Origin of the sequence: Lysinibacillus sp. 1 U-2021 (genome assembly GCF_029916965.1) — a bacterium.
Lineage (GTDB): Bacteria > Bacillota > Bacilli > Bacillales_A > Planococcaceae > Lysinibacillus > Lysinibacillus capsici.
The window spans coordinates 4,476,589-4,534,259 of sequence record NZ_CP123966.1 but is presented as its reverse complement, the minus strand read 5'-3'; the positions used below and the strand labels follow the sequence as shown (position 1 = coordinate 4,534,259).

At 38.0% G+C, this 57,671-nt stretch carries 60 protein-coding genes (2 of these 60 only partly in view); all 60 read left to right on the top strand.

Annotated elements, in window-relative coordinates:
- Window positions 1-565, top strand: partial view of an L-serine ammonia-lyase, iron-sulfur-dependent subunit beta gene (gene sdaAB / locus QH639_RS24095; protein ID WP_004269429.1) — the 3' portion only. 98 nt of this gene lie to the left of the window's left edge; only the last 565 of its 663 coding nucleotides appear in the window; its start codon lies off the left edge, out of view; the stop codon is at window positions 563-565.
- Window positions 566-579: 14 nt separating this feature from the next.
- Window positions 580-1,488 (top strand): L-serine ammonia-lyase, iron-sulfur-dependent, subunit alpha, encoded by a 909-nt coding sequence (gene sdaAA, locus QH639_RS24090; protein WP_131521917.1) that lies wholly within the window; start codon window positions 580-582, stop codon window positions 1,486-1,488.
- Between the two features lie 160 nt (window positions 1,489-1,648).
- On the top strand, window positions 1,649-2,509 hold the full coding sequence (locus QH639_RS24085; RefSeq protein ID WP_131521916.1) for a LysR family transcriptional regulator: 861 nt from the start codon (window positions 1,649-1,651) through the stop codon (window positions 2,507-2,509).
- Window positions 2,510-2,805: 296 nt separating this feature from the next.
- Window positions 2,806-4,209 (top strand): YfcC family protein, encoded by a 1,404-nt coding sequence (locus QH639_RS24080; protein WP_281115361.1) that lies wholly within the window; start codon window positions 2,806-2,808, stop codon window positions 4,207-4,209.
- 12 nt (window positions 4,210-4,221) lie between these two features.
- Entirely contained in the window at window positions 4,222-5,373 is a 1,152-nt protein-coding gene (locus QH639_RS24075; RefSeq protein ID WP_237899638.1) for a M20 metallopeptidase family protein, read from the top strand.
- Window positions 5,374-5,406: 33 nt separating this feature from the next.
- A complete protein-coding gene (locus QH639_RS24070; RefSeq protein ID WP_083225383.1) occupies window positions 5,407-6,510 on the top strand; it encodes a mandelate racemase/muconate lactonizing enzyme family protein in 1,104 nt (367 codons plus the stop codon).
- A 133-nt stretch (window positions 6,511-6,643) separates the two neighbouring features.
- Window positions 6,644-8,689: an ATP-dependent DNA helicase RecG gene (recG, locus tag QH639_RS24065; RefSeq protein WP_259419876.1), complete on the top strand. Its 2,046-nt coding sequence runs from the start codon at window positions 6,644-6,646 to the stop codon at window positions 8,687-8,689.
- 132 nt (window positions 8,690-8,821) lie between these two features.
- Window positions 8,822-9,394, top strand: a complete 573-nt coding sequence (gene fapR / locus QH639_RS24060; protein ID WP_004269421.1) for a transcription factor FapR — start codon at window positions 8,822-8,824, stop codon at window positions 9,392-9,394.
- Window positions 9,395-9,396: 2 nt separating this feature from the next.
- On the top strand, window positions 9,397-10,389 hold the full coding sequence (gene plsX / locus QH639_RS24055; RefSeq protein WP_048391651.1) for a phosphate acyltransferase PlsX: 993 nt from the start codon (window positions 9,397-9,399) through the stop codon (window positions 10,387-10,389).
- An 18-nt stretch (window positions 10,390-10,407) separates the two neighbouring features.
- The gene (gene fabD, locus QH639_RS24050; RefSeq protein WP_004269419.1) at window positions 10,408-11,361 is read left to right on the top strand and encodes an ACP S-malonyltransferase; all 954 of its coding nucleotides are present in this window, start codon (window positions 10,408-10,410) and stop codon (window positions 11,359-11,361) included.
- A complete protein-coding gene (gene fabG / locus QH639_RS24045) occupies window positions 11,354-12,100 on the top strand; it encodes a 3-oxoacyl-[acyl-carrier-protein] reductase (protein ID WP_054550504.1) in 747 nt (248 codons plus the stop codon). Before fabD ends, fabG begins: the two co-directional genes overlap by 8 nt.
- Window positions 12,101-12,158: 58 nt before the next feature.
- Window positions 12,159-12,395, top strand: a complete 237-nt coding sequence (gene acpP, locus QH639_RS24040) for an acyl carrier protein (protein ID WP_009371143.1) — start codon at window positions 12,159-12,161, stop codon at window positions 12,393-12,395.
- Window positions 12,396-12,783: 388 nt separating this feature from the next.
- The gene (gene rnc / locus QH639_RS24035) at window positions 12,784-13,548 is read left to right on the top strand and encodes a ribonuclease III (RefSeq protein ID WP_012293239.1); all 765 of its coding nucleotides are present in this window, start codon (window positions 12,784-12,786) and stop codon (window positions 13,546-13,548) included.
- 3 nt (window positions 13,549-13,551) lie between these two features.
- On the top strand, window positions 13,552-17,133 hold the full coding sequence (gene smc / locus QH639_RS24030) for a chromosome segregation protein SMC (protein ID WP_281115359.1): 3,582 nt from the start codon (window positions 13,552-13,554) through the stop codon (window positions 17,131-17,133).
- Window positions 17,130-18,395, top strand: coding sequence for a signal recognition particle-docking protein FtsY (ftsY, locus tag QH639_RS24025; RefSeq protein ID WP_237899648.1), 1,266 nt, complete (start codon window positions 17,130-17,132; stop codon window positions 18,393-18,395). The genes smc and ftsY overlap by 4 nt, the downstream gene beginning before the upstream one ends.
- Window positions 18,396-18,695: 300 nt before the next feature.
- A complete protein-coding gene (locus QH639_RS24020; RefSeq protein ID WP_054550507.1) occupies window positions 18,696-19,031 on the top strand; it encodes a putative DNA-binding protein in 336 nt (111 codons plus the stop codon).
- A gap of 12 nt (window positions 19,032-19,043) precedes the next feature.
- Entirely contained in the window at window positions 19,044-20,402 is a 1,359-nt protein-coding gene (gene ffh, locus QH639_RS24015) for a signal recognition particle protein (protein ID WP_048391641.1), read from the top strand.
- 94 nt (window positions 20,403-20,496) lie between these two features.
- Complete coding sequence (gene rpsP, locus QH639_RS24010; protein WP_004269411.1) at window positions 20,497-20,769, top strand: 30S ribosomal protein S16; 273 nt, start codon at window positions 20,497-20,499, stop codon at window positions 20,767-20,769.
- A 15-nt stretch (window positions 20,770-20,784) separates the two neighbouring features.
- Window positions 20,785-21,018 carry a KH domain-containing protein gene (locus tag QH639_RS24005; protein ID WP_004269410.1) on the top strand — a complete coding sequence of 78 codons (234 nt, stop codon included), beginning with the start codon at window positions 20,785-20,787 and terminating at the stop codon, window positions 21,016-21,018.
- Window positions 21,019-21,390: 372 nt separating this feature from the next.
- Window positions 21,391-21,906 carry a ribosome maturation factor RimM gene (rimM, locus tag QH639_RS24000; protein ID WP_131521909.1) on the top strand — a complete coding sequence of 172 codons (516 nt, stop codon included), beginning with the start codon at window positions 21,391-21,393 and terminating at the stop codon, window positions 21,904-21,906.
- Window positions 21,906-22,643, top strand: a complete 738-nt coding sequence (gene trmD / locus QH639_RS23995) for a tRNA (guanosine(37)-N1)-methyltransferase TrmD (RefSeq protein WP_066037837.1) — start codon at window positions 21,906-21,908, stop codon at window positions 22,641-22,643. The genes rimM and trmD overlap by 1 nt, the downstream gene beginning before the upstream one ends.
- A gap of 116 nt (window positions 22,644-22,759) precedes the next feature.
- Window positions 22,760-23,104: a 50S ribosomal protein L19 gene (rplS, locus tag QH639_RS23990; protein ID WP_004269407.1), complete on the top strand. Its 345-nt coding sequence runs from the start codon at window positions 22,760-22,762 to the stop codon at window positions 23,102-23,104.
- A 105-nt stretch (window positions 23,105-23,209) separates the two neighbouring features.
- Window positions 23,210-23,779 carry a signal peptidase I gene (lepB, locus tag QH639_RS23985; RefSeq protein ID WP_048391637.1) on the top strand — a complete coding sequence of 190 codons (570 nt, stop codon included), beginning with the start codon at window positions 23,210-23,212 and terminating at the stop codon, window positions 23,777-23,779.
- 57 nt (window positions 23,780-23,836) lie between these two features.
- Window positions 23,837-24,712 carry a ribosome biogenesis GTPase YlqF gene (ylqF, locus tag QH639_RS23980; RefSeq protein ID WP_048391635.1) on the top strand — a complete coding sequence of 292 codons (876 nt, stop codon included), beginning with the start codon at window positions 23,837-23,839 and terminating at the stop codon, window positions 24,710-24,712.
- Between the two features lie 164 nt (window positions 24,713-24,876).
- On the top strand, window positions 24,877-25,638 hold the full coding sequence (locus tag QH639_RS23975) for a ribonuclease HII (protein ID WP_131521908.1): 762 nt from the start codon (window positions 24,877-24,879) through the stop codon (window positions 25,636-25,638).
- Between the two features lie 56 nt (window positions 25,639-25,694).
- Window positions 25,695-27,584 (top strand): hypothetical protein, encoded by a 1,890-nt coding sequence (locus tag QH639_RS23970; protein ID WP_237899651.1) that lies wholly within the window; start codon window positions 25,695-25,697, stop codon window positions 27,582-27,584.
- Window positions 27,581-27,883 carry an EscU/YscU/HrcU family type III secretion system export apparatus switch protein gene (locus QH639_RS23965; RefSeq protein ID WP_048391628.1) on the top strand — a complete coding sequence of 101 codons (303 nt, stop codon included), beginning with the start codon at window positions 27,581-27,583 and terminating at the stop codon, window positions 27,881-27,883. Before QH639_RS23970 ends, QH639_RS23965 begins: the two co-directional genes overlap by 4 nt.
- Before the next feature lie 162 nt (window positions 27,884-28,045).
- The gene (gene sucC, locus QH639_RS23960) at window positions 28,046-29,206 is read left to right on the top strand and encodes an ADP-forming succinate--CoA ligase subunit beta (protein WP_036080495.1); all 1,161 of its coding nucleotides are present in this window, start codon (window positions 28,046-28,048) and stop codon (window positions 29,204-29,206) included.
- Between the two features lie 17 nt (window positions 29,207-29,223).
- A complete protein-coding gene (sucD, locus tag QH639_RS23955) occupies window positions 29,224-30,126 on the top strand; it encodes a succinate--CoA ligase subunit alpha (RefSeq protein ID WP_004229280.1) in 903 nt (300 codons plus the stop codon).
- A 198-nt stretch (window positions 30,127-30,324) separates the two neighbouring features.
- A complete protein-coding gene (gene dprA, locus QH639_RS23950) occupies window positions 30,325-31,221 on the top strand; it encodes a DNA-processing protein DprA (protein ID WP_237899659.1) in 897 nt (298 codons plus the stop codon).
- A gap of 91 nt (window positions 31,222-31,312) precedes the next feature.
- Entirely contained in the window at window positions 31,313-33,391 is a 2,079-nt protein-coding gene (gene topA, locus QH639_RS23945; protein ID WP_131521905.1) for a type I DNA topoisomerase, read from the top strand.
- A gap of 19 nt (window positions 33,392-33,410) precedes the next feature.
- Window positions 33,411-34,724, top strand: a complete 1,314-nt coding sequence (gene trmFO / locus QH639_RS23940; RefSeq protein ID WP_016994086.1) for an FADH(2)-oxidizing methylenetetrahydrofolate--tRNA-(uracil(54)-C(5))-methyltransferase TrmFO — start codon at window positions 33,411-33,413, stop codon at window positions 34,722-34,724.
- 287 nt (window positions 34,725-35,011) lie between these two features.
- Entirely contained in the window at window positions 35,012-35,911 is a 900-nt protein-coding gene (gene xerC / locus QH639_RS23935; RefSeq protein WP_281115358.1) for a tyrosine recombinase XerC, read from the top strand.
- A 21-nt stretch (window positions 35,912-35,932) separates the two neighbouring features.
- Entirely contained in the window at window positions 35,933-36,478 is a 546-nt protein-coding gene (hslV, locus tag QH639_RS23930) for an ATP-dependent protease subunit HslV (RefSeq protein ID WP_004229270.1), read from the top strand.
- The gene (gene hslU / locus QH639_RS23925; RefSeq protein WP_004229268.1) at window positions 36,478-37,878 is read left to right on the top strand and encodes an ATP-dependent protease ATPase subunit HslU; all 1,401 of its coding nucleotides are present in this window, start codon (window positions 36,478-36,480) and stop codon (window positions 37,876-37,878) included. Before hslV ends, hslU begins: the two co-directional genes overlap by 1 nt.
- Before the next feature lie 87 nt (window positions 37,879-37,965).
- Window positions 37,966-38,745 (top strand): GTP-sensing pleiotropic transcriptional regulator CodY, encoded by a 780-nt coding sequence (gene codY / locus QH639_RS23920; RefSeq protein WP_004229266.1) that lies wholly within the window; start codon window positions 37,966-37,968, stop codon window positions 38,743-38,745.
- A gap of 912 nt (window positions 38,746-39,657) precedes the next feature.
- Complete coding sequence (gene flgB, locus QH639_RS23915; protein WP_048391621.1) at window positions 39,658-40,050, top strand: flagellar basal body rod protein FlgB; 393 nt, start codon at window positions 39,658-39,660, stop codon at window positions 40,048-40,050.
- A 3-nt stretch (window positions 40,051-40,053) separates the two neighbouring features.
- Window positions 40,054-40,515: a flagellar basal body rod protein FlgC gene (gene flgC / locus QH639_RS23910; protein ID WP_054550512.1), complete on the top strand. Its 462-nt coding sequence runs from the start codon at window positions 40,054-40,056 to the stop codon at window positions 40,513-40,515.
- Window positions 40,516-40,541: 26 nt separating this feature from the next.
- Complete coding sequence (gene fliE, locus QH639_RS23905) at window positions 40,542-40,847, top strand: flagellar hook-basal body complex protein FliE (RefSeq protein ID WP_004269303.1); 306 nt, start codon at window positions 40,542-40,544, stop codon at window positions 40,845-40,847.
- Between the two features lie 120 nt (window positions 40,848-40,967).
- Window positions 40,968-42,563 carry a flagellar basal-body MS-ring/collar protein FliF gene (fliF, locus tag QH639_RS23900; protein WP_131521904.1) on the top strand — a complete coding sequence of 532 codons (1,596 nt, stop codon included), beginning with the start codon at window positions 40,968-40,970 and terminating at the stop codon, window positions 42,561-42,563.
- A 15-nt stretch (window positions 42,564-42,578) separates the two neighbouring features.
- Complete coding sequence (gene fliG / locus QH639_RS23895; protein ID WP_008180783.1) at window positions 42,579-43,592, top strand: flagellar motor switch protein FliG; 1,014 nt, start codon at window positions 42,579-42,581, stop codon at window positions 43,590-43,592.
- Window positions 43,585-44,373, top strand: coding sequence for a flagellar assembly protein FliH (fliH, locus tag QH639_RS23890; protein WP_131521903.1), 789 nt, complete (start codon window positions 43,585-43,587; stop codon window positions 44,371-44,373). The genes fliG and fliH overlap by 8 nt, the downstream gene beginning before the upstream one ends.
- 5 nt (window positions 44,374-44,378) lie before the next feature.
- Window positions 44,379-45,704, top strand: coding sequence for a flagellar protein export ATPase FliI (gene fliI / locus QH639_RS23885; RefSeq protein ID WP_066037836.1), 1,326 nt, complete (start codon window positions 44,379-44,381; stop codon window positions 45,702-45,704).
- Window positions 45,705-46,154 carry a flagellar export protein FliJ gene (gene fliJ / locus QH639_RS23880; protein ID WP_131521902.1) on the top strand — a complete coding sequence of 150 codons (450 nt, stop codon included), beginning with the start codon at window positions 45,705-45,707 and terminating at the stop codon, window positions 46,152-46,154.
- 4 nt (window positions 46,155-46,158) lie between these two features.
- Window positions 46,159-46,767 carry a MotE family protein gene (locus QH639_RS23875; RefSeq protein ID WP_237899663.1) on the top strand — a complete coding sequence of 203 codons (609 nt, stop codon included), beginning with the start codon at window positions 46,159-46,161 and terminating at the stop codon, window positions 46,765-46,767.
- A 25-nt stretch (window positions 46,768-46,792) separates the two neighbouring features.
- Window positions 46,793-48,070 carry a flagellar hook-length control protein FliK gene (locus QH639_RS23870; protein WP_237899666.1) on the top strand — a complete coding sequence of 426 codons (1,278 nt, stop codon included), beginning with the start codon at window positions 46,793-46,795 and terminating at the stop codon, window positions 48,068-48,070.
- A 2-nt stretch (window positions 48,071-48,072) separates the two neighbouring features.
- Window positions 48,073-48,765, top strand: coding sequence for a flagellar hook assembly protein FlgD (gene flgD / locus QH639_RS23865; protein WP_131521900.1), 693 nt, complete (start codon window positions 48,073-48,075; stop codon window positions 48,763-48,765).
- 15 nt (window positions 48,766-48,780) lie between these two features.
- Window positions 48,781-49,149 (top strand): TIGR02530 family flagellar biosynthesis protein, encoded by a 369-nt coding sequence (locus QH639_RS23860; RefSeq protein WP_131521899.1) that lies wholly within the window; start codon window positions 48,781-48,783, stop codon window positions 49,147-49,149.
- Between the two features lie 86 nt (window positions 49,150-49,235).
- The gene (gene flgG / locus QH639_RS23855; protein WP_131521898.1) at window positions 49,236-50,177 is read left to right on the top strand and encodes a flagellar basal body rod protein FlgG; all 942 of its coding nucleotides are present in this window, start codon (window positions 49,236-49,238) and stop codon (window positions 50,175-50,177) included.
- Window positions 50,178-50,270: 93 nt separating this feature from the next.
- Window positions 50,271-50,492 (top strand): flagellar FlbD family protein, encoded by a 222-nt coding sequence (locus QH639_RS23850; RefSeq protein WP_016994570.1) that lies wholly within the window; start codon window positions 50,271-50,273, stop codon window positions 50,490-50,492.
- Window positions 50,482-50,910: a flagellar basal body-associated protein FliL gene (gene fliL / locus QH639_RS23845; protein WP_237899668.1), complete on the top strand. Its 429-nt coding sequence runs from the start codon at window positions 50,482-50,484 to the stop codon at window positions 50,908-50,910. The genes QH639_RS23850 and fliL overlap by 11 nt, the downstream gene beginning before the upstream one ends.
- A 31-nt stretch (window positions 50,911-50,941) precedes the next feature.
- Window positions 50,942-51,937: a flagellar motor switch protein FliM gene (fliM, locus tag QH639_RS23840; protein ID WP_004269290.1), complete on the top strand. Its 996-nt coding sequence runs from the start codon at window positions 50,942-50,944 to the stop codon at window positions 51,935-51,937.
- A complete protein-coding gene (gene fliY / locus QH639_RS23835) occupies window positions 51,930-53,153 on the top strand; it encodes a flagellar motor switch phosphatase FliY (protein ID WP_131521896.1) in 1,224 nt (407 codons plus the stop codon). Before fliM ends, fliY begins: the two co-directional genes overlap by 8 nt.
- A gap of 21 nt (window positions 53,154-53,174) precedes the next feature.
- The gene (locus tag QH639_RS23830) at window positions 53,175-53,537 is read left to right on the top strand and encodes a response regulator (protein WP_004269288.1); all 363 of its coding nucleotides are present in this window, start codon (window positions 53,175-53,177) and stop codon (window positions 53,535-53,537) included.
- A 10-nt stretch (window positions 53,538-53,547) separates the two neighbouring features.
- Entirely contained in the window at window positions 53,548-54,225 is a 678-nt protein-coding gene (locus QH639_RS23825; RefSeq protein WP_281115354.1) for a flagellar biosynthetic protein FliO, read from the top strand.
- Complete coding sequence (fliP, locus tag QH639_RS23820) at window positions 54,222-54,887, top strand: flagellar type III secretion system pore protein FliP (protein ID WP_048391597.1); 666 nt, start codon at window positions 54,222-54,224, stop codon at window positions 54,885-54,887. Before QH639_RS23825 ends, fliP begins: the two co-directional genes overlap by 4 nt.
- A gap of 13 nt (window positions 54,888-54,900) precedes the next feature.
- A complete protein-coding gene (gene fliQ / locus QH639_RS23815) occupies window positions 54,901-55,170 on the top strand; it encodes a flagellar biosynthesis protein FliQ (RefSeq protein ID WP_004269285.1) in 270 nt (89 codons plus the stop codon).
- A 4-nt stretch (window positions 55,171-55,174) separates the two neighbouring features.
- Entirely contained in the window at window positions 55,175-55,948 is a 774-nt protein-coding gene (gene fliR, locus QH639_RS23810; RefSeq protein ID WP_004269284.1) for a flagellar biosynthetic protein FliR, read from the top strand.
- Window position 55,949: 1 nt separating this feature from the next.
- Complete coding sequence (flhB, locus tag QH639_RS23805; protein ID WP_048391594.1) at window positions 55,950-57,038, top strand: flagellar biosynthesis protein FlhB; 1,089 nt, start codon at window positions 55,950-55,952, stop codon at window positions 57,036-57,038.
- 23 nt (window positions 57,039-57,061) lie between these two features.
- Window positions 57,062-57,671: the 5' portion of a flagellar biosynthesis protein FlhA gene (flhA, locus tag QH639_RS23800; protein WP_131521895.1), read on the top strand. It continues 1,421 nt past the right edge of the window; the window shows 610 of its 2,031 coding nt (coding positions 1-610); it begins with the start codon at window positions 57,062-57,064; its stop codon lies off the right edge, out of view.

Genomic DNA, 57,671 nt, shown 5'->3' with positions numbered 1-57,671 from the left:
GGATTTATTTGGTAGACAACCTAAATGGGCAAAAATTCATTTATATGGATCGTTTGCAGAAACGTATAGAGGGCATGGTACAGATGTTGCGATTGTAGGAGGCTTATTAAATTACGATACATTTGATGATCGTATTAAAACGGCATTTGAAGATGCCAAAAAAGCAGGATTAGAATACGAATTCATTCCTGAAACAGCTAATACCGAGCATCCAAATACGGCTCGACTTGTCATTGGAGACGATGAAGGGGAAATGTCAGTAGTCGGTATTTCAATTGGTGGCGGAAAAATTGAAGTCAGTGAAGTCAATGGCTTTAAATTACGTTTAACTGGTGGTATGCCAGCTATTCTTGTTGTTCATGATGATCGTGCTGGCTGTATTGCCAATGTAGCCAATTGCTTGGCGATGCATGAAGTCAACATTGGGCATATGGAGGTATCACGTATCGAACGTGGCTTAACTGCTTTAATGGTAATTGAAGTTGATCAAAACATTGAGGATAAGGTGCTACAGCAAATATCTTTAATTCCATATATTACAAAGGTCTCGAAAATTAATAACTAAGGAGGTGTCCTGTGATGGACGTTTTATTTCATAATGTTCGGGAACTTGTTGAACGAGCAGAGAAAGAAGATAAATTAATATCAGAAATTATGATTGAACAAGAAATATTGATAACTGGTAGAACGCGTGAAGAAATCATCCGGCAAATGGATCGAAATCTAACAGTGATGGAAGAAGCAATTGAACGTGGATTACAAGGTGTGCAATCAGTAACAGGTTTAACTGGTGGGGATGCCGTATTACTTCAAAATTATATTGCACAAGGAAAGTCACTTTCAGGTGATTTATTATTAGATGCAGTAAGTAAAGCGGTTGCAACTAATGAAGTAAATGCTGCAATGGGAACAATCTGTGCAACACCAACAGCAGGTTCAGCAGGTGTAGTGCCAGGAACACTGTTTGCAGTAAAAAACAAACTAAATCCAACTCGTGAGCAAATGATTCGTTATTTATTTACGTCAGGAGCATTTGGATTTGTGGTAGCCAATAACGCTTCCATCTCTGGGGCTGCGGGTGGTTGTCAGGCTGAGGTTGGTTCAGCTGCAGGTATGGCTGCCGCTGCTATTGTCGAAATGGCTGGAGGTACACCACAGCAATGTTCAGAAGCGTTTGCCATTACACTAAAAAACATGCTAGGTCTTGTTTGTGATCCAGTGGCTGGCTTGGTTGAAGTGCCTTGTGTCAAACGTAATGCTATGGGTGCATCTAACTCCCTTGTAGCGGCGGATATGGCACTTGCTGGTGTAACAAGTCGTATTCCATGTGATGAAGTAATTGGTGCTATGTATCGCATTGGACAATCTATGAGTCCTAATCTTAAAGAGACGGCACGAGGCGGTCTAGCAGCAACACCAACTGGTAAGGCGATCAGTAAAGCCATTCTTGAAAATGGTGGCTTACAAAGCATTAAAGCACTTCAATAAATATAAGAAACATGCTATCTAAATAGGTAGCATGTTTTTATGTTGGTTGATAACTTACTGGAAAGAAAAAACCTCTTACGTACATAGTCGATTTAAGTATAATTAAATTTTAATAAGGAAATGTATTTATCTTAATTATATAGCAGGGACGTGAATAGAGATGGATTTGCGTAATTTGAAAACATTTCATGTTGTTTCAACTTACCTCAACTTTACAAAAGCGGCTGAAATTCTTAATTATAGCCAGCCTACAATTAGCCAACAGATTAAAGCGTTAGAGGAAGAGTTAGGGCATATCTTAATTAATCGAATGGGTAAGAAGATGTTCCTTTCTCAAGTAGGAAAAATAGTAAAGGAACATACAGATCAATTATTTGGGATTATTGAAGAAATGGAACAGGATTTGAAGAATTTCGAAAAGCCATTTGGTCATTTGACAATCGCTGCACCAGAGTTTTATTGCGGCTATTATTTATCACATATTATCGGCTCGTTTTTAAAACAGTACCCTCAGGTAAACCTAAAACTTCTTTGTGCCAATAGTAAAGAAACAGCCAAACTTGTGAGTTCAAACCAAGCAGATATAGGTTTTGTAGCTGGATCCCCTAGTTACGCTGGTGTAGAGGGGATTTTATTGGAGGAAGAGGATTTAGTATTGGTTGGAAATCCACTTATTATAAAGGATCGTACTGTGCAGGAAATATTTGATGATTATCCCTTTATAACCTATGGAATGGATGAGTGTATTGTCAGTTGCCTGCAAGAAATTAAGTGTAAGCCACAAACAATAGTGGAATTTGGAAGCGAGGAAGCAATTAAGAGAGCAGTAATGGAACAAGTGGGTCTAGCCTTGTTGAGTGATATTATTATTCAAAAAGAGGTAACCAAAGGGAGTCTTCAAGTTCTGTACCGATTCCCTAAAAAGTTACCCACTTATTTAATTTTTCCTCAAAATGCTAAAACATTTAGTAATGTAAGTACATTTATTGATTTAGTTAAAGACACATGGAAAACAATTTAATTGGTTTGTATATCGAAAAGAATGAAAAGAATGTTGCTGCCTGGTGAAATCGCAGGGATGTAACGTTCTTTTTATTTGTAATTTTTTTGATGTATCCCAAAGAATTTATATGTAAATTTATCAATAGTAACTATTCAAAATAGTAATTTTTTATTTATTTTTTTATCAATTACAATAAATAAGACGGAAATTTCAAAAAAAGGGGATGGCTTTTTATGTTGGAGAGATATGTTACGTATTGATAGTGGACATAAAAATTTGTTTTTATTCAATGATTCAACTAAGGAGGATGGCGGATGAGTAAATTTATAGCTAATAAAGAAATAGAGCAACAAAAAGGAATTAATGTTTATGTGTTAATCTTTTGCCTTATTGTTATATCATCTATTTTAACGTATTTTATTCCAGCTGGTTCATTTCAACGGGAAGAAGTTAATGGACGTCAAGTGATTCAACCTGGGACATTTAGTTTTACAGATATGAACCCCATTGGATTTTTGGATATTTTTAGCAGTGTACATTCAGGCATGCTGCAAGGAGCAAGTATTATTTTCTTCGTATTGATTGTAGGAGGTACCTTTGGAATACTATCAGCCACAGGGGCATTAGAATCCTTTATCGCCATGCTATCTGTAAAAATGGCAAAACGCGAAATGTTAATAATACCAGTATTAATGTTGTTTTTCGCCTGTGCTGGGTCATTAATGGGGATGTCTGATGAAACGATTGTATATGTAGGAATTCTTGCACCGCTTGCTGTTGCCCTAGGGTTTGATGCAATTACAGGTTTTGCAATTGTTATTCTTGGTGCATCTGTCGGATTTTCGGCAGCTGTTATGAATCCGTTTACAGTAGGAATAGCGCAAGAGATTGCGGGCTTGCCATTATTTTCAGGAATTGCTTTTCGAATTGTCATTTTTATTGTCTTATACACAGTAGCAACAATATATGTTTATCGCTATGCAAGAAAAGTGAAAAATAATCCTAAACTCGGCTTTTATGGAAATTTTCGCAATGATGAGGGTGATTTCGTACAGGGGAATTCGAAAATGGAAATAAGACATAAGCTTGTTATGGCTACATTTCTTTTGAATTTTATCGTATTGATGTACGGGGTTGTAAAACTAGGTTGGTACATTACTGAAATAGCTGGTTTATTTTTATTGTTTGGTATTTTAATGGGGCTTATTGGCAAATTATCACCTTCGCATATTGCTAATTCATTTATGAAGGGCGCAGGTGATTTAGTTGGTGGCGCTCTTATCATTGGGTTAGCTCAGTCTATTTTAGTGATTTTCAATAACTCAGGATTAATTGATACAATTCTCTTTTACACATCTGCATTGCTTGATTCAGTTCCACCTGCACTAAATGCTGTAGGGATGTTTATCTTCCAGTTATTTTTAAATTTTTTAGTACCATCAGGAAGTGGACAGGCTGCCTTAACGATGCCAATTATGGCACCTTTATCAGATATGATCGGTGTTACAAGACAAACAGCCGTACTTGCCTATCAATTTGGCGATGGTATGTCGAATATTATATTCCCAACAGTAGGTTTTTTAATGGCGGGATTATCAATGGCGGGTATTCCTTGGGGTAAATGGATAAAGTGGATTTTTCCGTTTATGCTTATTCAAGTAACAGTTGCGGTAATATCGCTCATTATTGCACAAGTCATACAATACGGACCTTTCTAAAGGAGTTTAACAATGGAAATAATGAATATAAAAAAATTAGCAGAAAAGGCAATAGAGGATCGCCGTCATCTGCACCAATACCCAGAGCTTTCTGGTGAAGAATACGAAACAAGTGAGTTTATTCGTAAAAGACTAGAGGAGTTAGATATAGAAATTCTAGATTATGAACCTCCAGGTGTAGTGGCGTTTATAAAAGGGACAAAGGGAACAAAAACTATTGCATTACGTGCCGATATAGATGCCTTACCTATAAAAGAAGAGGGAGACAAACCGTACATTTCAGACAGGCAAGGTGTTGCTCATATGTGTGGCCATGATGGTCATACAGCGATTTTATTAGCAGTTGCAACATGGATAAGCTTAAATAGAGAGAAAATCGAGCCGAATATCAAGCTTATATTTCAATCAGCAGAGGAGATCACGCCAAGTGGCGCTGATTTATTAATTCAAAAAGGTGTGTTGGAAGATATAGATGCTATTTTTGGCATTCACTTATGGCAAGGTTTAGAGAAAGGGAAGATAGGTTTAACACATGGACCGATGATGGCTTCTATTGATGATTTTGAAATTATCATTCAAGGGTATGGTGGTCATGGTTCGATGCCACATGAAACAATTGATCCTATTTATATAGCTAGCCATTTAATGCAAGCTTTTCAAAGTATCATAAGTAGAAATGTCAATCCTATCGATGCGGGTGTCATTACAGTTGGTAATATACAAGCGGGAACCACTTATAATATTATTCCTGATACGGCAAAATTAACTGGAACGATCAGAGCATTGACACCGAACACTGTAAAAATCATTAAATCGAAAATGGTAAGTTTAACAGAAGGGATTTGCCGAGCATTTGGAGCAGAAGGAAAAATCGATTTTATTTTAGGAACACCTCCGCTCGTCAATGATCCAACACAATCGCGATTTATTGAATCGATTGTACGGGAACAATTCGGAGATACCGCATTTAAGGTAGTCGAACCAGTCATGGGTGGAGAAGATTTTTCTTATTATTTACAACATAAGCCTGGAGCATTTGTTTTTGTAGGTATGGGTGGTGAAAAAAGCCAATATCCACATCATCATCCACGATTTGATCTAGATGAAGATGTTTTCCCTGATGCGATTCAACTATTTATAAATATTATCTTGCAACATAAATAATCAGACTATTTATACGAAAAGGAGTTTTACATCGTGATAAAAAAGATTGAAGTGTTTGCAGCACGTTTACAATTAAAGGAACCCTTCGTTATTTCTTATGTTCATTTAGATGATATGCCAACTATTCTTACCAGAATCGAGACGGATGAGGGTGTAGTTGGCTGGGGTGAAGCTGTGCCTGATCAAAATGTGACGGGTGAAACTTGGGAGAGCACGTATCACGTTATTAAACATGAACTAGCACCATTACTGATTGATGAAGATCCATTTGCAGTAGACCGTATCCATAAAAAGTTTAATGAAAAAATTGATGGAGTCCCTTCAGCAAAAGCCGCATTGGACATTGCACTCTACGATTTGATGGGGAAAATGACTGGTCAACCAGTTTATCAATTAATTGGTGGAAAAGCACATGAGGAATTACAGGTACCAAGAGTGATTAGCATTAAGAGTCCTGAGGAAATGGCTAAAGATGCAAGTGAATTTGTAAAATCGGGTTTCCGTAATATTAAAATTAAGGTTGGTACAAATGCTGATTTAGATATTGCTCGTATTCGTGCGGTAAGAGAAGCAATAGGTGAGGAGGTGCAACTGCGAGTAGATGCCAATCAAGGTTGGAATAGAATGGAGACACTAAAAGTAATAAGAGAAACTACAGCTTGTCATGTAGACTGGTACGAGCAACCTGTAAAAGCACATGATTTAAGAGCGTTAAAAGAAATCAGAGCCCTTTCACCTTGTAGTATTATGGTAGACGAAGGTGTTCATAATATTTATGATTTAGTCGATGTCATAGAAATGCGTGCTGCCGATATGCTAAATATAAAATTAATGAAATCAGGTGGAATCTATCCAGCTTTAGCGCTTGCAAGTCTTGCGGAGGCTGCAGAGATGCCTTGCCAAGTTGGCTCTATGGTTGAATCAGCAATCGGAACAATGGCTGGGGCACACCTAGCCATCAGTAAGTCGATTATCCATACAAACGAGATGGTCGGACCATTAATGTTTGTAAAAGATGTGGCAAATGTTACATACTATAAAGACATCCTGCAGTTAAGTGATAAAGCTGGATTAGGAATAGAAGTTGATGAGCAATATGTGAAAGAAATTACATGTTTCTCCTGTGAAATTAAATAATCACAAGTTTAACCCTATCAATCATTGGTAGGGTTTTTGCTTATATGTAGGGTTAGGGAAATAATTTATGGTACATTAGATAGAGAGAGTATAACACTACATAAACAATCAATGAAGGGAGTTGTGGGATAAGATGACTGAATTATATGGTCCCGTCAATGAATTAAAAGGCGTCGGGAAAGAAACAGCAGCCCATCTTGAATCACTAGGAATCAATACAATAGCTGATTTATTATGGACGTTCCCACATCGACATGAAGATTTTCGTTTAAAAGATTTAGCGCAAACACCACATAACGAACGGGTTACAGTTGAGTGTAAGGTGGAGCGGGAGCCTACGATTTTATTTTTAGGTCGTAATAAGTCAAGACTCCAAGTAACTGTTTTAGCAGGAAGACATTTAGTAAAAGTCGTATTTTTCAATCAGGGCTATTTAAAGCAAAAGCTTGTACCTGGTTCCATTATTACTGTGACTGGTAAATGGGATCGGGGTAGACAAGTAATCAATGGCACTTCAGTTACATTTGGTCCTAAAACAGATCAAGTTGACTTTGAGCCTGTCTATAGTCTGAAAGGCTTGATCCCCCAAAAAAGATTTCGAAAATATATGCGACAAGTGTTAGACGATTGTGGAGAAGTACTGCCAGAGACAATTCCATATTATTTACAAGAGTCGTATAAGCTTGTTTCAATAAGAGAGGGCTTGGAGGGTATTCATTTTCCACTGGATGCTGGGCATGCTAAACAAGCAAGGAGACGCTTTGCCTATGAGGAGCTATTAAACTTCCAATTGCGTATTCAAGCTTTACGGAAAATAAGGAAGGATAGTGAACACGGTACAGTTATTCAATTTAATGTGCATAAGTTACGAGATTTTATTGCTTCCTTACCCTATGAATTAACGAATGCTCAAAAACGCGTGGTGAATGAAATTTGTAAGGATTTGAAGGAGCCGCATCGAATGAATCGCTTGCTACAAGGGGATGTAGGTTCGGGTAAAACCGTTGTAGCAGCAATAGGGCTATATGCAGCAGTAACAGCAGGTTTTCAAGGAGCCTTGATGGCACCAACTGAAATATTAGCAGAACAACACTTAGAGAATTTGAAAGAATGGTTCCAACCATTTGGCGTTCGTGTTGCACTCTTATCCGGGTCCACTAAAACAAAAGAGCGACGTGTGATCTTAGCTGATTTGGCAAATGGAGATCTTGATATTGTTATTGGTACACATGCACTAATCCAGCCAGATGTTATTTTTCATAAACTTGGCTTTGTCATCACGGATGAACAGCACCGCTTTGGTGTGGAGCAACGACGTATTTTGCGTGATAAAGGGGAGAATCCCGATGTGCTTTTTATGACAGCTACCCCGATACCACGAACATTAGCTATTACTGCATTTGGGGAAATGGACGTATCGATGATTGATGAAATGCCAGCAGGGCGTAAGCAGATTGAAACGCATTGGATGAAGAAAGAACAATTCGGCTCCGTTTTATCTAAGCTAGAATTAGAGTTAGCGGCTGGAAGACAAGCCTATGCGATTTGTCCGCTTATCGAGGAATCCGATAAGCTTGATGTTCAGAATGCTGTGGAAATTTATGAGCAGCTAGCGACTTACTTTAAAGATCGTTATCATGTCGGTTTAATGCATGGACGTTTATCAGCTGATGAAAAAGATGCGGTTATGCGTGCTTTTAGTGAAGGGACTATTCAAGTTTTAGTTTCTACAACCGTTGTAGAGGTAGGTGTAAATGTGCCAAATGCTACCTTTATGATTGTCTATGATGCTGAACGCTTTGGCCTAGCGCAGTTGCATCAGCTTCGAGGTCGTGTTGGTCGTGGTGAGCACCAATCATACTGTATTTTACTTGCAGATCCTAAGTCTGATGAGGGGAAAGAACGTATGCAATCGATGACAGAAACAAATGATGGTTTCCGTTTAGCTGAAAAAGATCTTGAATTAAGGGGGCCAGGAGACTTTTTTGGTAGAAAACAAAGTGGTTTACCTGATTTTAAAGTAGCTGATTTAGTACATGATTATCGTATATTGGAGACCGCAAGAAAAGATGCCTCAGAGATGCTTGAAACAAAAGCATTTTGGCAGGATGACGACTATCAATACTTGCGTAAAATGCTAGAAGATACTGGTGTTTTACAAGGAGAGCGCTTCGATTAATCTGAGAAGCTTGTTAGCACAGAAAGAATGTAAGTACTTGATTTCAAAACAAGTCTTGCATTCTTTTTTTAACCTCTATATACTGATATTAGTACCAAGTGCTAATAACAACTCAAAAGGTGGCGAATGAAGTTGAGACGAACGAAAAAAGAGCGACAGCGACTACTATCTGAAACGATAGCTGAAAATCCATTCGTCACAGATGAACAGCTAGCAACACAGTTTCAGGTAAGTGTCCAAACAATTCGTTTAGACCGTATGGAATTATCAATACCAGAATTACGCGAGCGAATTAAAGATGTTGCTTCAAAAAACTATGAAAATGAAGTAAAATCTCTCCCGATTGATGAGGTAATTGGGGAGATAGTAGATATTGAATTAGATCATCGAGCACTCTCGATTTTTGATGTACAAGAAGAGCATGTTTTTCAGCGTAATGGCATCGCACGTGGGCATCATTTGTTTGCGCAAGCAAATTCATTAGCGGTTGCAGTAATTGATGACGAACTAGCACTAACCGTACATTCCAATATTACGTTTGTGAAACCTGTACGAGCTGGAAATCGTGTTATTACAAAAGCGATTGTTATCGGACGAGATGAACAAACACATCGAACAAAAGTTGAGGTAACATCTACCGTTAATGGTGAAACCGTTTTTGTTGGTGAGTTTGATATGTACCGCACGAAAGGTAAAGGTGAGTAACAATGAAATTAGCGCTTGATGGAATGGGTGGAGACAATGCACCAAAGTCAGTTGTTGAAGGTGCACTTTTAGCATTAGAGCAAATTCCAAACTTAGAAATTCAACTATATGGTCATCAAGATAAGCTGGAACCATTTTTAAAACAACATGATCGATTAAAGGTTATACATTGTGAGGAAGCAGTAGAAGGAACTGATGATCCTGCCCGTGCTGTTCGTAGAAAAAAGGATTCTTCCATGGCACGTATGATGGATGCAGTAGAAGAGGGTAAAGCAGATGCTTGCCTTTCTGCAGGGAACACAGGGGCCCTGATGGCGGGTGGCCTATTTAAAGTAGGTCGCATTGAGGGAATAGCTAGACCAGCATTAGCTACAACGCTACCAACATTAGACGGTAAAGGGTTTTTGATGCTTGATTTAGGGGCAAATGCAGATGCTCGCCCAGAGCATTTAGTGCAATATGCCATTATGGGTGATATTTATGCTAAAAAGGTTGGAGGTTTGCAAAAACCACGAATTGGCTTATTAAATATCGGTACCGAGGATAAAAAAGGGAATGAATTAACAAAAGCTGCCTTCGAATTATTGAAGGAAGCAGATTTGAATTTTATTGGAAATGTAGAAGCTCGTGATTTACTTGAAGGAGTAGCTGATGTTGTTGTAACAGATGGCTTTACAGGAAATATGGTGTTGAAGTCTATTGAAGGGACAGCAGGTGCTTTATTTTCTATGTTAAAAGAGGCCTTTATGTCTTCAACGAAAACGAAAATTTCAGCAGCGCTCATGAAAAATAATTTACGTGACTTGAAAAATAAAATGGACTATACAGAGTATGGTGGCGCAGGATTGTTTGGCTTACAAGCACCTGTTATTAAGGCACATGGATCATCAAATGCGAAAGCGATTTTCAGTGCCATTCGACAAGCCAATACGATGGTAGAGCATACGGTTATTTCGACGATTACGGAGACAGTACGCCACATAGAAATTGATTAAGCAAAGGGGATTATTCAAATGACAAAAATAGCATTTATTTTTCCAGGACAGGGTTCACAAGTAGTTGGAATGGGTCAAGAGTTTGTTGAAAATGCTGCAGAAAGTAAAGCATTTTATGATCGCGCAGATCAGGCTCTTCAATTTGAATTATCTAAATTAATGTTAGAAGGTCCAGCAGAAGAGTTAACACTGACATATCATGCACAGCCAGCGCTACTTACTACTGGTGTAATGGTGGCTGAAAAGTTACGTGCAGCAGGTATTCAACCACACTACGCAGCGGGTCATTCACTTGGAGAATATGGTGCATTGGTGTTAGCAGGTGTTATGTCATTTGATGATGCTGTGTCAATCGTGCATAAACGAGGTCTTTATATGAATGAAGCTGTGCCAGCAGGTCAAGGCGCAATGGCGGCAATTTTAGGAATGGAACTAGAGGCATTGAACGAGGTAACAGAGCAGGTATCAGCATCAGGTGACTCTGTTCAGGTGGCTAATGTGAATTGTCCAGGACAAATTGTTATTTCGGGCACTAAAGAAGGTGTGGATAAAGCAAGTGTTGCTGCCAAAGAAGCTGGTGCAAAACGAGCAATACCTTTAGTTGTAAGTGGTCCCTTCCACTCTGATTTAATGCGTCCATCTTCAGAGAAACTGCAAGCAGCATTGGCAGAGATTTCTTTATCTGCACCTGAAATTCCTGTAATTGGCAATGTGATGGCGAAGGAATTAAAAGATGTAGCAGCAATACAACAAGAGCTAGTTGAACAGGTATACAGTGCTGTTCAATGGGAAGCTTCTATGCGTGAAATGCTTGCGCAAGGTGTTGACGTCTTTATCGAATGTGGACCTGGTAAAGTATTAAGCGGTCTCTTGAAAAAAATTGATCGCTCTGTTGCAACTTATTGTGTTTATGATGAAGCTTCGTTAGAAGCGGTTTTAGAAGCGTCGAAGGAGTGGTCAATTAATGCGTAAATTAGAAGGAAAAGTAGCTGTTGTAACAGGAGCTTCAAGAGGGATTGGACGTGCTATTGCTTTAAAGCTTGCAGAAGAAGGTGCTAAGGTTGTTGTGAACTATAGTGGCTCTCAGGCAAAAGCAGAGGAAGTAGTAGCGATGATTCAAGAAAACGGTGGCGAAGCAATTGCTGTACAAGCTAGCGTCTCTCAGACAGAAGAAGTGACAGCATTAATGGATGCTGCTGTGAAAACATACGGCTCTCTTGATATTTTAGTGAATAATGCTGGTATTACAAGAGATAACTTGCTCATGCGTATGAAAGAAGACGAATGGGACGATGTATTAAATACGAACCTTAAAGGTGTTTTCCTTTGTACAAAAGCAGTCACACGTCAAATGATGAAGCAACGTGCAGGTCGCATTATTAATATTTCTTCCATCGTTGGTGTAGCGGGTAATGCTGGTCAAGCCAACTATGTTGCGGCTAAAGCAGGTGTTATTGGACTAACGAAAACGACGGCAAAGGAATTAGCTTCTCGTAATATTTTAGTTAATGCTATTGCACCAGGTTTTATCGAAACGGAAATGACAGAACAATTGCCAGAGGATATCAAACAAGGTATGCTAACACAGATTCCTCTTGCGAAACTTGGTCAGCCAGAGGATATCGCAAAAGCAGTAGCTTTCCTTGCATCGGAGGACGCAAATTATATGACTGGACAAACGCTTCATATTGATGGCGGTATGGTTATGTAATTTCAATTAGGCATATAAGCTGATTTTTTGTATAATCATTTGAGGGGAGGTGAATCATTTGTCTACAGTATTAGAACGCGTAACAAAAGTAATCGTGGACCGTTTAGGTGTGGAAGAAAGCGAAGTAACGCTTGAAGCTTCTTTCCGTGATGATTTAGGTGCTGACTCATTAGACGTAGTTGAGCTTGTAATGGAGCTTGAAGACGAATTCGATATGGAAATTTCTGATGAAGATGCTGAAAAAATCTCAACAGTAGGTACTGCAATCTCATACATCGAAAGTAAATTAAACTAATTTCGTTAAAACTTTATTTAGTGAAAATAGATCACCTCTAATGGTGTAATGGTCATCGTAATCATACAATGGTTTTATGGTAGCTTGAATAAAGTAGAAATTACTTTTTCTGCATCCCTTGTTTGAAGGAGCAGATTCAATGAATGAAGATGTATTTAAAGGGGACGAAATGGATCGGTTTTCGATCTATTAACGTCCCTTTTTTATGTTAAAAATCTAATGACCAGTCAGCTTCAGACTTCTCTCTCATGGGAGATGCATGCTGTATGAAGAGGAATTTTCGGAAAAATTTCCAAAACATTGTGTTTAAGCCGAAATACTTTTGCATAAACGCCCTGAAAAAGGTACACTAAAACGGTAGAAACTATTAGGAAGGCAGATTTGTTCAATGGCTATGAAAAGAAAAGGAACTATGCAGAAATCTGGCGTACTTCCTGAAAAAGTACGCAACCAATTTGAGCTGTTACAGCATGAATTAAATATCACATTTATTAATAAAAATTTATTGTATCAAGCATTCACGCATTCATCTTATGTGAATGAGCATCGCCGTAAATTATTTACGGATAATGAGCGTCTTGAATTTTTAGGAGACGCAGTACTTGAACTGTCTGTTTCTAAATATCTTTTTGAGAAATACCCAAATATGAGCGAGGGTGAGTTAACAAAGCTAAGAGCTTCCATTGTATGTGAGCCATCACTAGTGATTTTTGCTAACGAACTAGGCTTTGGACGCTTTGTATTACTTGGAAAAGGTGAGGAATTAACAGGTGGTCGGGAACGTCCAGCGCTGCTTGCAGATGTCTTTGAATCATTTGTAGGTGCACTCTATTTAGATCAAGATTTACAAACGGTCGTGTCATTTTTAGAACGAATCGTGTTCCCAAAAGTAGAAGTCGGTGCTTTTTCGCATGTGATGGATTTTAAAAGTCAATTGCAAGAAATGGTACAGCAAACGAATAATGGACTTCTTCATTATGAGATTATCGATGAAAAAGGCCCAGCACATAATCGTACCTTTGTATCAAGCGTATTATTAAATGGACAAGAGCTTGGTATTGGTCGTGGAAAATCAAAAAAAGAAGCCGAGCAGCAAGCTGCACAATGTGCAATGCGGATGATGCGTGAAGAAGCTGCAAAAGAGGAGGCTTAATAGATGTTCCTAAAACGACTAGAAGTGATTGGCTTTAAATCTTTTGCGGAACGCATTGGAATTGATTTTGTACCTGGTGTTACAGCCGTTGTTGGACCAAATGGCAGTGGAAAAAGTAATGTCACAGATGCGATTCGTTGGGTACTTGGGGAGCAATCGGCAAAGTCGTTACGTGGAGCAAAGATGGAAGATGTTATTTTCGCTGGGAGTGACTCTCGTAAGCCACTCAACTTTGCAGAGGTAACACTTATTTTAGATAATACTGACGAGCAACTTGCTTTTTCTTATACAGAAGTCAGTGTAACAAGACGCGTATACCGTTCAGGTGATAGTGAATATTTATTAAATAACCAACAGTGTCGCCTGAAGGATATTACGGACTTGTTTATGGATTCAGGACTTGGGAAAGAGGCATTTTCAATTATTTCTCAAGGTCGTGTTGATGAAATATTAAATAGTCGACCTGATGACCGTCGTTCTATTTTTGAAGAGGCAGCTGGCGTTTTAAAGTATAAAATAAGAAAGAAAAAAGCTGAACATAAGCTTGTTGAAACAGATGAAAATTTGTATCGTGTATTAGACATTCTCCATGAATTAGACAACCGATTAGAGCCGCTTGAAATGCAGGCATCTAGTGCAAGAGATTATGTACAAATGTCTTCTGAGCTAAAGGATTTTGATATTGCAATTCTTGTGCATGATTTTAGAAATTGTGCACAATCTTTGCATGCGCTTAAAGAGGAATTTACGGAGCTTTCTGCAACAGAGCTAGAACAAGCTCAAAATATTTCAATGATTGATAAACAGACCGCTAATATACGTAAGCTATTAAAAGATCTAGATGATTACTTGGATGTTTCGCAGGCTGAGCTTGTCAATGCCACTATGGAGGTAGAGCGTTGGGATGGTCGTAAGGCATTAATGGCTGAAAAACGCCAAAATGCATCGAATCAACTACTACAACTGAATACAACATTACAAGAGGCTAAGGCAGAAGTAGAATTACTCCTGGTTCAAGAACAGGAGAAAAAAGAAGTGTTCTCTGAGAAGCAACAAGCCGTATCAGTATTAAAGCAGAGCATCAAGCAGTTAGAGCAATCATTAAATCGATCTGTGACAGAAATCGAGGAAGAAATAGAAGACTATAAAAATCGATATATTGATTCATTAAATGAAGAAGCAACAGTCAAGAACGAATTGAAAAATATCGATCAGCAATTAGCTCAACAAAAGGCAATGGCGGCAAAAATGTCCGATCAAACAGATGAAATTGGACAAGAGCTTATGCAAATCATTGCTGAAAAAGAAAAGCTAGTGGTTGAACATGCCTTAACAACCAATGATTTACAGAAAAAAATAGAGCAACATGAAACCTTACAAATACAGTTAAAAAATGTCAATATTTCCTTTACTGAAAAGCAGGATATGTTGTACAAAGCGTATCAACACCAACAACAACTAAAGGCTAGAAAAGATACATTAGCTGAACTCGAAGCTGATTTTTCTGGGTTCTTCCAAGGTGTTAAAGAAGTTTTGCTTGCTCGAGATAAAGGTGATTTACAAGGTATTGAGGGTGCTGTAGCAGAGTTAATCCAAGTTGAAGGAAAGTATTCGCAAGCGATTGAAACAGCTTTAGGTGCTGCCTCTCAACATATTGTCACAACCAATGAGCGTCATGCGCAACAGGCCATTCACTGGTTAAAACAAAAACGGGCTGGACGTGCTACTTTTTTACCGAAAACAGTCATGAAATCACGCAAAATTAATCCAGGAACTATTCAGCTAGCAACTGAACATCCTGCCTTTATTCAAATGGCAGATGCACTTGTCACTTTTAACGAAGACAATCGAACAATTGTTGAAAATCTTTTAGGTAATGTCATTGTGGCATCAAATTTAGAAGGCGCAAGTCAAATTGCCCGATTATGTGGTTTCCGATACCGAGTTGTCACTCTTGAAGGAGATATTGTTAATGCAGGGGGTTCCTTAACAGGTGGTGCACTGAAACAGCAATCCTCACTCTTTACAAGAAAAGCTGAGTTAGATGATTTAATCATTAAGCTAGAATCGTTACAGGCCTCCATTTATAGTGCAGAACAGGCTGTTGCAGCCGAAAAAGAGAAGCTTGCGGTACTGCGAGATCAAGTAGAGCAATTAAAGCTTGAAGGAGAGCAATTACGAAAAGATGAGATGCAACAGTCAAGTCGTATTCGTGAGCTAGAAGTCGTTGAAAACAGCTTATCAGCCAGAGTAACCTTTGCTTCAACTGAAACAAAGGATGTAAAAACACGTGAGGAAGCATTGTTAACACAAAAACAAGCAGCAGAGGAGCGCTTAAATACCCTTGCCATAGAGCTTGTCGAAATCAATGAAACTGTCGAACAATTAAGTAAGGTAAAGTTACAAGGGGAGACAGAGAAAGACGTCTTAAGAGAACAGCTTGCCGAAAAGCGTTCACAGTTAGCGGTTATGCAAGAACAAATGTCACAAGTTCAAATTACAACTGCTGAACTGGCACTACAATTAAACAAAGCACAACAAAAAGTTAAAAATATTTCTCAGGAAATAATGTGGCTGCAATCTGATGAATCGACAAATCATTTAAGTGATGAAGAGGTTGAGGAACAGGTTGCGACATGGAAAGCAAGAAGAGATGCCTTACAAGAGACTATTTCTGAAAAGAAAGAGCAGAAAATAGGACAACAACAAGAACTCTCTACATTGGAAGAACAACTCAAGGAACTGCAACGTATTCATAAAGGATACCTTGAAGCAATTCGTGCCAATGAGTTAAAACGTAATCGTGTAGAATTTGAAATGGATAATTTTATCGAACAACTCGAAGAAAATTATCAGTTAACATTCGAAGAGGCTGAAAAAGAAGCTCTGGCAATAGAAGATGAAGAGTTTGTGCGAAGACGTGTTAAATTGTTAAAAAGATCCATTGAAGAGCTAGGACCTGTTAATTTAAGTGCGATTGAGGAATATGATAGAGTACTAGAACGTCATACTTTCTTAACTGAACAACGGGAGGACTTGCTTGCTGCACAGGAAACATTACATGAAGCAATCAAAGAAATGGATGAAGAAATGACGTTGCGCTTTAGTGAAACGTTTTATGCTATTAGAGAGCAATTTAAACGTGTTTTCCGTGAATTGTTTGGTGGGGGACAAGCTGATTTGGTTTTAATTGACCCACAAAATTTATTGGAAACAGGTATTGAAATTGTGGCACAGCCTCCAGGAAAAAAATTACAGAATTTAAGTTTGCTTTCTGGTGGTGAGCGTGCACTTACAGCCATTGCTTTGCTATTCTCCATTTTAAATATTCGACCTGTACCATTTTGTATTCTGGATGAAGTAGAGGCGGCTTTAGATGAGGCGAATGTTGTGCGTTATAGCCAGTATTTGAAAAAGTTTAGTCTCGACACACAATTCATTGTGATTACTCATCGTAAAGGAACAATGGAGGGAGCTGATGTCTTGTATGGTATAACCATGCAAGAATCAGGTGTGTCGAAACTTGTATCAGTAAAACTAGAAGATGAACCCGTACTTGCGGAGCAAAGGAGCGAACAAGCATGAGTTTTTTTAAACGTTTAAAAGATAAATTAATGGGTAATCCAGCAGAGGAAGAGAAGCTAGACGCAACCGACAAAGAACAGGAATCTGACCATTCGGAGCCAGAGCTTAAAGAATCAAACGAACCTGCTGCCATTGAGACCGTTGATCTAAAAGTGTCTGAACAAGATGAAGAATCACCAGAAATGGAGATTGTGAAAGAAGTGGAAGCCGAGGCCTCGCCTGAAATAGAAGAAGCACAGCTAGATGTTCAGGAGCTAGCAGTAGTAGAGGATGAACAACTGGAAGAGAAAAAGCCTTCTGCTTGGTCAATAACACAAAAATTCAAGGCTGGTCTTGAAAAAACACGTAATTCTTTTACATCAAAAGTGAATGACCTTGTGGCACGCTATCGTAAAGTGGATGAGGATTTCTTTGAAGAATTAGAGGACTTACTATTACAGGCTGATGTCGGATTTGAAACAGTCATGGAACTTATGGATAAACTGCGTTATGAAGTGCAACGTAAAAATATTAAAGATACAAATGGCATCCAAGCAGTGATTTCTGAGAAGCTTGTCGAAATTTATGAGCAAGGTGAAGAAGATTTAATTGAACTAACTATGCAGCCAGATGGTGAACTAACTGTTATTCTATTTGTTGGCGTAAATGGTGTTGGGAAAACAACAACGATAGGTAAGCTAGCACACCGTTTAAAATCTCAAGGGAAAACGGTTGTATTAGCTGCGGGTGATACGTTCCGTGCAGGTGCTATTGATCAATTACAAGTATGGGGAGATCGTGTTGGTTGTGAGGTTATTAAACAATCAGAAGGCTCTGACCCGGCGGCAGTCATGTATGATGCGATTCGTGCAGCAAAAAACAGAAAAGCAGATGTGTTGATTTGTGATACAGCGGGACGCTTGCAGAACAAAGTGAACCTAATGAATGAGCTTGAAAAAGTTCATCGTGTTATTTCACGTGAAATTCCAAATGCTCCACATGAAGTATTATTAGCATTAGATGCAACAACTGGCCAAAATGCGCTTGTTCAAGCACAAACATTTAAAGAGGCAACGAATGTGACAGGGATTGTTTTAACAAAGTTAGACGGTACTGCTAAAGGGGGTATTGTTCTTGCTATTCGTAACAAGCTGCACATTCCTGTGAAATTTGTGGGTCTTGGTGAGAAAATGGATGATTTACAGCCATTTGATGCAGAAAGATATGTCTATGGATTATTTGCTGATGGTTTGGATAAGGAACTACAAAATAATGATGAGTAACAGCTAACAGTGGCTGAATAGTTTTAAATTGATTGCCATGTATGTCTTCTATTGAGAAAGCTGGATGCTTAGTTTGCTTCAGTTTTTGAACAAAATTGGATAAAATGACACTGACACATAATAGATAAAAACGCTCGATTGTGTATAGGATAATTGACTTGTTTAAAAGCGTAATACTAGCCAAAGGCAAAAAATGCCTGAAAGCTGCAATTTAGGCTTTTAGACAAGGAGATTACCTTGACACAGACGGGCGCTTTTCGTTATGATACAAATGACTAATAGCGGGAGGAGAAACATTCGATGCTACTTGAAAAAACAACACGCATGAACTTTCTCTTCGACTTTTATCAAGCATTATTAACAGATAAGCAAAGAAGTTATATGGAGCTATACTATTTGGATGATAACTCTCTAGGAGAAATTGCTGAATCGTATGGTGTTTCACGCCAAGCTGTTTACGATAATATTCGTCGAACTGAAGCGATGCTTGAGGAATATGAAGAAAAATTATGTTTACTTGAAAAATTTCAACAACGTACCCAAATGCTGTTACAGCTAACACAGGGGATTACAGAAAAAAGTATGACAGCTGAAGAGCAGCTAGCACTTATTGAGCAGCTGAAAGAATGGGATTAGGAGGCGAAAGCAATGGCTTTTGAAGGATTAGCGGAACGACTCCAAGGAACGATCCAAAAGATTAAAGGCAAAGGGAAAGTATCAGAGCAAGACGTTAAAGAAATGATGCGAGAAGTCCGATTTGCTTTAATCGAGGCGGATGTTAACTTAAAAGTAGTCAAAGAATTCGTGAAAAAGGTAAGTGAACGTGCTGTCGGTGTTGATGTTATGCAAAGTTTAACACCAGGTCAGCAAGTTATTAAAATTGTACAGGATGAACTAACAGAATTAATGGGGGGCGAACAAAGTCCCATTAAGTTTAATACGAAGCCACCCACTGTCATTATGATGGTCGGTCTACAAGGTGCGGGTAAAACGACCACTACAGGTAAATTGGCAAATGTTCTACGAAAAAAATATAATCGTAAACCATTATTAGTTGCCGCTGACGTTTATCGTCCAGCAGCTGTCCAACAATTACAAACATTAGGAAAACAGTTATCACTACCTGTTTTTGCGCTAGGTACTGAGGTATCTCCTGTAGAAATTGCACGTCAGGCAATTGAATTGGCAAAGGAAGAGCATCATGATGTAGTGATTATTGATACAGCTGGTCGACTTCATATCGATGAAGACCTAATGCAAGAGTTAAAGGATATTCGTGCATTAAAAGAGCCAGATGAGGTTTTCCTAGTTGTTGATGCCATGACGGGTCAAGATGCAGTCAATGTAGCAGAAAGCTTTAATGAGGCAATCGGTATTACTGGGGTTGTTTTAACAAAACTTGACGGTGATACGCGTGGTGGTGCTGCATTATCTATCCGTTCTGTGACGCAAAAACCAATTAAATTTGTCGGGATGGGCGAAAAAATGGATGCGCTTGAGCCATTCCATCCAGAGCGTATGGCCTCTCGTATATTAGGTATGGGCGATGTTCTGTCCCTTATCGAGAAAGCTCAGGCAAATGTAGATGAAGCCAAGGCCAAAGAATTAGAGGAAAAGTTTAAATCTCAAACATTCACTTTTGATGATTTTGTCGAGCAATTACAGCAAGTCAAGAAAATGGGCCCTCTTGATGAAATTTTAAAAATGCTACCAGGTGCTAACAAAATCAAAGGCTTAGATAATGTAAAAGTTGATGATAAGCAAATGGGGCGTGTAGAGGCCATTATTTACTCGATGACGCCTGCTGAAAAGACCAACCCAGAAATCATTAATGGTAGCCGTAAAAAGCGTATTGCGAAAGGCTCTGGGACATCTATTCAAGAGGTGAATCGTCTCATTAAACAATTCGATGAAATGAAAAAAATGATGAAACAAATGACTGGAATGGCAAGTGGTAAAGGGAAGAAAAAAATGAAATTACCAGGCTTTGATTCATTGTTTAAATAATAATTTTTAGGTGTTAAGAAAAAACACTTTACAAACAACCTAAACATTGATAATATACTATCTTGTGTGAAACTTATTCGGAGGTGCTATTAAAATGGCAGTTAAAATTCGCTTAAAACGTATGGGAGCTAAAAAATCTCCTTTCTATCGTATCGTAGTTGCAGACGCTCGTTCACCACGTGACGGTCGTCAAATCGAAACAGTTGGAACTTACAACCCACTAACTCAACCAGCTACTGTAAACATTGATGAAGAGAAAGCTCTTAAATGGTTAGCTGACGGTGCAAAACCATCAGATACAGTACGTAACCTGTTCTCAGAACAAGGTATCATGGAAAAATTCCATAACCAAAAATTCAGTAAATAATCGGGGGCGACGTCTTTGAAGCAGCTGATTGAAGCAATCGTTTTACCGTTAGTCGATTATCCAGAAGAAGTTCGTATTGAGACGGATGAAAATGCAAATCGAATTGTTTATAAACTTTTTGTTCATCCAGAGGATAGAGGGAAAGTCATAGGCAAGCAAGGGCGAGTAGCAAAAGCGATTCGTACAATTGTTTATTCAGCGGCAGGTAGTCACCATCAAAAGAAGACCTACGTCGATATATTGGATTAATAGAAAAGATTTTCACGCTCTTGCAACAAGTACTAGTGAGTCCTGATAGGTGTGTTTACATGTCGCTTAGGAGTTCGAAGTGGCCTTTTAGTATAAAGCGTAAAATCTGGACGAAAAAGGAGGGAGCTTGTAGGTTCCTTCCTTTTTTTATCTTTTTTTAACATCAGCATATCGCTATGACTGCTCTTTAAGTGGAAAATAAAGCTTAAATAAGGAGTATAGCTAAAGGATATTGCTTATATTATTGTTGACAAGACAAATGCGTCTTAGCTAAAACTACATTCTTCCAAAGCACATCTGCAAGAACGGAACCTTTTTGGGATGAGCCAGATGCTTTGTGAAGATAAGCATGTTTTTACGAGGTGAAATAGAATGGAATGGTTTAATGTAGGTCGAATTGTCAATACGCACGGTATTCGTGGTGAGGTACGTGTATTATCGACAACAGACTTTGAAGAAGAGCGCTTTACAGTAGGAAATAAGCTTGCTGCCTTTAAAAAGGACGATAAGAAGCCAACCTGGGTAACGATTGAATCTGTGCGTCGTCATAAAAACTTTATTTTATTAACTTTTGAAGGCATGAACAATATCAACTTGGTTGAGCCATTTAAAGAAGGCATGTTGAAAGTGACAAAAGATCAAATGAGTGATGATCTTCTTGAAGAAAATGAGTTCTTTTTCCATGAAATAATAGGCTGCACAGTTATTTCTGAAGAGGGCGAAACAATCGGTGTTGTAGCAGATATCCTGCAAACAGGGGCAAACGATGTATGGGTAGTGAAAGGGACTAAGAAAGAACATTATATCCCTTATATAGAAGATATCGTGAAAGATATTGATGTTATAGACAAAAAAATAGTCATTCATGTTATGGAAGGCTTATTATGATGAATATTCATGTATTGAGCCTGTTCCCTGATATGTTTTCGGGCGTTTTTGGTGCATCTATTTTAAAGAAGGCACAAGAAAAGGGAGCTGTAAATTTAGAGGTAACGGATATTCGTACATTTTCAGGGAACAAGCATAATCAGGTTGACGACTATCCATATGGTGGAGGTGCAGGTATGGTATTAAAGCCTGAACCAATGTTTAGTGCAGTAGAGGCTATAACTGCAGGGAAACAGCCACGTATCATATTAATGTGTCCTCAGGGTGAACGATTTACCCAGAAAAAAGCAGAGGAGCTAGCGCAGGAGACAGAGTTAGTGTTCCTATGTGGTCATTATGAAGGTTATGATGAGCGTATACGGCAGCATCTCGTGACAGACGAGATTTCTATTGGCGATTTTGTCTTAACAGGTGGGGAACTAGGTGCTATGACTGTTATTGATAGCGTAGTGAGATTGTTACCTGGTGTCTTAGGACAAGAGGATTCTCATATCCAGGATTCTTTTTCAACGGGTCTACTTGAGCATCCACATTATACACGTCCTGCGGAGTTCCGTGGCATGAAGGTACCTGATGTTTTATTATCGGGGAATCATGCTAAAATCGAGCAATGGCGAGAGGAACAGTCGCTAAAGAGAACTTTTGAGCGCCGTCCTGACTTACTGGAGCAATACCCATTAACAGACAAGCAAAAATTGTATCTAGAAAAACTAAAAAACAATCGTCTAGATGCTTGATTGCTGAATCTATTTATGATAACATCTAATCTGTACTTCTATGTGGAGTACTGAATTACGGTGTTCCGCTGTGGCATAGATTGCGTGCATGAGCATCTGTCTAAGGAGAGAAAACAATGTCAAACATTATTGCAGAAATTACAAAATCTCAGCTTCGCTCTGATCTACCAACTTTCCGTCCTGGTGATACTGTTAAGGTACACGTGAAAGTAGTAGAGGGTACTCGTGAACGTATCCAAATTTTCGAAGGTGTAGTAATTAAACGTCGTGGTGGCGGAATTAGCGAAACTTTCACAGTTCGTAAAATTTCTTACGGTGTAGGTGTTGAGCGTACATTCCCTGTACACACACCAAAAATCGCTAACTTAGAAGTTGTACGTCGTGGTAAAGTACGTCGTGCTAAACTTTACTACCTACGTAACCTACGTGGTAAAGCTGCTCGTATTAAAGAAATTCGATAATTATGACTTAAAAGTGAGGGGCTTGTGTTCAAGCCTCTTTTCTTTTTGCTTGTCATCTTTATTGACTATCATCTAAAATGGTGTTAGACAAGGGGGCAATTCTCAATGGAAAAACAAGTGAAAGAAAAAAATGAATTATGGGAATGGACAAAAGCACTATTAATTGCATTTGCGATTGCTGCAGTTATTCGATATTTTTTATTTACACCCATTGCAGTTGATGGAGAGTCCATGATGCCAACCCTTGAAGATGGCGACCGAATGATTGTGAATAAAATTGGTTATAAAATAGGTGAGCCTAAACGTTTTGATATCGTTGTATTTCATGCACCTGAACAAAAAAATTACATAAAGCGTGTAATTGGATTGCCAGGAGATACACTAGAGTATAAGGATGATCAATTGTATATAAATGGTGAGCCAATTGAAGAACCCTATTTAGATGCCTATAAAGCGCAAATCACAGAGGGCACTTTAACAGAAGATTTCACCTTAAATGACATTGATGTTTCCTTGGATAGCAATACCATTCCTGAGGGGTATATCTTTGTTATGGGAGATAATCGTCGATATAGTAAAGACAGTCGACATATTGGCCTTGTTAACCAAAAAGAAATTATCGGTAATACCAGTCTGATTTTCTGGCCATTTAGTGATATAAAAATTGTAAAGTAATGTAAGAAAGGGAGAGCATAATCACTCCCTTTTTCTTTTAGTTTAGGAGGTATAGCTGTGACGATACAATGGTTTCCAGGGCATATGGCTAAAGCCCGACGTGAAGTAACTGAAAAATTAAAGCTTGTCGATATTATCTTTGAATTAATAGATGCACGTTTACCGCTATCCTCACGTAATCCGATGATTGACGAAGTCATTAACCAAAAACCTCGTCTTTTGATCTTAAATAAAGCGGATATGGCAGATGAACAAGAAACACGGAAATGGGTAGAGTATTTTGCAAAGCGTGGCCATAAAGCAGTAGCCATTAACTCACTTGAGGGCAAGGGCTTACAGCAAGTCACAAAAGCGGCACAAGATATTTTAAAAGAAAAATTTGATCGCATGAAAGCAAGAGGAATGAAGCCTAGAGCTATTCGTGCCATGATTGTGGGTATTCCAAACGTGGGAAAATCTACATTGATAAATCGATTAGCGAAAAAAAATATCGCTAAAACAGGCAATACACCAGGTGTGACAAAGGCACAGCAATGGATCAAAGTTGGTAAAGAGCTTGAACTATTGGATACACCAGGTATTTTATGGCCGAAGTTTGAGGATCAAGAAGTAGGCTTTAAATTAGCTTTAACTGGTGCTATTAAGGATACTATTACAAATATGGAAGACCTAGCTGTCTATGGGTTACGCTTCTTATCTAATCATTATCCAAAGCGTATGGAGGAGCGTTACGGTCTTGAGTTTATCCATGAGGAGTTAGTGGATACTTTTGACCATATTGGTAAGCTGCGTCGTGTATTTGGTCCTGGTGGAGAAATAGATTATGATCAAGTAGCTCAACTAATTGTTCGAGATATCCGTGGATTACAATTAGGTAAACTTACCTTTGATTTTGTGGATGAGCAGTTAGAAAAGGAAACTGAACAATTATAAGTATTTAAAACTGTCACGCGTTCTTTTGTGACAGTTTTTCTTTTAGGAATACATTTTTTAACCGATAATGACTATAGAGAGGAAAATAGTTTTCAAGTTAAAGAGACTACATAAGAACTGACCATGATATAGTTTGAATGAATAGAAGCAAGAAGGAGTACACAATGAAAACCATTAAGGAAATTACAACTGCATTGAAAGCTGCTGAGGAATGGCAAGATTGGATGAAAGAAGTTGCAGCCGATGAAAGAGCAGGTGTACAAAAGGCTTGGCTAACTTGGCAAAAGAGACAAGATAAAAAACATCAATTACTGCAAGAGCATCAAAAAAAAGTTACATTTGATTTAAGTTATGGGGGAACAGATACATTTATTGCGGGTGTAGATGAAGCAGGAAGAGGACCACTAGCAGGACCAGTCGTAACGGCAGCAGTAATTTTACCGACAAATTGTGAGGCACTTGTTGGTCTGAATGACTCGAAGCAATTATCGAAGGATAAACGAAACGGCTTTGCTACATTAATTAAAGAGCATGCCATAAGCTATTTTATTCATTTTCAATCTGCCCAACAAATTGATGAACTGAATATATATGAGGCAACAAAACAATCTATGAAGGTAAGTGTTGAATCATTGTCAACGAAGCCCGATGTTGTTTTAGTAGATGCAATGACTTTGCCTATTACAATTCCTCAAGATTCGATTATAAAAGGAGATGCTAAGAGCTTAGCGATAGCAGCCGCATCCATTTTAGCTAAAACGGCAAGGGATGAGTATATGGAGCAATTAGACGAGGAATTTCCAATGTATGGTTTTGGGCAACATGCAGGGTATGGGACTAAGCAACATTTAAAAGCGTTAGAAGAATTTGGACCAACTATTCACCATCGTAAATCATTTGAACCAATAAAATCTATGTTTTCATAAAGCTAAAAAACGGTAGACAATTACACGAAGGAGTAATTGATGAAAGGAGTATGTATATGACAGCCACATCATTTAATCCAATTCAATTGCAGCAAAATGCAATGACTTCGACAAATCAACCACTTGCTTTAAAACAAGGTCAAGTATTTCACGGAACAATTAAGCAATTATATCCAGATCAAATGGCAGAAATCCAAGTAGGTAATCAAAAATTTATAGCTAAACTCGAAGTGCCGTTAAAAGCTGGGGATGCCCACTTCTTTCAGGTAACAGGGACAAATCCACAAACGGAATTGAAAATAGTGACTGGACCGATGGCGCAGGCATCTACACCAAGTCAGCAAATTAATCAGTTGTTAGATTCCATGAATTTGCCTAAATCACCAGAGATGCAGCAATTATTAGGGCATTTTATGAAAGCACAGCTACCCATTTCTAAAGAACAAATGCTGCAAGCAGAAATGTGGTTAAAGGCCTTGCCAGAGGGTATATCCAAAGTAGATGCTCTACAAACCATTCAAAAAATGATAGAGCTTAAAATGCCTATGATAAACGATGTGTTTCAAGCATTGATGAGTGGTCAAAAGACATCTGGGATGACCGCTATCATGGATAACTTTGCTCAGCTTTTAGCGAAGGATACAACCCTATCTGAGTCATTGAGGCAAAATTTAATGCAACAAGTACAAGCGATTGCCAAGCCCTTTGAAGTAGAAACAGGCAGTGCAGTGCTTGCAAGGCTTTTACAAAGTTTAACGAATAGTGCTGCGACAATGAATGAAAAAATGCAAGCTTTATCAATGCTAAAAGAGTCGGGAATTCTTCCACAGCAGGCTACATTACAAAACTGGTCAAAGATGAATGAAGCAAAAGCCTTTCAGCCAATACAGCAAGCTGGTCAAGTTATTCAAACCATTCTTGCTACAAAGCCAGAAAATGCTAGTCAACTGGTGGCACAGCTTAAATCATGGACAGAAAGTCAAAATTTATTAACAAATGAGCAAAAACAGCAAATCAATCAGCTGGTGGAACGCTTTAATCAGTTACCAGTATCAAAACAAACGCTAGATGTTTTTGCTAAACAAATGCAGGATCAGCTATTAAAAGCATTTACTCAAAATACAGCTGATCGTTTGTTTACACAAGATGCCCACACACTTTCGATGAAGGATCATTTGTTATCCCTATTTAAACAAGAGGCCCATTCTCCTTCACAGACTGAGGCACTCATGCGCAATCTGGTGAAAAATAGTATTAATTCTTCGCAACCATTTATACAGCAAATTGTGACACAAGCAGATGCACTAGTACAAAATTCGATGGATAGTAAAGCAATGGAACATGCACTTAAAACGGTGTTGAAAAATTTAGGCATTAGCTATGAGGCTACACTCGGAAACAAGTCGGCTGATTTACACATGATTGCGCATCAGCTAAAGCCACAACTCCATACATTATTGCAGGAAACTAATATACCACCTCAAATGAAGGAAGCGGCAGAGATGCTTATGACGCGTATGAATGGAATGCAGCTATCTTCAGGAGAAAATGGTCACCAACATCAGCTCATCATGCAAGTTCCACTTGAATTTTTTGGCAAGAAGATGGATGCAACCTTACAATGGAATGGTCGCATGAAAGATAATGGCAAAATTGATGCTAACTATGCACGCGTATTATTTTATTTACAAATGGCATCTATGCAAGAAACAGTGATTGATATGCAGGTTCAAAATAGAGTTGTCACAGTAACGGTCTTTAATGAAAATTCGGAAATTCAATCACTTGCTGAGCCGTTGAAGGCTGCTTTAAAAATTGGACTGGCTGAAAAAAATTATCAACTTTCAGGTGTGTTTATTAAACAATTTGATAAAGGGCAAACGGAAAAAGTAGGTCCTGTAGTAGAACAGCGAGAGGAGCAGAGTGGGGTGGATATCCGCGTATGAGCGAAGAAAAACTTACTCGAAAAGAGGCAATTGCGCTTACGTATAAGCTTGGTCAATTTGATAGTCCCACTGTTGTAGCAAAGGGAAAAGGGAAAATTGCCGAGAACATTTTGGCAAGAGCAAATGAGCATAATGTGCCGATTTATGAGGATCCTAACCTTGTGCAGTTACTTGGTCAATTAGATTTAAATGAGTCTATTCCTGAAGAATTATATCAGGCAGTAGCAGAAGTTTTCGCATTTATTTATCGTTTGGATCAGCAACATGCGCAAAAATATAGAAAAAATGAATTATTCTGATTATTTTTACAAGCTGTTTTAGTACACAAAATAGAAAAAAACGTCATAATAAGAGAGAAAATTCGAACTAAAGACAAAGTGTAGACTTTATCAGAATCTTTCGTTAGAATAGTCTATGTTAGTAAAACAATTCTATGCAAATGTTTGATGGGAGGATGTATTATGAATATCCATGAATATCAAGGGAAAGAGATTCTGAGAAAATATGGTGTAGCTGTACCAAACGGAAAAGTTGCTTTTTCCCCTGATGAAGCAGTAAAAGTAGCGAAGGAACTTGGCTCAAACGTAACAGTAGTCAAGGCGCAAATCCATGCAGGTGGACGCGGTAAAGCAGGCGGTGTCAAAATCGCTAAAAACCTTGACGAGGTGCGCACATACGCAAAAGAGTTATTAGGAAAAATTTTAGTGACTCATCAAACAGGTCCAGAAGGAAAAGAAGTAAAACGTTTGTATATTGAAGAGGGTTCTGATATCCAAAAAGAATACTATTTAAGTCTAGTATTAGACCGTGCCACATCTCGTGTAACAGTGATGGGATCTGAAGAAGGCGGTATGGATATTGAAGAAGTAGCAGAAACAAATCCAGAAAAAATCTTCAAAGAAGTTGTGGATCCTGTAGTTGGATTAACAAGCTTCCAAGCACGTCGTATGGCGTTTAATATGAATATTCCAGCAAACCTTGTAGGGAAAGCTGTTAAATTAATGTTAGGCTTATATCAAGCATTTATCGACAAAGATGCATCAATTGTAGAAATTAATCCACTTGTTGTAACTGGACAAGGCGAAGTAGTAGCATTAGATGCTAAATTCAATTTTGATGCCAATGCATTATATCGACATAAGGATATTGTCGAATTACGCGATTTTGACGAAGAAGATGCAAAAGAAATCGAAGCTTCAAAATATGACCTAAGCTATATTTCATTAGATGGAAATATTGGCTGTATGGTTAACGGTGCTGGTCTTGCAATGGCAACGATGGATACAATTAGTTATTATGGCGGAAGCCCTGCTAACTTCCTAGATGTAGGGGGCGGTGCAACAGCTGAAAAAGTAACAGAGGCTTTCAAAATTATCCTTTCTGATCCAAACGTAAAAGGCATTTTCGTAAACATCTTTGGTGGAATTATGAAGTGTAACATTATTGCTGAAGGTGTTGTAACGGCTGCTAAAGAGATTGGTTTAGCTGTGCCATTAGTTGTACGCTTAGAAGGTACAAATGTTGAGCTTGGAAAAGAAATTTTAAATGCATCTGGTTTAAACATCGTTGCAGCGGATTCAATGGCTGACGGTGCACAAAAAATTGTGGGACTAGTAGGCTAAGGAAGGCAGGGAGAACAATGGCTGTATTTATTAACAAAGATACGAAGGTAATTGTACAAGGGATTACGGGCGAAACAGCTCTTTTCCATACGAAGCAAATGCTTGAGTATGGTACTAAAATCGTAGCAGGTGTAACACCAGGTAAAGGTGGACTTGAAATCGAGGGAGTTCCTGTTTTCAATACAGTAGCAGAAGCTGTAGCTGCAACAGGTGCTACAACTTCAGTTATCTATGTACCTGCACCATTTGCGGCAGATGCAATTTTAGAAGCTGTTGATGCTGAATTAGAATTAACAATCTGTATCACAGAGCATATTCCTGTCCTTGATATGGTTAAGGTTAAACGTTATATGGAAGGCAAAAACACTCGACTAGTAGGTCCAAACTGTCCAGGTGTTATTACAGCTGATGAATGTAAAATTGGTATCATGCCTGGTTATATTCATACAAAAGGCCATGTAGGAGTTGTTTCTCGTTCTGGTACATTAACATATGAAGCAGTACACCAATTAACACAAGCTGGAATTGGTCAAACAACTGCAGTAGGTATTGGTGGAGACCCTGTCAACGGTACAAACTTCATTGATGTACTTGAAGCCTTTAATAATGATCCAGAAACATACGCAGTTGTTATGATTGGTGAAATCGGTGGTACAGCTGAGGAAGAAGCAGCGGCATGGATTAAGGCAAATATGACAAAACCTGTTGTAGGCTTTATTGGTGGACAAACTGCACCTCCTGGCAAACGTATGGGTCACGCTGGTGCTATCATTTCTGGTGGTAAAGGAACAGCAGCGGAGAAAATTAAAGCAATGAACGAAGCTGGTATTGAAGTTGCAGAAACACCTTCTGTAATTGGTGAAACATTGATTAAAGTAATTAAAGAAAAAGGGCTATACGAAAAGTGTAAAACCCATTAAAATGGAAGATGTAGCCATTATGGCTACATCTTTTTCATTATTTATACACTGTTTATCATACTTCATTCAACAATTACCTACTTACTGATGAAGAAATCAACAATTTTGTGGCAGATGTTATAAAAAATAATGCAATGTTGTGTTGAAAATTATCATGCGGTCATTTAATTTCTTCTATTATAAAAGGAGGTTTATTGAATGATTCTCGCAGTAGATACGCAGAGATTACTAGCCTTACATTATGTGTACCCATTACCACTACAGAAACTTCAGCAATTGTTGTCCCCTGTGAATATTTTAAGCTCTTTTGAAGACATTCATTATGACGACCTCGCAAAAGTTTTACAAATATCGGCACAAAAAGCACATCAACTTTCTCAGCGCTTTCGACAAATTATGACAACACCACTTGAAGAGGCCTATGCACGGGCTAATATATTCCCCATCCCGTTTTATCATCCTTATTTCCCGGCGCAATTATTTGAAATATCAAGTCCACCTACTGTATTGTATGTGAAAGGTCAATATTCCCTGTTAACAAACAAAAAACAGATAGCTATTATAGGCTCTAGGAAGGCGACAGCGTATTCAAAAAGAGCGATAGACTTAATTGTTCCGCCGCTTATTCAACGTGATTATACGGTTGTTAGTGGGCTTGCAAGAGGTGCAGATACAATGGCACATAGGGCGACTATCGATATGGGCGGTCATACAATAGCTGTGCTTGGACATGGTTTTAATTATCTCTATCCATCAGAAAACCGCATTCTCGCTACGCAAATGGCAGAGCAACAGTTATTAATGACAGAATATCCTCCCTATATGAAGCCTGAAAAATGGCATTTCCCAATGCGTAACCGAATCATTAGTGGTTTATCTCAAGCATTAGTTGTGACAGAAGCGGCATTAAAAAGTGGCACGCTTATTACAACAGAGCTTGCATTAGAGCAAGGAAAAGATGTGTTTGTGGTGCCAGGACCTATAGACGCAACGCAATCAAAAGGGACAAATCAATTGCTTTTTGAAGGAGCAATTCCCATAGTGAATGGTCATCAAATCCTTGAAACATTAGACCTCTTTTCTAACAAAAATTGAAAAAAAGTTGCATTATCTTAAAATCTGTTATACATTTTGCAACAGGTAACTTAAAAAATTAGTAATAGACCTCGCTAAGGGGGAGACATAGATGGCGGATTATTTAGTGATTGTAGAATCACCAGCAAAAGCAAAAACAATTGAACGGTATTTAGGAAAGAAATATAAAGTGAAAGCGTCGGTTGGACACGTACGGGATCTTCCACGTAGTCAGATGGGCGTTAGCGCGGAAAATAATTTCGAGCCTAAATATATTACGATACGTGGTAAAGGACCTGTGTTACAGGAATTAAAGTCTGCAGCTAAAAAAGTAAAGAAAGTTTATCTAGCAGCCGATCCAGACCGCGAGGGAGAAGCAATTGCTTGGCACCTTGCGACTGCATTAAATATTGATATTCACTCAGATTGTCGTGTTGTATTTAATGAAATTACTAAAGATGCAATTATAGAGTCTTTTAAAAATCCACGTCCAATTAACATGGATTTAGTAGATGCGCAGCAAACAAGACGTATATTGGATCGACTTGTTGGTTATAACATTAGCCCGATTCTATGGAAAAAGGTGAAAAAAGGTTTATCGGCAGGTCGAGTACAATCTGTAGCACTACGCATGATCATTGATCGTGAAAATGAAATTAAAAACTTCCAACCTGAAGAATATTGGACAATTGAAGGAACGTTTGAAAAGGGAAAAAAATCATTTGATGCCCTTTACTATGGAAATGGTAAAGACAAAATAAAATTAACAAATGAAGCACAAGTCAAGGCAATCTTAAAAGATGTTAAAGGAACAAACTTTGATGTTGTCAATGTAACGAAAAAAGAACGTAAGCGTAATGCTGCACCAGCCTTTACAACATCATCTTTACAGCAAGAAGCAGCACGAAAATTAAATTTCCGTGCTAAGAAGACCATGATGCTAGCTCAGCAATTATACGAAGGTATAGATATTGGAAAAAAAGAGGGAACAGTCGGGTTAATTACTTATATGCGTACCGATTCCACACGTATTTCTGATACGGCAAAAGCAGAAGCAGTTACTTACATTGAGGGTAAATATGGAAAAGAATACATTGCAACAGATATAAAACAAACAAAGAAAGCTTCAAATGCACAGGATGCGCACGAAGCAATACGCCCAACAAGTACAATGCGCACACCAGATGAATTAAAGGCAGTACTTAGCCGTGATCAGCTACGCTTATATCGTTTAATTTGGGAGCGCTTTATTGCGAGTCAAATGGCACCAGCAGTACTTGATACTGTAGCTGTAGATCTTCAAAATGGTGATGTTTTATTCCGTGCAAACGGCTCACAAGTTAAATTCGCAGGCTTTATGAAACTATATATTGAAGGTACTGATGATCAAACTGAAGAGACGACAAAACTTTTACCTGAGATGGAAATTGGTGATCAAGTAAAATCGCTCGAAATTGAGCCTAAACAACATTTTACACAGCCACCACCACGTTATTCTGAGGCGCGACTTGTTAAAACAATGGAAGAACTAGGAATTGGGCGCCCGTCCACATATGCACCGACCCTCGATACAATTCAGCGCCGTGGCTATGTTGTATTAGATGCTAAACGCTTTATGCCAACAGAGCTAGGAGAGATCGTACACCAACTCGTACTAGAATTTTTCCCAGATATCATAAATATCGAATTCACAGCACAAATGGAACAAGATTTAGATGATATTGAAGAAGGCAATCGACAATGGAAAAAAGTCGTGGAGGAATTTTACAAAGACTTTGAAGTCCATGTAAAACATGCGGATGAAGCTATGGAAAAGGTTGTCATTAAAGATGAGCCTGCAGGGGAAGACTGTGAGCTTTGTGGATCTCCAATGGTCTATAAGCTTGGACGATATGGCAAATTTATGGCTTGTTCTAATTTCCCTGATTGTAGAAATACAAAAGCGATTATGAAGCCTATTGGTGTGAAATGCCCTTCCTGTGAAACGGGCGAGATAGTGGAGCGAAAAAGTAAAACAAAGCGTCTATTCTATGGTTGCAATCAGTATCCTGAATGTGAATTTGTCTCATGGGACAAGCCGATTAATAGACCATGTCCAAAATGTAGTGCATTATTAGTAGAGAAAAAGATAAAAAAAGGTGTGCAAATTCAATGTACGAAGTGTGACTATGAAGAAGCACCAACTCAATGATAGGAAGATGGTAAGAAACATGACTGAACAAGTAGTAAATGTAATTGGAGCAGGGCTGGCAGGTAGTGAGGCAGCTTGGCAAATTGCTAAGCGTGGTATAAAAGTTAAACTTTATGAAATGCGTCCAGTAAAGCAGACACCAGCGCACCATACGGATAAATTTGCAGAACTTGTTTGTTCTAACTCATTGCGAGCAAACGGGTTAACAAATGCTGTAGGCGTTATAAAAGAAGAAATGCGTATGTTAGATTCTGTTATCTTAAAGGCAGCAGACCAATGTTCAGTACCTGCTGGAGGTGCCTTAGCAGTAGATCGTCACGAATTTGCAGGGTATGTAACTGAAACTGTGAAAAACCATCCACTTGTGGAGGTTATTCATGAAGAAGTCACAGAAATTCCAGAAGGTATTACAGTTATTGCAACAGGACCATTAACTTCAAAAGCTTTAGCTGAAAAAATTCAAGGTTTAACGGGTTTAGATTATTTATACTTTTACGATGCAGCAGCTCCTATTATCGAAAAAGATAGTATTGATATGAATAAAGTTTATTTAAAATCTCGTTATGATAAAGGGGAAGCGGCTTATTTAAACTGTCCTATGACAAAGGAAGAATTCGATCGTTTCCGCCAAGCATTAATCGAAGCTGAAGTTGTACCATTGAAGGAATTTGAAAAAGAAATTTACTTTGAAGGTTGTATGCCAATTGAAGTCATGGCAGCCCGTGGAGAGAAAACTATGTTATTTGGTCCGATGAAGCCAGTAGGTCTTGAGGATCCAAAAACAGGAAAACGTCCATATGCAGTTGTTCAACTTCGTCAAGACGATGCAGCAGGCACGCTTTACAACATTGTAGGCTTCCAAACGCATTTAAAATGGGGGCCACAAAAGGAAGTGCTACAGCTCATTCCTGGGTTAGAGAATGTAGAAATTGTTCGCTATGGCGTCATGCACAGAAACACCTTCATTAATTCACCGAAAGTTTTAGAAAAAACATATCAACTTCGTGAGCAAAAGAATATTTTCTTTGCAGGTCAGATGACTGGTGTAGAAGGCTATGTTGAATCAGCAGGTAGTGGATTAATTGCAGGAATAAATGCAGCTCGTTTAGCCTTAGGACAAGAGCCGATTATTTTCCCATTCGAAACGGCATTAGGAAGCATGGCGCGTTATATAACAGAAGCACAGTCGAAAAACTTCCAGCCTATGAATGTAAACTTCGGCATCTTCCCTGACTTACCACCTGGTCGTCGTTCGAAGCCAGAGCGTGCGGAAATGCATGCAACACGCGCAATAAGCACAATTCGAAATTTTGTGAATTCACAAACAATTTAATTGCCAAAAGCCTCTAAAAGTTGTTATACTCTTAGAGGCTTTTTCTTTTTGTAGACAAAATGCTTAATTAGACGTATTTTATTATTTTGTATGAAGTTTTTCTCAAAATATAACTATTTACACTTGCTATATTATGAAGATAGGTTTAGTGTCAATATGTATGTTTATTAATGATCAGGAAAACGATACAAACTTGTAAGAGATGACAAAGGATTGTATATCCGTTATATTACAAGTGTCAGTCATTTAAGAAAATTATTAATAAATTATTGGTGGTGAATCTTTCTGTGTTAGTTTCGTCCCAAGAAGCACTCGAACAGTTCATGCTTTACATCCAAGTTGAAAAGAACTTCTCTGTTCATACAGTGCGAGAATATGAATCAGACCTGCTAGATTTTTTAACCTTTTTACAAACGGAGGGAATCGATGATTTAGCAAGTGTTGAATATATACATGCACGTCTTTATGTAACAAAGTTGTACGATGAGAAAAGGGCAAGGGCTTCTATTTCAAGGAAAATTTCCTCAATACGCTCCTTTTTTCGCTTTCTAAATAGACAGTACGGATTAGATGACGGAGCCTTTCGTTCGCTTTATCATCCGAAAAAAGAATCACGTTTACCTAATTTTTTCTACGAAGAGGAATTGAAACAGTTATTTGATGCGAATACTGGTGATGATTTGAAATCATTAAGAAATCTAGCTATATTAGAGCTGTTATATGCAACAGGTATTCGTGTGAGTGAACTGACTTCAATTCAAGTAGAGGATGTAGATTTTCATTATTCGATTATACGAGTAATGGGCAAAGGTCGAAAAGAACGAATCATTCCATTTGGTCAATTTGCGAGTTTAGCAATGCAGGACTACATAGAGCAAGCTCGTCCACGATTGATGAAAAAAACGAATCATCTGCAGTTGTTTGTCAATATGCGTGGTGGGGAACTTACTCCTAGAGGGGTACGTCATATTTTAAACGAAATGATTGACAAGGCCTCACTCCATACAAAAATTTACCCACACATGCTTCGCCATACTTTTGCTACTCATTTATTGAATAATGGCGCAGATTTACGGACGGTGCAGGAGTTATTAGGTCACTCACATTTATCTTCTACACAAGTTTACACACATGTAACAAAAGAGCATCTTCGTCAAACATATATGAATGCTCATCCAAGGGCATAATAGAGCTAAGGAGGAAGGCAGATGGGACAAATTCATGCAACAACGATATTTGCGGTTCATCATAACGGAGGCTGTGCTATGGCTGGTGATGGCCAAGTAACATTGGGAAATGCAGTTGTGATGAAGGGTACAGCAAGGAAGGTCAGACGTCTGTTTAATGGGCAGGTCCTCGCTGGTTTTGCAGGTTCAGTTGCGGATGCCTTTACACTTTTCGAAATGTTTGAAGGCAAATTAAATGAATATAATGGTAATTTGCAACGTGCAGCCGTTGAGGTAGCGAAGCAATGGCGTGGTGATAAAATGCTGCGTCAGCTCGAAGCGATGCTACTAGTAATGGATAAAACGACTTTATTACTCGTTTCGGGTACAGGAGAAGTGATTGAACCTGATGATGGTATTTTGGCCATTGGCTCTGGGGGCAATTATGCATTGTCTGCGGGTAGAGCATTAAAAAAATATGCAGGTGAAACAATGACTGCTCGTGAAATTGCTGAAGCGGCACTAGAAACAGCTGCTGAGATCTGTGTATTTACAAATCATAATATTATCGTGGAGGCGCTGAACTAATGACACAAAAAAATTTAACGCCAAGACAAATTACTGAGCATTTAGATCGTTACATTGTTGGGCAGAATGAAGCTAAGCGAGCAGTAGCTATTGCGTTACGAAACCGCTATCGTCGTTCGTTGTTAAATGAAGATATGAAGGCTGAAGTTATTCCGAAAAATATTTTGATGATTGGGCCTACTGGTGTCGGTAAAACAGAAATAGCCAGAAGGATTGCAAAGCTTACCAATGCACCTTTTGTAAAAGTTGAAGCGACAAAGTTTACCGAAGTAGGCTATGTGGGTAGAGATGTTGAATCAATGGTTCGTGACTTGGTAGAAGCTTCTCACCGTCTAGTTAAAGAAGAAATGATGGAGTCTGTCAAGGAACAAGCAGAAGAATTAGCAAATGAAGCAATCGTGAAACTTTTGGTGCCTTCTTTACGTAAAAAACAGGCGATGCAAAATCCGTTTGAAATGCTATTTGGTGGGAAAGAACAACCGACAAATGATGATTCATCAGCAGATGATGGAGAAGTTCGCTCGAAGCGTGCTCAAATTGCCATTGATTTACGCAATGGTAAGTTAGAAAATGAGTGGGTTACTGTAGAGGTAACAGAACAAAATCCATCCATTTTTGATGCCTTACAAGGAACTGGGATGGATATGTCTGCGAATAGCGGTATGCAGGATATGCTCTCTAGTTTAATGCCTAAAAAACAGAAAAAGCGCCGTGTGCAAGTAAAAGACGCGCGTCGTATTTTAACAATAGAAGAAGCAAATAAGCTGATAGATGCTGATGAAGTAGCACAGGAAGCCATTAATAGAGCTGAGCAAACGGGTATCATCTTTATTGACGAAATCGATAAAATTGCTAGTAAAGAAGGAAATACTTCGGCGAATGTCTCTCGCGAAGGAGTTCAACGTGACATTTTACCAATTGTAGAAGGTTCTACGGTCACTACGAAGTATGGTGCAGTGAAAACGGATTATATGCTGTTTGTTGCTGCTGGGGCATTTCATATGTCAAAACCATCAGACCTAATTCCCGAGTTACAAGGCCGTTTCCCAATTCGGGTAGAGCTAGAAAAATTAACAAAACAGGATTTTGTCCGTATTTTACAAGAACCAGATCAATCATTAATTTTACAATATAAAGCACTTTTAGAGACAGAAGGCGTAGAAATTCATTTCACAACAGATGCTATTGAACGAATTGCTGAGATAGCAACTGAAGTGAATCAGGAAACAGACAATATCGGAGCTCGTCGTTTACACACGATATTAGAACGTTTACTGGAAGAACTATCGTTTGAGGCATCTGAGATTGCGCCAGCGAGTATCCCGATTAATGCGGCGTATGTGGATCAAAAACTTGCGGGAATAGTAAAAAACAAAGATTTGTCACAGTTTATACTGTAAGATAAAGCTGATTAGTATCATTCAATAGTAAAAACCTTTAGAATATTTAGTAAATACTCTTCGGATTATTTATAGGAGGAACATATAATGAATTTATTAGAAAAAACACGTAAAATTAACTCGATGCTTCAAGCTTCTGCTGGTAAGCCAGTAAACTTTAAGGAAATGGCCGATACATTAGGCGACATTATCGATAGTAATGTCTATATTTTAAGTCGTAAAGGTAAATTATTAGGTATTTCAATTCACCAACAAATTGAAAATGAACGTATGAAAAAAATGTTCGAAGAGAGACAGTTCCCAGAAGAATACACACATAGCTTATTTACGATCTCTGAAACATCATCAAATTTAGATATTAATAATGAACATACTGCTTTCCCAGTAGAAAATAAAGATTTATTCCAAAATGCTTTAACAACAATTGTACCAATCGTTGGCGGTGGTGAGCGTTTAGGCACATTAATCCTTGCTCGTTTATCTTCACAATTTGAAGATGATGATCTAATTTTAGCTGAGTATGGTGCAACGGTAGTTGGTATGGAAATTTTACGTGAAAAATCGGAAGAAATTGAAGAAGAAGCTCGTAGCAAAGCTGTCGTGCAAATGGCTATTAATTCACTTTCGTACAGTGAGTTAGAGGCAATTGAACACATTTTTGAAGAGCTTGATGGTAATGAAGGTTTACTAGTTGCTTCTAAAATTGCTGATCGAGTGGGTATTACACGCTCAGTGATCGTAAACGCATTACGTAAACTTGAATCAGCGGGTGTCATTGAATCTCGCTCTTTAGGCATGAAAGGTACTTATATTAAAGTACTAAACGATAAATTCTTAAATGCTTTAGCAGAAATTAAAATGAAATAAATACTTCTTTTAAGAAGCTAATGAAAGCGTCTATGGTAAACATAGACGCTTTTTATGTTGTTGAAAAAGACCTTTTAGAAAGGTGAGGGGTGCTTTAGGTTTCGTCATCGTCCAATCCAGAGGAGTGTACAATGAATCTGTTAGTCGAACATGAGGAAAAGTGACTTTTCAGACTAGTGATTGTAATTTTTGCTTTTAATGTAGAACGGTGGAGTAGAAGGCTAATTGATTCCCATGTGAGAAAGGGAGACCTTAAACAGAGCAGTAGTTTTGTACTTTAAACTGAGTGAGAAAGAAGTATAGTGGCAAGCCGGTAGGGTGGAATGAAAGCTGATTTCATCTTTCGTATAATGTATTGTTTTTCAAAATAATGGTGGTGTCTATGGTAAATATAGACGCTTTTTTGTGTATTTTCGAAATTTTAGGGCACTTATTTTGTAGAGAATTAATATAAAAACATGGATATCGTTGCTTTTATCCTAAAAATGTTCGATAATTTGTCACTACAATTAGCATATAAAAAATGCTGATATGTTACTTTTGAAGAATGGTGAATAAACTTATAGTCACTGTATAAAAAATACCCCCTTAGTGGTCAATCTAGTAAAAAGGGACCTTTATTTAAAAGGGTTAAAAAAGGCGATTAACCTCATAAAAAGGCATTTTTCACAATAAAATCGTAAACACTGTCGAAATGGTGTAAAATAACTAGATGATTAATAATCTTTACTGAAGCCTAGAGACACAAAGGATGGGGAAGTTTTGTCATGGTTAAGAGGGAGAAAAAATAGGGCGTATAGACTATTAAAAAGTGACAAAAGACAATAGACACTAGGTATCATCTTAATTACAATTGTATTATTGGATAAATTAACAAGTACATAGATTTTAAATAAAATGAGGTGAACAGTTTTGAATTTATTTGGAGGAACTATTAGTAGCCTGGAAAATGGACTTTCCTATGCCACTTTAAATCATAAAACAATCGCAAATAATATCGCGAATGTCGATACACCTAATTATAAGGCGAAAAATGTTAGTTTTAAGGATATGTTGGAAGAGCAGAAGAGCATAGCTATTTCTGCATACCGCACTGATAATAGACATTATGATTTCACGTTTCGACAATCTACACCAGGTGTCAATATTGTTGAGAACTTGCGATATAGAAACAATGGGAATGCTGTAGATATGGATGCTGAGCAAGCGAAATTAGCAGAGAATCAAATTTATTATAATGCGCTAATCGATCGTGTTAATGGGAAATTAAACACATTGAATACCGTTATTAAAGGAGGTAAGTAATAGATGTCTATTTTTCATGGGATGAATACCACTGCCTCCGCATTAACAGCGCAGCGTTTACGTATGGACGTTATTTCTTCTAATATGGCTAACATGGATACAACTCGCGCTCGTCAAGTGAATGGGGAATGGGAACCATATCGACGTAAGTCCGTGACGCTGTCAGCACAAGAAGGACAATTTTCTAATTTTTTGAATATAGCACTAGGTAAAAATGCAAAAAGTGGTGTTGGTAATGGTGTGAAAATTACTCGAATCTCAGAAGATCAAGAAACACCTTTCAAACTTGTATATGACCCAACTCATCCAGATGCAAATGCAGATGGTTATGTAAACATGCCTAACGTCGATCCATTAAAAGAAATGGTTGATTTAATGTCGGCTACTCGTTCTTATGAGGCTAATATAACTGTATTTAATGCGAATAAATCCATGCTTACAAAGGCTTTAGAGATTGGTAAATAAATTTAAGTAGAAAGGAAGATACATACATGGCCATTTCGTCCATTTCGCTAATGACACCTACTCAGGTTGTAAATAACACGAATAAACTGAATGCTACACCTTATGAAGCGCAACAAAGCTTCGCGAACTCGTTAAAAGAAGCAATTGCAAAAGTAAATGATCAACAAATAACTTCTGATAAATTTACTCAGAAGCTAATTAAAGGTGAAGATGTGGAGTTGCATGAAGTGATGATTGCTTCGCAAAAGGCAAGCATTACCCTAAACGCAACAATTGAAGTTCGCAATAAGGTGATTGAAGCTTACCAAGAAATAATGCGCATGAGTGTTTAATTATATTGTAAAGATAAGAAACCTCTTTTCAATATATATTAACAACCACAATTCAGAGTGGCTCATTATGTTCGCGAATTATTGATGGCTAGGTTATTCACTATAACCGGAGGATTCATAATGAATGAACGATTGACAAAAATAAAAAACGACACCAGTCAATTTTGGACAAGTCGAAGTAAAAAGCAAAAAATAGTTATGATTGGCTCCGTGGTAGTTGTAATCGCAATAGCAGCAATTGTGACATTTTTTGCTTCCAAAACTACATATGTTCCACTTTATAAAGATTTATCAACACGGGAAATTGGACAGGTAAAGGAAGCGCTAGATTCCCAAGGTGTGACTTATCAAATTGCTCCAGGTGGAACATCTATTTTAGTGCCAGAAGAACAAGTTGACTCCTTATTAGTGCAATTAGCTTCAGAGGGATATCCACAAACAGGTTCAATCGATTACTCATTTGCTAATAGTTCAGGTTTTGGTATGACTGATAATGAATTTAACCTATTAAAAAAAGCAGCTACTGAAACTGAAATTGCTAAACTTTTCAAAAATCTGGAAGGTGTAAAAGATGCAAAAGTGATGATTACTGTTCCTGAGGAAGGTGTATTCGTAACGGATGTTCAGGGAGAGGCAACAGCATCTATCGTTTTAAATACTGATCCTGGCTATAAATTTACGGAACAGCAAATAACTACAATGTACAATTTAGTGTCAAAAAGTATTCCGAATTTAAAGACTGAAAATATCGTGATCTCTAACCAATTTTCAGAGTACTTTGATCTGAATGCAGCAACAGCTGATGGTACTTCCACAACAACAGCTGAAGGCCAGTTACAAATGAAGAAATTGGTAGAACGAGATCTACAACGTCAAGTGCAAAATATGCTTGGAACGTTGATGGGACAAGATAAAGTAATGGTTTCTGTCACAACGGATATTGATTTCAAGAAAGAAAATCGTGAAGAAAATCTTGTGACACCAGTTGACGAAGAAAATATGGAAGGTATTGCCATAAGTGCTCAGCGAATTACAGAGCAATATTCTGGTACAGGCGCAGCTGCCGCTGCTGGAACACCTGAAGCTGAAACAACTACTGATAACTTCACAACTTATAATGAAGGTACAGCAGGAAATGGTGATTACGAGCGTACGGAAGAAACGATTAATAATGATGTGAACCGTATACGTAAGGATATTCAAGAAGCTCCTTATAAAATTCAGGATATTGGGATTCAAGTAATTGTTGAACCACCGACAGCAACTGATGCAGCGTCATTACCAGACGGTGTTCGAGAAGATATTGAGAAAATTTTAAGTACAATTGTACGTACAACAATTTCCAAAGACGTAGCAGCAGAACTTACTCAAGAGCAGATCGATGAAAAAGTGGCGGTATCTGTACAACCATTATACGGTAAGGCAACAGAGGTAGCTGATGAAAAACCAATCATTCCATGGTGGGTTTGGGTTATCGGAGGTATCTTGTTAGCTGTTATCTTATTACTAGCATTCTTCATTATCCGTTCACGTAAACGTGCGAAGGAAGAAGAAGAGTTAAGTATCCTAGAAGAACAAGAAGAATTAATGGTTGATGATATTAATGAAGAAATTGAAACGGAAGCTACAATGCGTCGTAAGCAGCTAGAAAAAATGGCCAAAGATAAGCCAGACGATTTTGCAAAGTTACTGCGTAGTTGGATTGCTGAAGACTAACTAGGAGGTTCGGCTGTGTCCAAGAAAGATAAAGAATTAACCGGAAAACAAAAGGCCGCTCTCTTGTTAATTTCATTAGGGCCTGAAGTTTCAGCTTCTGTCTATAAGCATTTAACAGAGGAAGAAATTGAACGTTTAACATTAGAGATTTCAAGTGTTAAAAAAGTAGAATCAAATGTAAAAGAAGAAATTATTGAAGAATTTCACAATATTGCACTCGCGCAGGACTATATCACACAAGGTGGTATTGGCTATGCAAAAACAGTATTAGAAAAAGCACTTGGCGTAGAACAAGCACAAACAATCATCAATCGACTAACATCTTCTTTACAAGTACGCCCGTTTGATTTTGCTAGAAGAGCTGATCCAGCGCAAATTTTTAACTTTATCCAAAATGAACATCCTCAAACAATTGCCCTAATCCTCTCTTATTTAGAGGCAGGGCAAGCAGGGGTTATTTTATCTTCTTTACCACAGGAAGTACAAGCTGACATTGCTAAACGTATAGCGGTCATGGAATCGACTTCACCAGAAGTGATTAGCGAAATTGAATCTGTGTTAGAGCGTAAATTATCATCAACCGTTACGCAGGATTATACAGAAACCGGCGGTATTGATGCAGTCGTTGAAGTTTTAAATGGAGTAGATCGACAAACAGAAAAAACAATACTCGATGCACTGGAAATACAAGACCCAGAACTTGCAGAGGAAATCAAAAAACGTATGTTTGTGTTCGAGGATATTGTTACACTCGACAATCGTTCCATTCAGCGTGTTATTCGTGATTGCGAAAACGAAGACTTACTGCTTTCAATGAAGGTATCAAGTGAAGAGGTAAAAGATATTATATTCCGTAATATGTCACAACGTATGGCTGAAACATTTAAAGAAGAAATGGAAATTATGGGACCTGTACGTTTACGTGACGTAGAGGAGGCACAATCTCGAATTGTTGCTGTTATTCGTCGTCTAGAGGATGCTGGAGAGATTATTATTGCTCGTGGTGGAGGAGATGACGTCATTGTCTAGAATCATCCGTTCTATTTACACTAAATCTGATAGCGATAATGTCAAAGAAATTCAAATCCGCGATATGTTTGAAGCGATGGAAGAATACCAAGAAGAAGAGCCTCCTCAGCATCAATTAACGTTGGATGAAGTCGTGGCAGAGCGAGATCGTTTACTTACTGAAGCAAGAACTGCTTTGCAAGCTGAACGAGAGATGTTTGAACAGGAAAAGCATAGGCACTTTCAAGAGATTGAACATTTAAAGCTAAGTTGGGAGGAAGAGAGACCCAATCGTGTTCAAGAAGCTTATGATGAGGGATTTGGACAAGGCTATGAAGATGGCGTGAATAAGGCCACCGAAGCAATGGCTCAGTCACTTCAAACAGCGAACGAAATAATGATGTTAGCGAAAGAAAATGCTCAAAAATATATTGAGGATCAAGAAGCGGTAATTTTAGAGTTAGGTTTAACTGCGGCAGAAAGAATTATTGGTACTTCTTTAGAACAGGATAACGAACTATTTGTATCGATTGTGCGTAGAGGGCTGAAAGAAGCAAGAGAAATGAAGGAAATTAAAATTTATGTTTCGCCAGCTTATTATGCTTTAATTACGACCAACCGAGATGAATTAGCAGAAATGTTCCCAATAGACGTACCATTTATGATTTTTGTTAATGAAGATTTAGATAATGAGACAGATTGCTATATTGAAACAAATCATGGGCGAATTATGGTTAGCATCGATGAGCAATTAAATGCACTGAGATTAAAGTTACATGAAATATTAGAGAGTAAGGAATGATCTTGATGAAAGCGGCTCAATTAATTGAACAAATTCCGCATATCCCAACTTTTAAAAAGTTCGGTAGGGTTACTAGAGTTGTTGGCTTAATGATTGAGTCGCAAGGTCCAGATAGTTCTATAGGTGATGTCTGTAAAATTCATGTGGAAACTGTAAATCATGGACACCAGATTATTTTAGCAGAGGTCGTTGGCTTTAAAGATGAAATAGTCGTCTTGATGCCTTTTACCTCTTTACGTGAAATATCTATTGGCTGCCTTGTCGAAGGAACGGGAGCCCCACTGGAAGTAAAAGTGGGTCCTGAGTTAATCGGCAAAGTATTAGATTCTATGGGAAATCCAATTGATGGCACTCTATTACCTAAAGGTCTCATGACAGTCCCTACAGAGCAAGATCCACCAAACCCACTAACTCGTCCACCAATTAATGAAAGGCTTGAAGTGGGAGTCAAGGCAATTGACGGTATGCTAACAGTTGGAAATGGACAACGTGTTGGTATTTTCGCGGGTTCAGGGGTAGGTAAAAGTACTTTACTTGGTATGATCGCAAGAAATACACAAGCAGATTTGAATGTCATTGCGCTAATAGGTGAGCGTGGTCGTGAGGTTCGGGAATTCATCGAACGTGATTTGGGTGCTGAGGGCTTAAGTCGATCGATTGTTGTTGCAGCTACCTCTGATCAACCGGCATTAATGCGGATTAAAGGGGCATTTACAGCTACAGCAATCGCCGAATATTTTAGAAATCGAGGCTTAAATGTCATGCTGATGATGGATTCCGTGACACGTGTGGCTATGGCACAACGTGAAATTGGACTTGCCACAGGAGAACCACCAGCACAAAAAGGTTATACGCCTTCTGTTTTTGCGATATTGCCTAAATTACTAGAACGTACAGGCACTAATGAAAAGGGTTCTATAACAGCATTCTATACTGTTTTAGTAGATGGTGACGATATGAATGAGCCCATTGCGGATACTGTGCGAGGGATATTAGATGGTCATATTGTATTGGATCGAAATCTTGCCAACAAAGGGCAATATCCAGCCATAAACGTCTTGAAAAGTGTGAGTCGTTTGATGAATCATGTTGCAGAGCCAACTCATAAGAAAGCTGCTGAACGATTAAGAGAACTCTATTATACTTACGACAAATCAGAGGATTTGATCAATATTGGTGCTTATAAAAGAGGAACCTCTAAAGAAATTGATGAAGCAATTCATTATGAACCGCTCATTACTGCTTATCTTAAACAGGGTTACTTAGATAAAGTGACACTTGAAGAAAGTGTCAATGAGTTAATAACATTATCGAACGGTGGTGCGAAATAGATGGTCAGTTATGTGTATCGTTTTGAAAAAGTATTAACAATTCGCGAACAAGAAAAAAACGAAACCGAAATGGCTTATAAGGAATCTGTCCGTTCTTTTGAAGAAATAGCAACGAAATTATATGAATTGCTAAAAAAGAAAGAAGATTTAATTGCATTCCAGCAGGAGCGTTTAATGGTTGGTTCATCCATAAATGAAATCCATCATTATAGTCGTTTTATTGATAGTCTCGAAAAAACAATTGCAGATGTACAACAGAAAGTGATACAAGCTCGTGCAAAGATGAATTGGCACGAAGAAAAACTATTAGAAAAAAACTTGGAAGTACGTAAATTTGAAAAAATGAGAGAAAAGGATTTTAAGCATTTCCAACAAGAGCAAGATCGTATAGAAAGCCTTTTTTTAGATGAAATTTCATTACAAACGTATAACAAGAAAGAAATCAGGTGATTTCATGGCAAAGAAAGACAATCGATTAGCAACAGAGTTAGTAGAAGAGCAACCAAAGAAAAAATCTGGGGGCTTTCTTAAGTTTTTTACTTGGATTGTACTGCCGATTATGTTTGTAGTAGCGGTTTTGCTTGTTGTGGCAACTTTAATGAATACAAATGTCTTTGATTTAGGAAAAAAGGCAATTGGTAGTATACCTTTTATCCCCTCAGAAGAACAACAAGCAAAGGATGCTGTCGTTAATAACGACTCTAAAATAGTGAGTTTACAGGCAGAGGTACAAGAAAAAGAAGCAGAGATTACCCAGCTTCAAAAAAAATTAGATTCAACAATAACTGAAAAAGAGAAGCTGCTGACAGAAAAGGAACAGCTTCAATTTGAAATTGAAAAATTAAATCGTGAACAAGATGATGTGAAGCGTGATTTTAACGATATTTTATCAACATTTGATAAGATGTCGCCGAAAGCTGCGGCACCTGTCTTAATCAATATGAGTGATACAGAAGCACTGAGGATTTTAACGAATTTAAAGCCAGATAAATTAGCAGCTATTTTAGAGAAAATGGATGCAAAAGATGCAGCAAAATATACGGAGCTTATGGCTAAACAGTAGGATAATTGAAAGGAGGTGAAAAATAGTGGATGTAGCAATGATGCAAATGATTAATAAAACAGTACCTACTAAAACTGCAGCAACAAAGTCAACAACAGTTGGAAACGCTGAAGGAAAAATAGACAGTACACCGAAGAAAGAAAATTTATCAAATTTTGGTTCTGTTTTTGGGCAAGTATTAACTTCTTCAACCCAAACAACTCAAACAACCCAGTCAACACAGACGTTCTCAACAAATGAACTCGAGGATTTACAAGCGTTATTAAATGCTGACTCAATGGAGGAAGTACTAGATTTACTAGGGATTACTCACGATGATGGCTTATTAATGCTTCAGCTTGGTGAAGACGGAAAAGCAGTGGCGATGGATGAAATGCTTAATTTAGACAATATATTAAACGCATTAGGCATTAATGAAGAGCAGCTGCAAAAAATAGTTCAACAGCTACTAGGAGAAGAAAAGGAAGCAAGTGATGTTTGGGAGCTCTTAACATTAGTAGATGCTCAAGCGCCGGTACTACAGGCGAATATAAGCACGGCTTTACAAGGTGAAGGTCATGTGACACCAAAAGAGGCATCACAACTTCTCCAAGTGTTGAAATTAGCGCAATTAGTAGGGCAAAAGACAGACTTAACAGCATCCCAAGAAGATCTGTTAACGACTGTGAAGAGCCTATTAACGTCATTACAAACGCAGGTAGGAACTTTGCAGGTAACAACAAAAACAACTGTTACATTGCCATTACAAGGCTTCCAGCAAGTAGTTCATCAAGTCCAAGTGATCAAACAAAGTGAAACAACTACAAATGACATGGTTACGCCACAAACTGTACAAACGAAACCAGACACATTCCATGTAACGTTACCAACGGCGAAGCCTGCTCAATCAGAAGCTTTACTAAAAGAAATGCAAGCTATTATCAATCGAGCACAGATTTCGAATGCTCAAGGTATTACACGTTTAACCATAAAATTGTATCCAGAAAATCTAGGGACGGTTCGTATTGAACTTGTACAAAATGATGGTGTCCTTACAGCCCGTTTGCTGGCTTCTACAGCTCATGGACGTGAATTACTTGATAGTCAAGCACACCAGCTAAAACAGGCATTTACTCAGCAAAATATACAAGTAGATCGCCTTGATATTGCACAATCTCTGCAAGATGCCGATCGTCAACAACGTGATCAAAGCTTCTTCAATAATTTCTTTAAACAACAGCAGGAAGAAGAACAGGATCAAAAAAGTGATGATGAAGATGAAGGAATGTCCTTTAGTGACTATTTAATAAGTGAGGAGGTGTAAAAATGGCAGATACAACTACGAAAGTGACAAATCCGGCTATAACTGATGATCTTTATTACTCAAATTATCAGAAGCCAGTGAAGCAAACAGGCAATAGTGAGCTTGGCAAAGATGCCTTTCTACAATTGTTAATTACACAATTACAGCATCAGGATCCAACGAATCCAATGGATGATCGAGAATTTATTTCTCAAATGGCGCAGTTCTCTTCTTTAGAGCAAATGCAAAATATGACAAAGGCAATGGAATCTTTACTAGCATCTCAGCAACAAACACAGATGATGAGTTATACAACTTTTATAGGCAAAGAAGTCAAATGGCATGAGATTACAGAGGGGAAAGATGAAAAAGGAAATCCTGTGGTTAATGAAGGAACAGGCGTAATTGAATCTCTTAAATTTGTAGATGGTAATGTTGTGTTCAAATTAGCTGATGGGAAAGAGATTGCTCCTGGTAATATATCTGGTATTTTAGGTGGAGCTAGCGACTCTAGTTCAAATGGCAATAATAATGTACCAGAATCTCCATTAGTGAAGGCTAGCCAATTGATTGGTAAAAATGTAACGTATAAAGACGGTGATCAAGAACTAAAAGGACGAATCGTCTCTGTTTCCAATAAAGATGGGGTCATTAATTACGTACTAGATAATGATAAAAGACTAACAGATAGAGATTTTACAGTGATTAGCGAATAAAGGTGGAGAAAAGTGATGGATAAATTTTCAATTCATCGTGTACCCTTGCATCCATCTATTCGTACCACACAACCTAAGCCAGTCAATACACAACAATCATTTAAAGCTCATTTACAGGAAGCTTCTAAACAAGAGCTAAAGGTGAGTAAGCATGCGAATGAACGTATTATTGAGCGTAAAATTAATATCACTGAACAAGAATGGCAGGTTGTATCGGATAAGGTATTTGAAGCACACTCAAAAGGTGTCAAACAACCATTAGTCTTGATGGATCAAGCAGCTTTAATTGTCAGTGCTAAAAACGCTACTGTCATTACAGCAATGGATCGCACGGAAGCAAAACAGCAGTTATTTACAAATATTGATGGCACGATTGTGCTTTAAAGGCTGGACCTTCTTACGTAAGGAAGCCTTGGTGATGCTGAGTGATAGAAGCTCACCTATATAAAACGAAGGGAGAACGAAAACATATGTTACGTTCTATGTATTCAGGTATTTCAGGTCTTAAAAACTTCCAAACAAAGCTAGATGTGATTGGTAATAATATTGCCAACGTGAACACTTATGGCTTTAAAAAAGGGCGAGTAATTTTCAAAGATTTAATGTCGCAAACACAGGCAGGTGCCTCTGGTCCGAGTTTGACAGCAGGTGGTACGAATCCTCAACAGGTAGGATTAGGTTCAAGCTTAGCAACAATTGATACTATTCATGGATCTGGATCACGCCAAACTACTGGTCGTGTTTTGGATATTGCTGTTGAGGGTGAAGGCTTCTTTATGGTTGCGAAATACAATCCAGATGGTGACGGAGAATCAGTTGCGGGAGAAAACTTTGACAGTGTAGCTTACACACGCGCTGGAAACTTCTATATGGATGAGCAAGGTTTCTTAGTAGATGCATCAGGGAACTATGTAGTTGGTATCCAAGGTTGGGAAGGAACAGCTGAAGACGATGTGGATTTACCACTTGTTGAAGATGCTGGCACGGCACTAGAATACGATTCGGAAGATTGGGACGAATTACAAACTGAAGTAACAGGGACCCGAATCCGAATCCCGACAGATGCACAATCAATGTCTATAAGTACGGATGGTAAAGTTACATTCGTAGATAGTGAAGGGCTTAAATTTGCTGGTCAAATTGTAATGGCTAAATTTCCGAATGCTGAAGGTTTAACAAAAGAAGGGAATAACTACTTCCAAGAAAGTGCAAACTCTGGAGCAGTTCAAATAGGTGTAGGTAATACATTTGGTATCGGTAAAGCTGTTTCAGGTGCTCTTGAAATGTCGAACGTAGACCTTTCAGAGGAATTTACTGAGATGATTGTGGCACAACGTGGTTTCCAAGCAAATACGCGTATCATCACAACATCTGATGAAATATTACAAGAGCTAGTAAACTTAAAACGATAATAATATAGTCCTTTCAAAACGGACGTTTTAACAAACATATTTTCATATGAGGGAGGGTCGGGCCGGCTCTCATGCTAGACCCGGCCCTAATTCATGATTGAACTAACACGTCTAAATGGCAAAGCATTTACATTAAATGCTTTATACATAGAAACAGTCGAATCATTTCCAGATACGACTATTACATTAACAACTGGAACAAAATTAATTGTTTTAGAGAGTGAAGAAGAGGTGCGACAAAAGGTAACTGCCTTTTATAACAATATACAAATACTATCCAACCCGCATCTACGAGGTGAAGAAGATGAAGAATAATAAAATGCTAACAATGATTATTATTTTACTAGTAGCAGTCATTTTGATTGGGGTTATTTTGTTTGTATTGCTTACGCAATTTAATAAACCCACAGGAGCTGTTGAGCCGTCCATTGATGAGATTGTAGAGGCAACAGTGGAGATACCAGAGATCACGACAAATCTTGCAGATAAAAGAGTTGTTCGCTTGTCATTGAAAATTCAAACGACAAGCAAGGAAGCGGGTGCAGAGTTAACAAAGCGCGTTTTCCAAGTGCAAAATATCGCCATTCAAGAGCTTTCTGAAATGGAGCAAAAGGACTTAGAAGGTAAGCAAGGGAAACAAATTTTCCAAAAATCATTAAAAACAAGATTAAATGAGTTGATGCAAGAGGGAGAAGTCCAGGAAGTATATTTTACCTCCTTCATTACTCAATAAAACAGAAACTGCTTGAATTGGAGGTGGGCAAATGGCAGGAGATGTGTTATCTCAATCTGAGATAGATGCGCTGCTTTCCGCTATATCGACAGGGGAAATGTCAGCGGATGACATAAAAAAAGAGGACGAGGGACGTAAGGTTAAAGTTTATGATTTTAAACGAGCACTTCGCTTCTCAAAAGATCAAATCCGAAGTTTGACCCGAATACATGAAAATTTCGCACGACTATTGACAACCTTTTTCTCTGCACAGCTTAGAAGCTATGTACAAATTACGGTTGCATCAGTAGACCAAATACCATTTGAAGAGTTTGTTCGTTCCATTCCAAATATGACACTCATTAATGTATTTGAAGTGCCACCATTAGATGGTAATATATTGATGGAAATTAATCCTAATATTGCCTATTCGATGTTAGATCGCCTAATGGGCGGTAGTGGGGCAAGTCATAGTAATGTAGATAACCTAACGGAAATAGAAACAAAAATTATGACAAACCTTTTTGAACGCTCATTCGACAATTTACGCGAAGCATGGGAAAATGTTGCGGAAATTGATCCAATATTAGTGGAACTTGAAGTAAATCCACAATTTTTACAAATGATTTCACCTAATGAAACGGTTGTCGTAATTTCGTTAAATACGATAATTGGTGAGACAAGCGGTATGATTAATATTTGTATTCCACATGTTGTATTGGAGCCAATTGTTCCAAATCTTTCGGTTCGCTATTGGATGCAAACCAATACGAAAGAGATGTCACCAGAGCAAACAAAAATGCTTGAAACACGTGTGAAACAAGCCCAATTACCACTTTCAGTTGAATTAGGATTAACGGACATCACTATTGAAGATTTCCTAACAATGCAAGTTGGAGATGTCATACAGTTAGATCAAAAAATTGAAGCGCCATTATTACTAAAAGTAGGTACATTGCCAAAGTTCACTGTTCAACCAGGTAAAAAAGGCAAAAAATTAGCAATCCAGATTATCGACCCTTTGAAAGGAGGAGACGAAGATGAGTGATGAAATGCTCTCCCAAGAAGAAATTGAAGCGCTATTAAGGGGCGAGACGTTGGGAGATAAAAACAACGACACTGATGCTTCAACAAATGAAGAAATAAATGAGATACGAGTGGAGGATTACCTTGATTCGTTTGCACAAGATGCATTAGGAGAGGTAGGCAATATATCCTTTGGTAGCTCTGCCACAGCTCTTTCAGCGTTATTGGGTCAAAAAGTAGATATTACAACTCCAAGTATTTCAATGATTAATCGTAATAAATTAGAAGAGGAATTTCCTCATCCATATGTAGCTGTACAAGTTGAATATACAATTGGTTTGACAGGTATGAATTTACTTGTTATTAAACAATCTGATGCAGCAATTATCGCAGATTTAATGTTAGGTGGCGATGGATTAAATCCTAAGCCAGACTTAGGTGAAATTCAGCTAAGTGCTGTTCAAGAGGCTATGAATCAAATGATGGGCTCAGCTGCTACATCTATGTCGACGGTCTTCAACAAAAAAGTAGATATTTCTCCACCGACAATTGATTTAATGAACATCTCGCAAGATGAAGGTCGAGAAAATATCCCAGAAGACGATTTGCTGGTGAAAGTTTCATTTAGATTAAGAATTGGTAATTTAATTGATTCGAATTTAATGCAATTATTACCGCTTAAATTTAGTCAAAATATTGTAAAATCATTATTAGGTGAAACAGGAGTGTTTGAGGAACCGGTGGCAGCAACTATTGCACCTGAGGCTCCACCAGTTACACCACCGCCTGTTCAACAGCAAATACCTGTAGCACCACCATCTGAACAACCAGTTTATCAACAGCAGTCAGCACCGATGCAGCAACCGATTTATCAGGAGCCACAACAATTTGCACAACCAGCAAGACCTGCACAACCTGTAAATGTGCAACAAGCGCAGTTTGCTAGCTTCGATACAAATGTAATCTCTCAATCCGAAGCTAGAAATTTAAATATGCTACTTGATATTCCATTGCAAGTTACTGTAGAGTTAGGACGTACGAAACGTTCTGTTAAAGAGATTTTAGAACTATCAAGTGGTTCAATTATTGAACTGGATAAATTAGCGGGAGAACCGGTTGATATTTTAGTCAATAATCGTTTAATTGCTAAAGGGGAAGTCGTTGTTATTGACGAAAACTTTGGTGTCCGTATTACAGATGTTTTAAGTCAAGCAGAGCGTTTAAATAATTTAAGATAGTTTCAATTGGAGGAGTTAACCATGTCTAAAAGAATTTTGATTGTAGACGACGCTGCATTTATGCGCATGATGATCAAGGATATTTTATCAAAAAATGGATTTGAAGTTGTTGGAGAGGCAGCAGATGGTTTACAAGCTGTCGAAAAGTACAATGAACTAAAACCAGATTTAGTAACAATGGATATCACAATGCCAGAGATGGACGGTATTGCAGCCCTTAAAGCTATTAAGGGAACAGATCCAAGTGCAACTGTAATTATGTGTTCAGCAATGGGGCAACAAGCAATGGTAATCGATGCGATTCAAGCTGGTGCTAAAGACTTTATCGTAAAACCTTTCCAAGCAGATCGTGTAATTGAAGCGATTCAAAAAGCGCTAGGATGATTGCATGAAAATGTTAAAATCATTTCGTTTAACGATGATTTTCGCATTTCTTGTATCCTTCCTGTTTTTGTACCCGACACCGACTTCTGTCTATGCAGACGCTGATACAAATAGTGTCACGGATTGTATTAAAGACCCAGAAGCTTGTAATGGAGATACGACTGATCCAGCTGCTAAACAAGAAACAACTGTAACAGCAGCTGGAGATATATCTGCATGGGAATACATAAAAATGGTTTTGGCGCTTATTTTTGTTGTAGCTTTATTTTATGGATTGATGAAGTTTTTAAATAAACGAAATTTAAACTTCCAACGTAATCAAATGGTACAAAATTTAGGCGGTTTATCGTTAGGTGCGCAAAAGTCAGTTCAACTTTTACAGGTAGGTAAAACATTGTATTTAGTTGGGGTCGGAGAAGACGTTCAGCTTTTACGAGAAATTACAGACCCTGAAGAAGTTGAAGCTCTTTTAGCCCTATATAACGAAAGGCAAGAATTTGCAGCAACATCACCGTATATTGCAGAAGTATTTTCTAAGTTTAAGAGAAAAGATAGCGCGAAGGTGCAAAATGAGCAGCAAAAGCAAGATTCATTTGGCAATCTATTCGAAAAAAAGCTATCAGAAATAAAACAGGAGCGTAGTGATGAGATAGAGAGATGGAAGCAGAAGGAGAAGAATGGTAAATGAATGATTTAATCAATATTTTTTCCAACAGCGATCCAACGAATGTCTCTACATCTGTAAAGCTCTTACTTTTACTAACAGTTTTATCACTTGCACCAAGTATTTTAATTTTAATGACATCCTTTGCTCGTATAGTCATAGTCTTATCCTTTGTGCGTACAGCATTGGCAACACAGCAAATGCCACCAAATCAAGTGATCATTGGGCTGGCACTATTTTTAACATTTTTTATCATGGCACCAACCTTTCAAGAGGTCAATAAAGAGGCATTACAACCATTGTTTGCTGAAGAAATTGGTATAGAAGAAGCCTATGACCGTGCTAGTGTGCCATTTAAAGAGTTTATGAGTAAGCATACTAGGCAAAAAGATCTTGATTTGTTTTTAACATATAATCAAGCAGAAAAACCAGCATCAGTGGAGGAAATCCCACTGACTATGCTTGTACCTGCCTTTGCTTTAAGTGAAATTAAAACAGCATTTCAAATTGGTTTTATGATTTTTATTCCATTCCTAGTGATCGATATGATTGTCGCGAGTACATTAATGTCGATGGGGATGATGATGTTACCGCCAGTAATGATTTCATTGCCATTTAAAATTTTATTATTTGTACTGGTTGATGGCTGGTATCTCGTTATGAAATCGTTACTACAAAGTTTTTAGGGGATGATACAGTATGACAGGTGAGTTGGTTATTTCCATTGCAGAGCGTGCTATAATGATTATCCTTCTAACAAGCGGTCCGCTACTATTAGTTGCTTTAATCTCGGGTTTAGCGGTAAGTATCTTTCAAGCCACAACTTCGATACAAGAGCAAACGTTAGCATTTGTACCAAAAATTATTGCTGTCTTAGTGGCCATCGTATTCTTTGGCCCTTGGATGCTATCTCAAGTTACAAGCTATGCGAGAGACATATTCGAGAATTTAACGCGATATATAGGGTGAGTACATGAATGAATTAATTCCGCATTTAACGGTTTTCTTATTAGTACTTGTACGTGTCTCAGCCTTTTTTGCTACGGTTCCTTTTTTTTCCTATAGAACCATTCCACCTCAAGTCAAAATTACTCTCGCACTGGTTTTAGCTTGGATGATGTACTATACAATTGATGTTGAGCCATTTGCATTCAATGATGATTACATATTATTAGTGATGAAAGAAGCACTAGTTGGACTATTACTCGGTCTAATGGGCTATATCATCATGTCCGCAATTCAAATTGCAGGAAGCTTTATCGATTTTCAAATGGGTTTTGCCATTGCCAATATAATTGACCCGCAAACAGGTGCTCAAAGTCCATTAATCGGTCAGTTTTTTAATATGCTAGCACTGCTTTTATTGTTAGCGATTGATGGCCATCATATGATTCTTAATGGAATCTACTACAGCTATCAATTTTTCCCGATGGATCAATTCCCAAGTTTTATGAACGAAAACTTTCCTCAATTTATTATCACAACTTTCACAGCAGTTTTTGCCATAGCATTCCAGATGGCTGCTCCTGTTGTAGCGACCTTATTCTTGGTCGATTTAGCTTTAGGGATCACTGCAAAAACAGTACCGCAATTAAATATATTTGTTGTCGGTTTTCCTATTAAAATTGGTGTTAGTTTTTTAGTGTTATTTACAATGATGGCCGTTATGATTCAAGTTATTCAAAAGCTTATTACGATAATGATTTATGGGATGCGTGATTTAATGGCCATTTTAGGTGGTGGATAATATGAGACTACTACTGAATTTAGAGCTACAATTTTTTGCGGGTGAAAAAACAGAAAAGGCAACCCCTAAGAAACGACAGGATGCTCGGAAAAAAGGGCAAGTTGTCAAGAGTCAAGATATTTCAAGTGCCATTGTAATGTTAATGGTATTTATCTTTTTGTTTTTCTTTGCTGGCTCTTTGCGTGACGAGCTATTAGCTTTTTTCAGGCAAACCTTTATTCATAACATACGCATCGAATCACTGACTATTGATAGTGTGATGCACCTATTTACAGAAACTTTGATTCAAATGGCTTTTATCATTGTGCCCATTATGGCAATTGCATTTGTCGGAGCACTTGCAGGTAACTTTTTGCAATTTGGTTTTCTTTTTACGTTAGAGCCAATGAAATTTGATTTGAAAAAGATGGACCCTATTAAAGGGTTAAAAAAGATATTTTCTGTCAAAGCCATTGTGGAGTTAATAAAGTCTGTTTTAAAGATTGGTTTTATCGGAAGTGTTACAACAATTATTATTTGGTCAAACTTACCAGAAGTTTTGGCGTTATCGTTTAAAAGTCCATGGATGACTCTCATTACGGTAGGGAAGCTTGTTGGTATTATGGGTATAGCAGCTTCTTTAGTATTACTTTGTGTATCCGTTTTAGACTGGATGTATCAAAAACATGAGTATGAAAAAAATCTTAAAATGTCTAAGCAAGATATTAAAGATGAATATAAAAATAGTGAGGGTGACCCTCTAATCAAATCAAAAATCAAACAACGCCAACGTGAGATGGCGATGAGACGTATGATGTCAGAGGTTCCGAGTGCGGATGTAGTTATTACCAACCCTACTCACTATGCAATTGCCCTCAAATATAATGAGGACAGTATGGATGCTCCTCGTGTTATTGCCAAGGGGACAGACTTTATTGCTCAAAAAATTAAACTGATCGCCAAAGAACATGATGTAATAATGGTTGAAAATCGACCTTTAGCACGAGCTATGTATGACCAGGTAGAAATAGGCGATCAGGTACCAGAAGAATTTTTCAAAGCAGTAGCAGAGATACTCGCTTATGTTTACCGAATTAAGCGAAAAATTTAAGGCTTTTTGTAGGAGGGACACAAATGAAAGTTCGCGATATTGGGGTTTTAGGTGCGGTTATTTTAATCGTTGCGATGCTCATCATCCCTCTTCCTCCGTGGATGTTAAGTTTTTTAATTGTCATTAATATTACATTAGGATTAATTGTACTGCTCACAGCAATGAGTATGAAAGAAGCATTGGATTTTTCCATTTTTCCTTCGGTGATTTTACTACTGACTTTGTTCCGATTAGGACTAAGTGTTTCCACAACTCGTGCCATCTTAGCAAATGGAGATGCAGGTTCGGTCGTTGAAACTTTTGGTGATTTCGTAGTTGGAGGAAATATACTTGTTGGTTTAGTCGTCTTCTTAATTTTAGTGTTAATTCAGTTTATTGTAATTACAAAAGGTGCAGAACGAGTAGCAGAAGTAGCGGCACGTTTCACACTTGATGCGATGCCAGGTAAACAAATGAGTATTGATGCTGACTTAAATGCGGGGATTATTTCCGAAAAAGAAGCGCGCGAGCGACGTGAAAAAGTTGCAGGAGAAGCTGACTTTTACGGTGCAATGGATGGTGCCACGAAATTTGTAAAAGGGGATGCCATCGCTTCAATGGTAATGGTTATTATCAATCTATTATTTGGTATCA

Excerpts from the sequence above, each read along its gene's own strand:
- hslV (WP_004229270.1), top strand. The coding sequence starts at position 35,933 with ATGGGACAAATTCATGCAACAACGATATTTGCGGTTCATCATAACGGA.
- dprA (WP_237899659.1), top strand. The coding sequence starts at position 30,325 with ATGATTCTCGCAGTAGATACGCAGAGATTACTAGCCTTACATTATGTG.
- fliF (WP_131521904.1), top strand. The coding sequence starts at position 40,968 with ATGAATGAACGATTGACAAAAATAAAAAACGACACCAGTCAATTTTGG.
- smc (WP_281115359.1), top strand. The coding sequence starts at position 13,552 with ATGTTCCTAAAACGACTAGAAGTGATTGGCTTTAAATCTTTTGCGGAA.
- QH639_RS23850 (WP_016994570.1), top strand. The coding sequence starts at position 50,271 with ATGATTGAACTAACACGTCTAAATGGCAAAGCATTTACATTAAATGCT.
- fliJ (WP_131521902.1), top strand. The coding sequence starts at position 45,705 with ATGGTCAGTTATGTGTATCGTTTTGAAAAAGTATTAACAATTCGCGAA.
- flgC (WP_054550512.1), top strand. The coding sequence starts at position 40,054 with ATGTCTATTTTTCATGGGATGAATACCACTGCCTCCGCATTAACAGCG.
- flhB (WP_048391594.1), top strand. The coding sequence starts at position 55,950 with ATGAGACTACTACTGAATTTAGAGCTACAATTTTTTGCGGGTGAAAAA.
- recG (WP_259419876.1), top strand. The coding sequence starts at position 6,644 with ATGACTGAATTATATGGTCCCGTCAATGAATTAAAAGGCGTCGGGAAA.
- flgD (WP_131521900.1), top strand. The coding sequence starts at position 48,073 with ATGGCAGATACAACTACGAAAGTGACAAATCCGGCTATAACTGATGAT.
- topA (WP_131521905.1), top strand. The coding sequence starts at position 31,313 with ATGGCGGATTATTTAGTGATTGTAGAATCACCAGCAAAAGCAAAAACA.
- hslU (WP_004229268.1), top strand. The coding sequence starts at position 36,478 with ATGACACAAAAAAATTTAACGCCAAGACAAATTACTGAGCATTTAGAT.
- QH639_RS23975 (WP_131521908.1), top strand. The coding sequence starts at position 24,877 with ATGAAAACCATTAAGGAAATTACAACTGCATTGAAAGCTGCTGAGGAA.
- QH639_RS23860 (WP_131521899.1), top strand. The coding sequence starts at position 48,781 with ATGGATAAATTTTCAATTCATCGTGTACCCTTGCATCCATCTATTCGT.
- ffh (WP_048391641.1), top strand. The coding sequence starts at position 19,044 with ATGGCTTTTGAAGGATTAGCGGAACGACTCCAAGGAACGATCCAAAAG.
- QH639_RS23825 (WP_281115354.1), top strand. The coding sequence starts at position 53,548 with ATGTTAAAATCATTTCGTTTAACGATGATTTTCGCATTTCTTGTATCC.
- plsX (WP_048391651.1), top strand. The coding sequence starts at position 9,397 with ATGAAATTAGCGCTTGATGGAATGGGTGGAGACAATGCACCAAAGTCA.
- ftsY (WP_237899648.1), top strand. The coding sequence starts at position 17,130 with ATGAGTTTTTTTAAACGTTTAAAAGATAAATTAATGGGTAATCCAGCA.
- QH639_RS23830 (WP_004269288.1), top strand. The coding sequence starts at position 53,175 with ATGTCTAAAAGAATTTTGATTGTAGACGACGCTGCATTTATGCGCATG.
- fliM (WP_004269290.1), top strand. The coding sequence starts at position 50,942 with ATGGCAGGAGATGTGTTATCTCAATCTGAGATAGATGCGCTGCTTTCC.
- QH639_RS24020 (WP_054550507.1), top strand. The coding sequence starts at position 18,696 with ATGCTACTTGAAAAAACAACACGCATGAACTTTCTCTTCGACTTTTAT.
- rplS (WP_004269407.1), top strand. The coding sequence starts at position 22,760 with ATGTCAAACATTATTGCAGAAATTACAAAATCTCAGCTTCGCTCTGAT.
- QH639_RS23875 (WP_237899663.1), top strand. The coding sequence starts at position 46,159 with ATGGCAAAGAAAGACAATCGATTAGCAACAGAGTTAGTAGAAGAGCAA.
- QH639_RS24085 (WP_131521916.1), top strand. The coding sequence starts at position 1,649 with ATGGATTTGCGTAATTTGAAAACATTTCATGTTGTTTCAACTTACCTC.
- QH639_RS23965 (WP_048391628.1), top strand. The coding sequence starts at position 27,581 with ATGAGCGAAGAAAAACTTACTCGAAAAGAGGCAATTGCGCTTACGTAT.
- fabD (WP_004269419.1), top strand. The coding sequence starts at position 10,408 with ATGACAAAAATAGCATTTATTTTTCCAGGACAGGGTTCACAAGTAGTT.
- sdaAA (WP_131521917.1), top strand. The coding sequence starts at position 580 with ATGGACGTTTTATTTCATAATGTTCGGGAACTTGTTGAACGAGCAGAG.
- rimM (WP_131521909.1), top strand. The coding sequence starts at position 21,391 with ATGGAATGGTTTAATGTAGGTCGAATTGTCAATACGCACGGTATTCGT.
- QH639_RS24080 (WP_281115361.1), top strand. The coding sequence starts at position 2,806 with ATGAGTAAATTTATAGCTAATAAAGAAATAGAGCAACAAAAAGGAATT.
- trmD (WP_066037837.1), top strand. The coding sequence starts at position 21,906 with ATGAATATTCATGTATTGAGCCTGTTCCCTGATATGTTTTCGGGCGTT.
- flgG (WP_131521898.1), top strand. The coding sequence starts at position 49,236 with ATGTTACGTTCTATGTATTCAGGTATTTCAGGTCTTAAAAACTTCCAA.
- sucD (WP_004229280.1), top strand. The coding sequence starts at position 29,224 with ATGGCTGTATTTATTAACAAAGATACGAAGGTAATTGTACAAGGGATT.
- fliR (WP_004269284.1), top strand. The coding sequence starts at position 55,175 with ATGAATGAATTAATTCCGCATTTAACGGTTTTCTTATTAGTACTTGTA.
- fliP (WP_048391597.1), top strand. The coding sequence starts at position 54,222 with ATGAATGATTTAATCAATATTTTTTCCAACAGCGATCCAACGAATGTC.
- QH639_RS23970 (WP_237899651.1), top strand. The coding sequence starts at position 25,695 with ATGACAGCCACATCATTTAATCCAATTCAATTGCAGCAAAATGCAATG.
- trmFO (WP_016994086.1), top strand. The coding sequence starts at position 33,411 with ATGACTGAACAAGTAGTAAATGTAATTGGAGCAGGGCTGGCAGGTAGT.
- lepB (WP_048391637.1), top strand. The coding sequence starts at position 23,210 with ATGGAAAAACAAGTGAAAGAAAAAAATGAATTATGGGAATGGACAAAA.
- fliI (WP_066037836.1), top strand. The coding sequence starts at position 44,379 with ATGAAAGCGGCTCAATTAATTGAACAAATTCCGCATATCCCAACTTTT.
- fabG (WP_054550504.1), top strand. The coding sequence starts at position 11,354 with ATGCGTAAATTAGAAGGAAAAGTAGCTGTTGTAACAGGAGCTTCAAGA.
- fliL (WP_237899668.1), top strand. The coding sequence starts at position 50,482 with ATGAAGAATAATAAAATGCTAACAATGATTATTATTTTACTAGTAGCA.
- rpsP (WP_004269411.1), top strand. The coding sequence starts at position 20,497 with ATGGCAGTTAAAATTCGCTTAAAACGTATGGGAGCTAAAAAATCTCCT.
- fliY (WP_131521896.1), top strand. The coding sequence starts at position 51,930 with ATGAGTGATGAAATGCTCTCCCAAGAAGAAATTGAAGCGCTATTAAGG.
- rnc (WP_012293239.1), top strand. The coding sequence starts at position 12,784 with ATGGCTATGAAAAGAAAAGGAACTATGCAGAAATCTGGCGTACTTCCT.
- QH639_RS24075 (WP_237899638.1), top strand. The coding sequence starts at position 4,222 with ATGGAAATAATGAATATAAAAAAATTAGCAGAAAAGGCAATAGAGGAT.
- fliE (WP_004269303.1), top strand. The coding sequence starts at position 40,542 with ATGGCCATTTCGTCCATTTCGCTAATGACACCTACTCAGGTTGTAAAT.
- fliQ (WP_004269285.1), top strand. The coding sequence starts at position 54,901 with ATGACAGGTGAGTTGGTTATTTCCATTGCAGAGCGTGCTATAATGATT.
- sucC (WP_036080495.1), top strand. The coding sequence starts at position 28,046 with ATGAATATCCATGAATATCAAGGGAAAGAGATTCTGAGAAAATATGGT.
- codY (WP_004229266.1), top strand. The coding sequence starts at position 37,966 with ATGAATTTATTAGAAAAAACACGTAAAATTAACTCGATGCTTCAAGCT.